This window comes from Streptomyces lucensis JCM 4490 (genome assembly GCF_014650035.1).
Lineage (GTDB): Bacteria > Actinomycetota > Actinomycetes > Streptomycetales > Streptomycetaceae > Streptomyces > Streptomyces lucensis.
The window spans coordinates 171,464-216,416 of the sequence record NZ_BMUE01000013.1; the positions used below are offsets into that span (position 1 = coordinate 171,464).

Here is a 44,953-nt window from a genome sequence, read left to right on the forward strand (position 1 = left end):
CTAACGGCCGTCACCGGCAAAGCTCCCCGCGCCCGCCGCGGACCGGAAGCGGCGCTCGTCCGCGCGAAGTGACCTCCGCCCTGTTCAGCCGCGCGCGTCGCCTGGCAGGATCGCCGCATGTCCAAGCTCTTCCCCCGTATCAGCAGGCGCCGGGCGCTGCGCAGCGCGGCCGTCGGCGTCGTGGCCCTCGGGCTGCTGCTGTGGTGGCTGCTGCCCCTGGGCGAGGACCCGCCGAGCGGGACGATCGTCTTCAGCACCGGCACGGCCCGGGGGGTCTACCAGGAGTACGGCGAGCGGCTGCGCACGGAGCTGGCCGAGGACATGCCCGGCCTGAAGGTCAAGCTGCTCTCCAGCGCCGGCTCGCAGGAGAACGTCCAGCGGGTCGCGACCGGGAAGGCCGACTTCACGTTCGCGGCGGCCGACGCGGTGGCCGCGTACCAGCTGCGGCACGGCAGCGGAGCGGGGCGGCTGCGCGGCGTGGCCCGGCTCTACGACGACTACGTCCATCTCATCGTGCGGCGCGGCTCGGACGTCAAGAGCGTCGCCGATCTACGGCACAAGCGGGTGGCGATCGGGCCGCCCGACTCCGGTGTGCGGCTGATAGCCGACCGTGTGCTCAAGGCCGCGGGAATCGACCCGCGCAAGGACATCACACCCGTCGCGGACGGCATCGACATCGGCCCGGACCGGCTGCGTCGGGGGAAGATCGACGCCTTCTTCTGGTCGGGAGGTCTGCCCACGAAGGGGCTGCTGACGCTGGCGAGGAAGTCCGCCTTCACGTTCGTGCCGATCGACGCCGGCCTGGTGGCGAAGCTGCACGCCGACGGGGAGGAGGCCCGCTACTACCGGGCGACGAACATCCCCGAGTCCGCCTACCCGAAGGTGCAGCACGGCGCGCAGGTGCCGACGATCGCCGTGTCCAACGTGCTGATGACGCGCACGGACATGGATCCCCGGCTGACCGAGTGGGTGACCCGCACGGTGATCAAGAGCCGCGACGGCATCGGCGCCCATGTCCATTCCGCGCAGCTGGTGGACCTGCGCACCGCCATCTACACCGATCCGCTGCCGCTGCAGGAGGGCGCCCGGCGCTACTACCGCTCGATGAAGCCGTAGGCGACCGGAGCGGGCCGGCCGGCGGGGTCCGCCCACCGGCGTCCCCTCTGCCGGCGTGCCCGTCCACCCGCGGGTCCGCCTACCGGTGCGCGTCCGCGTGCCGCGGCACCGAGACGGTCACCCGCAGTCCCTGCGGCTCGTGGTGGGCGTAGTCGATCGAGCCGCCGCCCGCGGCCAGCAGGACACGGGTGATGGACAGGCCCAGGCCCGATCCCTTGACGTTCTGGTGGCGTCCGCTGCGCCAGAAGCGGTCGCCCACGCGCGCGAGTTCCTCGTCGGTGAGGCCGGGGCCGGTGTCGGTGACGACGACCGTGGAGTTGTCGCCGTCGGCGGCGACGGTGACCTCGACGGTGCCGGCCTCGGGGGTGAACTTGACGGCGTTGTCGATCACCGCGTCCAGCGCGCTGGACAGCGTGATCGGGTCGGCCCACGCGGTCGTGGGCGGGCAGTCGCCGGTCAGCCGGACGCCCTTGGCGTCGGCCGCCGCCGACCAGGCGGCCAGCCTCTCCTCGGCCAGGGCACCGACGTCGGTGAGCTGCAGGTCGGCCTCGGCGTGCTCGGCCAGCGCCAGGTCGAGCAGGTCGTCCAGGACCTGCGCGAGACGCTTGCCCTCGGTGCGGACCGAGGCGATCTCCTCGTTGCCCTCGGGGAGTTCGAGGGCGAGCAGTTCGATGCGCAGCAGCAGGGCCGAGAGCGGGTTGCGCAGCTGGTGCGAGGCGTCGGCGACGAAGGCGCGCTGCTGCTCCAGCACGTCCTCGACGTTGTCGGCCATCTCGTTGAACGAGCGGGCCAGCCGTCTGAGTTCCGGCGGTCCGCCGGCGGCCGCCACACGGGACTTCAGGCGTCCGGTGGCGATGTCGTGCGTGGTGGCGTCCAGCACGCGTACCGGCCTGAGCACCCAGCCGGTCAGCCGCAGCGCGGCGCTGACGGCGAGCAGCATCGCCGCGATCTCGCCGGCCCCGATGAGCAGCCAGCCCCGCAGGATCCGCGAGCGCATCTGCCCGGTGGGCGAGTCGGTGACGACGACCGCGACGACGTCTCCGTCCCGGATGACGGGTGAGGCGACGACGAGCCGGCTGCGCTGCCACGGCCACACCTGCCGCGGGTCGTGGCTGCGCCGGCTGAGCTTGGCCTCGTCGAAGGCCGTCCGGACCTCCCCCAGGCGCGGTACGAACCAGTCGTCGGGGGCGTTGGCCATCGCCGATCCGTTGCGGTAGAAGACGCCCGCGCGGATGCCGTAGACGCCGTAGTAGCTGTCCAGTTCGCGGCGGAGCGTCTCCTGGCGCTCGTCCGGGGCGGTGCGCCGGGAGCCGCCGGGCGCCGTGGTGACGTACTGGGCGAGCGCGGCGAAGCGGGCCGTGTCGTCGATCCGGTCCACGACGACCCGCTGCTGCTGGGCGGCGGCCACACTGACGGCGAGCGGGAGGCCGAGGGCGAGCAGGACGGCCGCCATCAGGACGATGAGCAGCGGTAGGAGCCGTGTGCGCACCCGTCCCCGCTAGGCGGCCGGGGCGACGAGCCGGTAGCCGACGCCGCGTACGGTCTCGATCAGCGCGGGCATGCGCAGTTTGGCGCGCAGGGAGGCGACGTGCACCTCCAGGGTGCGTCCGGTGCCCTCCCAGCTGGTGCGCCAGACCTCGCTGATGATCTGCTCGCGCCGGAAGACCACGCCTGGCCGCTGGGCGAGCAGGGCGAGCAGGTCGAACTCCTTGCGGGTCAGCTGGATCGTCGCACCGTCCACGCTGACCTGGCGGGTGGGCAGTTCGATGCGCACGGAACCGAGGTGCAGCGCGTCCTCCCCGCCCGCGGAGGGCTCCTCGTGGACGGTTCGCCTGCTCACGGCGTGGATACGGGCCAGCAGCTCGCCGGTGTCGTACGGCTTCACCACGTAGTCGTCGGCGCCCAGATTGAGTCCGTGGATGCGGGAGCGGACGTCGGCACGCGCGGTGACCATGATCACCGGGGTGCTGGTGCGCTTGCGGATCTTGCCGCAGACCTCGTAGCCGTCCTGGTCGGGCAGACCGAGGTCGAGCAGGACCACACCGAACCCCGCGCTCTCGGGGACGAGCGCCTGCAGGGCCTCCTCGCCACTGCGCGCGTGGGTGACGTCGAAGCCGTGCCGTGCGAGGACGGCGGACAGGGCCGCGGCGACGTGGTTGTCGTCCTCGACGAGCAGCAGTCTCATCCCGGCCCCCTCCGGTTCAGCGGTCGTACGGTCTCGGTTCTCGTGCGTGTGGTCCGCGTGCACGCGCGTGTGCACCATGGCAGTGACGCCGATGGACAAGGACGGCGTCAAGGGTGTTCCGGTTGCCCGGCGCTTCCGTTATCCGCCCGATACGCGCGCGGACGGCAAGTGCTACGACACGTGTCCGATTGCTATCGGATCGTGATGCTCAAGTCTCCCTCAGATGTGATGACGCAGGTCACAGGCGCTCACTACTGTCCTCCGAAACCGAGGAGGACGGAGCCCGAGAGCGATGACCAATGTATCGGTGGCCAAGGAAGACGTGGCCACGTCCGACGAACTGGTCGTCCTGAAGAGCGTCAACAAGCACTTCGGCGCGTTGCACGTGCTCCAGGACATCGACCTGACGATCGACCGCGGCGAGGTCGTCGTGGTCATCGGGCCCTCCGGGTCCGGGAAGTCGACGCTGTGCCGCACCATCAACCGCCTGGAGACGATCGATTCGGGCGCCATCACCATCGACGGGAAGGCGCTGCCCCACGAGGGCAAGGAACTGGCCAGGCTGCGTGCCGACGTCGGGATGGTCTTCCAGTCCTTCAACCTCTTCGCGCACAAGACCGTGCTCGAGAACGTGATGCTGGGTCAGCTCAAGGTCCGCAAGGCGGACAAGAAGCAGGCCGAGCAGAAGGCGCGGGCGCTGCTCGACCGGGTCGGCGTGGGCACCCAGGCCGACAAGTACCCGGCCCAGCTGTCCGGCGGCCAGCAGCAGCGCGTCGCGATCGCACGGGCACTGGCGATGGACCCGAAGGTCATGCTCTTCGACGAGCCGACCTCCGCCCTGGACCCCGAGATGATCAACGAGGTCCTGGAGGTCATGCAGCAGCTCGCCCGTGAGGGCATGACGATGATCGTCGTCACCCACGAGATGGGCTTCGCGCGATCGGCCGCGAACCGGGTGGTCTTCATGGCGGACGGCCGGATCGTCGAACAGGCCGCGCCCGATCAGTTCTTCAGCAACCCGCGCAGCGACCGGGCCAAGGACTTCCTGTCCAAGATCCTGCACCACTGACCGTGCGGGAAGGGCATCCGCACACCCCGGGTCGCCCTTTCACGGACTCGTTCGTCACCACTTCAGAAGGAAATTCACCATGAAGCTCCGCAAGGTCACCGCCGCCTCGGCCGTCCTGCTCTCCCTGTCCGTGGCCGCCACCGCGTGCGGCGGCGACAAGAAGGACGACAAGGGCTCCTCCGGTGGCGGCAACACGATCACCATCGGCATCAAGTTCGACCAGCCGGGCATCGGCCAGAAGACCCCGCAGGGCTACTCGGGCTTCGACGTCGACGTGGCCACCTATGTCGCCAAGAAGCTCGGCTACAGCTCGGACCAGATCGAGTGGAAGGAGTCGAAGAGCGCCGACCGCGAGACCATGCTCAAGCGCGGCGACGTCGACTTCATCGCCGCCTCCTACTCGATCACGCCGGAGCGCCAGAAGCTGGTCGACTTCGCCGGCCCGTACCTGCTCGCCCACCAGGACGTGCTGGTCCGCGCGGACGACAAGAGCATCAAGTCGGCGGCCGACCTCAACAAGGCGAGGCTCTGCTCCGTCACCGGCTCGACCTCGGCGCAGAACATCAAGGACACGCTGGCGCCCAAGGCGCAGCTGCAGAAGTACCCGACGTACTCCGCGTGTCTGACCGGCCTGCAGAACAAGGCCATCGACGCCCTCACCACGGACGACTCGATCCTCGCCGGTTACGCCTCCCAGGCCCAGTTCAAGGGCAAGTTCAAGCTCGGCGGTCTGAAGATGACCAACGAGAACTACGGCATCGGTGTCAAGAAGGGCAGCGACCTCAAGGCCAAGATCAACAAGGCCCTGGAGTCGATGGTCTCCGACGGCTCCTGGGATGCGGCCGTGAAGAAGAACTTCGGCCCGGCCAACTACAAGAACGAGCCGGCGCCGAAGATCGGCGACATCAAGAGCTGAGGCAACGCCCGGTGGATGCGCCGTCCGTGAGGGCGGCGCATCCGGGCATCCCTACACGCGAAAGCGCGGGAGATCGTGTTCGACTTTCTTGACGACTACGACGTACTGGGCGCCTTCTGGACGACGGTGCAGCTGACGCTGCTGTCCGCCGTGGGCTCCCTGGTCTGGGGCACCCTGCTGGCCGCCATGCGGGTGGGCCCGGTGCCGTTGATGCGCGGTTTCGGCACCGCCTACGTGAACATCGTGCGGAACATTCCGCTCACGGTGATCATCCTGTTCGCCTCGCTCGGCCTGAAGGACACGCTGAGCATCAGCCTGGGTGCCAGTGATGTGGACACGGCCACCTTCCGCCTGGCGGTGCTCGGGCTGGTCGTCTACACGGCGGCCTTCGTGTGCGAGGCGATCCGGGCCGGCATCAACACCGTGCCCGTCGGCCAGGCGGAGGCCGCGCGCGCCATCGGCCTGAGCTTCACCCAGGTCCTGTTGCTGGTCGTACTGCCGCAGGCCTTCCGGGCCGCCGTTCTCCCGCTGACCAACGTCCTGATCGCACTGACGAAGAACACGACGGTGGCAGCCGCGATCGGCGTCGCCGAGGCGGCGCTGCTGATGAAGAACATGGTCGAGAAGGAGGCGCAGCTGCTGCTGATCTCCGCGATCATCGCGTTCGGCTTCTGTCTCCTGACCCTGCCGACCGGCCTGATCCTCGGCTGGGTGGGCAAGAAGGTGGCGGTGAAGCGATGAGCTCGGTCCTGTACGACGCCCAGGGGCCCCGCGCCAAGCGGCGCAACATCCTCTACACGGCGCTCTTCCTCGTCGCCATCGCGGCCGCCGGCTGGTGGCTGTACGCGACTCTCGACGACAAGAACCAGCTCGACTGGGTGTTGTGGAAGCCGTACCTCGGCGGCAGCACAGAGGCGTACTCGACGTACATATGGCCTGGCCTGCAGAACACCCTGAAGGCGGCGGCCCTGGCGATGGTCATCGCGCTGCCGCTGGGTGCCGTCCTGGGTATCGCCCGGCTCTCGGACCACGTTTGGGTCCGCGTCCCGGCCTCGGTCGTGGTCGAGTTCTTCCGCGCGATCCCGGTGCTGGTCCTGATGATCTTCGGCAACGAGCTGTACAGCTCCTACACCGACGTGAGTTCCGACGACCGTCCGCTGTACGCGGTCGTCACCGGCCTGGTGCTCTACAACGCGTCGGTGCTCGCGGAGATCGTCCGCGCGGGCATCCTCGCCCTGCCGAAGGGCCAGTCCGAGGCGGCCATGGCGATCGGCCTGCGCAAGAACCAGGTGATGCGGCTCGTCCTGCTGCCGCAGGCGGTCACCACCATGCTCCCGGCGATCGTGAGCCAGCTGGTGGTCATCGTGAAGGACACCGCGCTCGGCGGCGCCGTCCTCACCTTCCCCGAACTGCTCTCCTCGGTGAACACCATGAGCAGCTACTACGGCGCCAACACCATCGCCTCCTTCACGGTGGTGGCCGTGATCTTCCTGGTCATCAACTTCTCGCTCACCTCGTTCGCCGGCTGGCTCGAGGGCCGGCTGCGGCGGCGGAAGAAGTCGACCGGGGCGGTGCTCGGCGCCCAGGACGTGGCGCACATCGGGGGCACGGCGGCGACCGGGGCCGGAGGCGCCCCCGGGGGCCTGGACCTCAGCGGTCCCTTCGTCGGCGGCGCCGGCAAGGACGACTGACGGTCATTCAGGTGGCCTGAGGAGGTTGGAGGCAGTGGCGTGATCGCCACTGCCTCCATTCGCTTGACGCAAACTCTGCCAATGGGTTGCATACGTCGTGTGATCGTGCACCCCGCCCCACCTTCCTGTTCACTTGTCCTCGTCGAGGCATCGTCACGGGCAGGGGGCGCCGCGTCATGGACCCGGTGATCATCGTCGGAGCGGGGCCCGTCGGGCTCACGCTCGCCCTGGCGCTGGCCCGTCAGGAGGTGCCGGTCGTCGTCCTGGACGAGGGGCCCGGCAAGGACGAGCCCCGCCCGGCGCGCACGGTGGTGCTGAGCGAGGACACGCTCGCCCTGCTGGATCGGCTGACCGGCGTGACGCTCGATCAGCACGGGCTGCGCTGGACCGGATGGCGGTCCATGCGGCGCAAGCAGGTGACCAGCGAGGTCGCTTTCACGGAGGCCGGGCCCGACGCCCCGCTGCACATCGCCCAGCACGTCCTCACGCACGCCCTGCGCGCCGCCGTCGCCGCCCGGCCGCTGGTGCGGGTGGCCGTGGACAGCCGCCTGGACGCGATCGAGCAGGAGCGTTCCGGCGTCAGCGCGCGCACACGCGGGCCGCACGGCACCTGGTGGCGCGGCAGCCATCTGGTCGGCTGCGACGGAACCCGTTCCACGGTTCGCAAGCTCCAGGACATCCGCTTCCCGGGCCGTACGGCGGTGGAGCGGCACGCGGTCGCCACGCTGCGCACGGAACTTCCCTGGGAAGGTCAGGCGCTGCTCCACCGGACGCCGCCGTGGCGGCAGTCCGGGCCCTCGGCCGCGGAGGTGACCGCCCGCCCCCTCCCGGACGGCGTGTGGCGTCTGGACTGGCTGCTGCCGCCGGGCAGGGACCTGGTCACGCCCGAGGACCTGGTGGCCCGGGTCCGCGAGACCCTCGCGGGCTGGACCGACGGCACCACACCGGCGTACGACCTGCTCGACACCGGTGTCCACACCGTGCACCACCGGCTGGCCCGCCGGTGGCGCGCCGGTCGCGTCTTCCTCGCCGGGGACGCGGCCCATCTGCTCGGCGCCTTCGGCACCCAGGGGCTCGACGAGGGCCTGCGGGACGCCGACAACCTCGCCTGGAAGCTGGCCGCCGCCTGGCACCACGGCCCGCGCGAGGCCCTGCTCGACAGCTACCAGGCCGAGCGGCGCGCGGTGGTCGCCGCCCGGCTGCGCGCCGCCGACCAGGTGCTGCCGGTGCTGCGCGGCGGAGGCGGACTGCGTCAGATCATGCCGGGCACGGCCCGGGGCCACGACGCGCTGCTCGCGGACGGTCACCTGGGGCGCGGGGCGCTCGGCGCTCCGGGGTCGTACGCCGGATCCCCGCTCGCGCCGCGGCACCTGGAGGCGGAGATCCCGGTCGGCACCCCGCCCGGGGCGGCCGTCACGGACGTCCGGGTCACGGCGGAGGACGGTTCCTTCGTGCGGTTGCGCGACCGGCTCGGCCGGGGCGCACTGCTCGTCGTCCTGATCGCGCCGGGCACGGGCGTGTGGGACCGCAAGCACTGGATGTCCGCCGGGGTGATGCCCCGGCTCGCGGCCGCCGTGACGGCGCTGCCGTACGCCGCCGAGCTGCTGGTCGCCGAGAGTTACCCCGGTGCGCCGGCGCACAGCGTGCTGCTGGTGCGCCCCGACGGCCATCTGGTCACGGCGCTGAGCGGCGTCCGCCCGGCCGACCTGTACGCGGCGGCCGAGGCCGCGGTGGGCGGCGCGGTGCGGGAGGGGCGGGAGGAGCGGGAAGAGGCGGAGGCCGGTTCCTGGGCGCGCTGACCGCGCCCCTCAACGCCTCCGTCCACATGGTGACGGTGAGTTGACCCGGGTACGGTCGCGTGCTGTACTCCGGACCGTGACCGACACCTTTGTGCGCCTGTGGCGGAGGGTCCACATGGACCTCGTCCGCTACGCGGGCTGCGTGTGTCGCCCGTCCTGCTGATTCGCATCCTCTTCCTTCCCTTTCCGGGCGCCGTCGTGCGCCCGTTCCGCGAACCTTCCTCAGGACGGTGTACGTGTCTGTCTCCCCTGCCCCCGTGTCCCCTGCCGTCGGATCGGCGCCCACCCAGGCGGACCTCCTCGACTTCGTACGGCGCACCGCGGCCGACGCCGGGCTGATCGCCTCCCTCCCGCTCGACCCGGAGGGCCGTACCTGGGTGCGGCTGGAGGGACCGGGCGGCAGCGAGGCCTGGCTGATCGGCTGGCCGCCCGGCTCCGGCACGGGCTGGCACGACCACGCCGATTCGGTCGGCGCCTTCGTCACCGCCTCGGGCGAGCTGACGGAGTACTCCCTCGCCGTCCGTCTCCCGGCCGACGGCTGGAAGACCCTGGAGCTCACCGAGGACGTCGACCGCGAACGCCGGCTGCCCGCGGGGAAGGGCCGCTCCTTCGGCCGCCACCATGTGCACGAGGTGCTCAACGGCTCCGCCGACCGGCACGCGGTCTCCGTCCACGCCTACTACCCGCCGCTGCCCCGGATCCGCCGCTTCAGCCGGACGGGTCCGGTCCTGCGCCTGGAGCAGGTCGAACGCCCGGAGGACTGGCAGTGAGCGGCAGCATGGGCAGCCCACGGGCGGACAGCGAGGAGACGACGGTGAGCGTGACACACGAGGGGCCCTTCGGCGGCGAGCAGCCGACGGGGGACGCGGCGGGAGGACTGCCCGTCGGCATCGACGAGTTGCTGGAGCGGGTGCGTGCGGGCTACCGGCGCATCGAGGCACGTGAGGCGCACGAGGCGGCGCGGACCGGTGAGGCACTGCTCGTCGACATCCGGTACGAAGCCCTGCGCAACCGGGACGGGCTGGTCCCGGGAGCCCTCGTCGTCGAACGCAACGAACTGGAGTGGCGCCTCGACCCGCAGGGCAGCCACCGGGTCCCCCAGGCCACCGGGCACGACCTTCGTGTCGTGGTCGTCTGCAACGAGGGCTACGCCTCCAGCCTCGCCGCCGCCTCCCTGCACCAGCTGGGCCTGCGCCGGGCGACGGATCTGGTGGGCGGCTTCCAGGCCTGGCGGGCGGCGGGGCTGCCGGTGGAACCGGTGGCGTCCTGAGCGCGGGACCGGGCTGAGCGCGGGACCGGGCTGACGTCCTGGGCGCGGGGCGAGGCGGACGTCCTGGGTGCGGTTCCGGGCTGAGGTCCTGGGCGCGGTTCCGGGTGGCTATTCCTTCGCCGTGGCCACCGTCACCGCCCGCACCCGCAGGGCCGCTCGGCCGGGCACGGCGGCGGCGACGAGGGCGAGGAGGCCGGCGACCCCGACGAGGGCGGCGTAGAGCAGGGGCGTGACCGTGGGGGCGGCGTGGCCCGTCATGCCGAGGCTGAAGGCGCTGAGGACGGCGAGGGCGATACCGCTGCCGAGGGAGGTGGCGAGGAGCAGAACGGACAGCACCTCGGTGCGCAGCAGGCGCAGCACCTGGCGGCGGGTCGCTCCGGCGAGGCGGAGCAGGGCGAACTCCCGGACACGTTCCGCGACCGACATGGCGAGCGTGTTGACGACGGCGATGGCGGTGAAGGCCAGGACGAGTCCCATGGCCAGGTAGTTGACCTCGGCGTTCGTCTGCTGACGTGCGGCCTGGAGGTGGTCGGCGTCGTTCGGCGAAAGGACTTTCAGTCCCGGGAACTCACGCAGTGTGGTCGCGAGTTGTGTCTGTGTACGAGTCGTGCTCACGAGGACGGAGGAGGCGAGCGGGTTGTCGACGTGGCCGGCCACGAGGTCGTGGGCGAAGGTGAGATCGCCGAAGCCGAGACCCCGGGCGTAGACGGCGGCGACGGTGAACGTGGCGGGTGTGCCGTCGCCGAGTGTGAGTTTCAGGGTGCTTCCGGGCTTCAGGTGGTGCTGGTCGGCGGCGAGCGCGCTGACGGCGACGGTGCCGGGGGCCAGCCGGGCGAGGGAGCCGGCCGTGACGTCGGGGTTCCAGTTGCGGGTCAGGCCGGCCGGGGTGACGCCCTGCGCGGGGTACTTGTCGAGGCCGACGCGGATCGTGGTGCGGACCACTTCGGTGACGGTGTCGTGCTGGGCGCGCAGCCGCTGTGCGGCCTCGCCGGGGACGCCCGGTCCCTGGGCGGCGACGACCCAGTCGGCCGTGACCCCCTCGCGGGCCTGGGTGCGGGCGGCCGCGCCGAGCGTGGTCTGGACGAACAGGACGGTGCAGGTCATGCCGATGAGCAGGGTGAGGGGGGTGACTACGGAGGCCATGCGGGCGGCGTTGCCACGCAGGTTGGCGGTGGCGAGGCGGCCACCGTGACCGGTGAGCCGGAGCGGGCCGGCGAGCAGCAGCGCGGCCGCCCTGACCAGGAGCGGACCGAGCAGGGCGACGGAGGTGGACAGGACCACGACGGCGAGGAAGGTCACCGGTGTCGACGCGGGCTCGGTGCGCAGGGAGGTGAGGACGACGACGAGGACGGTTCCGCCGGCGAGGAGCAGCAGCCCGGCGGCGATACGGCCCCAGGCGGGGCGCCGGCCCTCGGCCGCGGTCTCGGCGAGGGCCTCGGCCGGGCGGATCATCGCGACCCTGCGGGAGGCGATGCGGGCCGCGGCCCAGGCGCCGAGCAGGGTGGCGGCGAGCGCGGCGAACGGCGGGAAGACGCCGACGGTGTGCTGGAGCGTGTCGGGTACGGCGCCCAGAGCGACGAACCGGGAGTACAGCCAGCCGCCGAGCGGGAGCCCGAGGAGCGCGCCGGTGGTGCCCGCTGCCGCGCCGACGATCAGAGCCTCACGGCCGAGGAGCCTGCGGATCTGTCCGGACGTGGCGGCGATGGCGCGGAGCACGGCGAGTTCACGCCGGCGCTGCTGGACGGTGAGCGCGAAGGTGCCGACGACCACGAGCACGGCCACCAGCAGCGAGGTGCCGCCCATCGCGCCGCCCATGCTGACCAGCCGGGTGCGGGCGACGGCCGCGTCCAGGAACTCGACGGGTCCGCGGGCGTCGCCGGTGCTGACCTGGGCGGTGGTGCCGTGCAGCGCCCGCACCGCGGCCTGCCGGACGCGCTCCGGGTCGGCGCCCTTGGCCGGCAGCACGCCGAACGCGCTGACCTGTCCGGGGTGCGCGGCCAGCCGGCGGGCCTCGGCGGCGGTGAAGAAGAGGGACGTCTGGTGGCGCACGGTGGTGGCGGGGGTGGCGACACCGGTGATCCGGTAGTCGCGCGGGGCCTGGGTGGACTGGACGGTGAGGCGGTCGCCGGGCCGCAGACGGGCCCGTGCGGCGAGGTCGCTGTCGACGACCACGTCGCCGGCGGCCTTGGGCGCGGTGCCGCCGGTGAGCCGGTAGGGCGTCAGCGCGGCCGAGTCCCAGGCGTGCCCGTAGGCCGTACGGCCGCCGGTGCCGGCCGGGGTCAGGGGCTGGGCGATGAAGGTGAGTTCGGGGACGACGCGGGCCACGCCGGGGAGGCGGGCGAGTCTGCCGCGCAGTTCTCCGGGGATCCAGGCACGCTCGGCGATGGGCTTCGCCTTGTGTTTGACCTTGGTCTTGCCCTTCTTGTGCTTGACCGTGGTCCGGTGGACGTACTGGTCGCCGGAGACGACGACGGGAGCGGCGGCGTAGCGCTCGGTGGAGATGGTGCCCCGCAGGCCGGTGTCGAGGAGGGTGCCGCAGGCGGTGATCAGTGCCGCCGCGCACATCAGCGCGACGAAGGCGCCGAGAAAACCGGCTTTGCGGGCGCGGACGGTGCGGAGGGCGTAGCGCAGCATCATCGGGGCGGGCTCTCTTCTGTTCTGTTGTACGCGTCGGTCGCGTCGTACGGGGCCGACCTCGGCGTGCGTGCCGTGGTCCGTGGCGTACGTACAGACTCACCCGTGCGGGGGTGCGGGAGCACTGCGGTGGCCCGGCGTCTCAGGCGGGGGGTAACCCCACCCTCCGCCGTCAGGGTCGACGTCCGGCGCCACCGGACGTGCCCGCCCCTGTTCCGCGGATGTGCGTGTCAGAAGTCCGCTTCCCCGAGGAACTCCGTGTCCTCGCCCTCTTGCTCCAGGGCCTGGCGGACGACGTGGAGGGCCATGCCCTCGGGGTAGCCCTTGCGGGCGAGCATGCCGGCGAGGCGGCGCAGCCGCTTGTCGCGGTCGAGACCGCGGGTGGCACGCAGCTTGCGGGCGACCAGTTCGCGGGCGGTCGCCTCCTCCTGCTCGGAGTCGAGCCGGCCGACGGCCTCGTCGATCAACGCCGAGTCGACGCCCTTGGTGCGCAGTTCCCGGGCCAGTGCGCGCCGGGCGAGTCCCCGGCCATGGTGCCGGGACTCCACCCAGGCGTCCGCGAACGCGCCGTCGTCGATCAGCCCGACCTCCTCGAACCGCGACAGCACCTCCTCGGCCGCCTCCTCGGGGATCTCCCTCTTGCGCAGGGCGTCCGCGAGCTGCTTGCGGGTGCGCGGGGTCCCGGTGAGCAGGCGCAGGCAGATCGCCCGTGCCCGCTCGACCGGGTCCCCTGAAGACTCCCCCCGCTCGGCCCTCGACGAGGAAGGGGCGTCTTCGTCCTCACCGGGCGCGTCCCCGAAGCCGCGCCGCCGCCGGGCGCGCCCCCGGCCGTCCCGCGCTCCAGCGGCGCCCCCGGAGCCACGGCGGGGCGAGCCGTCCCCGTACGGTTCGTCGCCCGCGTCGCCCGGGTACCCGCCGCTGTCCTCGGCCCCCTGGCCGCCGTGTTCGCGGTGGCCGTCGTCCCGGTGGCCGTCGTATCCGTCCGGGGCGGAGCCGCGACGTCCCCCGGTGCCCCTCCCCCGTGGGGCACCGGGGGTGGCGTACTCGTATTCGGCCCAGTCGGTTCGTCGTGTCACGGGTCAGCTCTTGGCAGCGGCGGCCTTGGGCTTGGTGGCCTTGCCGGCAGCCGGGGCGGACGCCGTCTTGGCGGTGTCCTCGGCCGACGGGGCGGTGACCGCAGCGTCCGCGCCGGGCTCGGCGGCGGGCTCCTCCGGGCGGACGCCCACGCCCAGCTTCTCCTTGATCTTCTTCTCGATCTCGTTGGCGAGGTCGGGGTTGTCCTTGAGGAAGTTGCGCGCGTTCTCCTTGCCCTGACCGAGCTGGTCGCCCTCGTACGTGTACCAGGCGCCGGCCTTGCGGACGAAGCCGTGCTCCACGCCCATGTCGATCAGGCCGCCCTCGCGGCTGATGCCCTGGCCGTAGAGGATGTCGAACTCGGCCTGCTTGAAGGGCGGGGCGACCTTGTTCTTGACGACCTTGCAGCGGGTGCGGTTGCCGACCGCCTCGGTGCCGTCCTTCAGGGTCTCGATGCGGCGGATGTCGATGCGCACCGAGGCGTAGAACTTCAGGGCCCGGCCACCGGTCGTGGTCTCCGGGGAGCCGAACATCACGCCGATCTTCTCGCGGAGCTGGTTGATGAAGATCGCGGTGGTCTTGGACTGGTTGAGCGCGCTGGTGATCTTGCGCAGCGCCTGGCTCATCAGACGCGCCTGCAGACCGACGTGGCTGTCACCCATCTCGCCCTCGATCTCCGCGCGCGGGACGAGCGCGGCGACGGAGTCGATGACGATGAGGTCGAGGGCACCGGAGCGGACCAGCATGTCCACGATCTCCAGGGCCTGCTCGCCGTTGTCCGGCTGGGAGAGGATCAGGTTGTCGATGTCGACGCCGAGCTTGCGCGCGTACTCGGGGTCGAGGGCGTGCTCGGCGTCCACGAAGGCGACCTGGCCGCCGGCCTTCTGGGCGTTCGCCACGGCGTGCAGGGTCAGGGTCGTCTTGCCGGAGGACTCCGGTCCGTAGATCTCCACGACACGGCCACGCGGCAGGCCACCGACGCCGAGGGCGACGTCGAGCGCGGTCGACCCGGTCGGGATGACCTCGATGGGCTCCTTCGACCGCTCGCCCATGCGCATGACCGCGCCCTTGCCGAATTGCCGTTCAATCTGTGCGAGCGCGGCGTCGAGCGCCTTCTCGCGGTCGGTTCCTGCCATGGGTTCCACCCGGTTTGCTTGAGTCGATCGCTTCACGTCAAAGACGCTAACGCCTGCCACTGACAATGCGCCCCGACGCAGGTCCAGCCTGTGGATAACCGAGGGACCTTCCCGGCGAACCGGGCCGAAACCCCCTCTCGAAAGCCTCGCCTGAACCCCCATAAGAATGGATGTTCGATTTTCGTGTCAAGCAGGCCCAGGGGTGAAACGCCGGGAGGCAGTGGCATGACCGCCACTGCCTCCGTTTCCCCGGTACGCCGCTACCACTCCCGGTACGCCGCTACGACTCCTCGGGCTCCGGCCTCCCGGCCCACAGCCGCCGTATGCGGGTGAACACGCCGGGGCCGCTCGGACTCCTGCGGCGGTGGCCGTGCACCCGGGGGTCGTCCGTGACGGCGTACCGCTTCACGTACGCCCCCAGGAAGGCCTGCAGGGTGGCGACCGCGGGGATGGCGATCAGCGCGCCGACGGCGCCCAGCAGCGCGGTGCCCGCTATGACCGACCCGAACGCGACCGCCGGGTGGATGTCGACCGTCCTGGCGGTCAGCTTGGGCTGGAGGACGTAGTTCTCGAACTGCTGGTAGACCACGACGAACCCCAGCACCCACACCGCGTACCAGGGCTCGACGGTGAACGCGATCAGCATCGGCAGCGCGCCCGCGAGGTACGTCCCGATGGTCGGGATGAACTGGGAGACCAGGCCCACCCAGACACCGAGCACGGGCGCGTAGGGCACGTCCAGGGCCTGCAGCAGGATGTAGTGCGCGACCCCGGAGATGAGCGCCATGAGACCGCGCGAGTAGAGGTAACCGCCCGTCTTGTCGACGGCGATCTCCCAGGCCCGCAGCACCTCGGTCTGACGTGCGGGGGGCAGGACCGAGCACAGGGCGCGCCGCAGCCGGGGGCCGTCGGCGGCGAAGTAGAACGAGAACAGCCCGATCGTCAGCAGCTGGAAGAGCCCGCCGAGCACCTGCGTGGAGACGTCGAGGACGCCGGCGGCGCTGTTCTGCGCGTACTTGCGCAGCCAGTCGGAGTGGAGCAGGCCCTCCTGGATGTCCACGCGTCTGAGTTCCGTGTGGAAGGTCTCGTTGGTCCAGTTGATCAGCGAGTCCAGGTAGTCCGGGAACCCCTCGATCATCTTGATGATCTGGCCGGCGAGCATGGAGCCGAGCAGGGTGACGAATCCGGCGACGGCGATCGTCAGCCCGAGGAAGACCAGGAAGGTGGCGAGGCCCCTGCGCATGCCGCGGGCGGCCATCCGGCTGACCGCGGGCTCGATCGCCAGGGCCAGGAAGAACGCGATCAGAATATTGATCAACAGGCCGGTCAGCTGGTGGAAGGCCCAGCTGCCCAGCTGGAACGCGGCGATCAACGCGAGCGCGAGCACCATGGCACGCGGCAGCCAGCGCGGCATACGGGCGACAGGAGCGACGGCGCCGTCGGCCGGGGGCCGGTCGGGGGGCGTCGCGTCGGTCAGTGCGGAGTGCCGGCTGGGCGGCTGGTTGTCCTCGTCAGTGGGTGCCACGTGCACCAGTCTCGCCGACGCCGGCGCCGACCGGCGCCCACCTGCGATGTTCGTGACAGATCAGTTTCATCGCCGCGTCGGCGCAGCCACGTCAGCGCCGCTCCCCCGGCACGTTCATGACCGTGCAGACCACGCGCCACACGTCCCTGGCCTCCCAGCCGGCGTCCAGCGCCTCGTGCACCGTGCGACCGCCCAGCTCCGACATCACGTGGTCGCGCGCGAAGGTTTCGGCGTACCCCGGACCGAAGTGTTCCGCCATCCTCTGCCAGAAGACCGTCAACCGCATGACACCAGTATCCCGCCCCTGAGGGTGGGCCCCGCCCGGGACCCCTCGCCGGGACCGCTTTGCGCCCTACGGTCTGGCCCATGACCGAACCAGGAGCTTCCCCACACCCCCTCGCGCCCGCGGCGGGCTCTCCCCTCTCACGCGCCGAGCGGTTCGTGTGGCTCACCGCGCGCGTGCTGGAGCAGCGCCTCTTCGCGTTCCACTTCCTGCACGGGACCCACGAAGCGGTGGAGGCTGCACTGGACGCCTACCGCAACGACGACGGCGGCTACGGGCACGCGCTGGAACCCGGCCTGCGCGGACCCGTCAGCCAGCCCCTGCACGCCGCCCACGCCCTGCGCGTACTGGACGCCGTCGGGCGCTGCGGCGGACAGCGGGTGGAGCGCGTGTGCCACTACCTGACCCGCGTCTCCACCGCGGACGGCGCGCTGCCCGCGGTCCTCCCCGGCCAGCGCGGATATCCCACGGCGCCCTTCATCCCGGTCGTCGACGACCCTCCGGGCGAGCTGCTGGCCACGGGACCGGTCGTCGGGCTGCTGCACCGCAACGGGGTGTGGCACGCCTGGCTCTTCCGGGCCACCGACTTCTGCTGGCGGGCCGTGGAGTCCCTGCGCGAGCCGCACCCCTGTGAAGTGCGGGCCGCCGTGGCCTTCCTGGACTCCGCTCCCGACCGCCCGCGCGCGCAGGCGGCCGCCGGCCGGCTGGGCCGCCTGGTGCGGGAGCAGCGGCTGGCGGCGCTGGATCCGGACGACCTGGGCGCGATCGCGGCCGCGCCCGGTCACGCCCCCGGCGGGCACCACCTCCCGCACGACTTCGCCAGGAGTCCGGGATCCCTCGCGCGCGCGTGGTTCACCGACGACGAGATGAGCCGCTCCCTCGACCGCCTGGCCGCCGGACAGCGGGAGGACGGCGGCTGGCCCTCCCGCGACCACCGGTGGGCGCCGGTCCCCGCGCTGGAGACGCGCGCCGTGGTGACGATCGAGGCGCTGCGCACGCTGAGGGCGTACGGCCGCTTCGTGGGCTGAGCGGGGTCCGTCCTCAGCCCGCGCCGACGGCCCGGACTCCCGCCGTGACCACCACCGCCGACGCGACGACCAGCAGGAAGGGCGCGCGAAGCACCAGCGCCACGGCGGCCGCGCCGAGGCCCGCGGCCCGTGCGTCCAGCACGAGCGCGTGCCCGTCGGCGAACGTCTGCTGGGCCGTGAGCGCGGCGAGGAGGGCGACCGGCAGCAGGGCGGCGAGCCGTCGCACGAACGGCCGCTCCATGGCGCCCGCGGGTACCAGCAGCCCGGCGAGCTTGACGGCGTAGCAGCCCAGGACGGTCACGCCGATCGCGATCCAGGTGTTCACCGGTCCTCCTCGGACCCGCCCGGCACGGGCGGTGCCGCGGGCACGTCCGCTGCCTCCGGTGTGCCACGGCCGCCGCGGCGCCCCTCGGCGAACAGCGCGACCGGTGCCGCCAGCGCCGCCACCAGGACGGGCACGCCGGCCGGCAGGACGGGCAGCAGGGCGAGGCCCAGCAGGACGGCGAGGCCCGCGACCGCGCGCTCGGTGGCGGTCCTGAGCATCGGCGCGAGCAGCGCCAGGAACACCGCGGGCCCCGCGGCGTCCAGTCCCCACGCGCGCGTGTCGCCGATCGCCTTGGCACCGAGCGCACCGAGCAGTGTGGTGAGGTTCCACAGCAGGTACAGGCTGAGCCCGGTGACGGTGAAACCGATCCGGGCGGCGCGCCGGGTCGGCTGGGCGAGGGTGACCGCGGTGGTCTCGTCGATCACCCACTGGGCGGCGAAGGGCCGGACCGCGCGCGGAAGGGCGAGCACCTGCGAGAGCCGCAGCCCGTAGAAGGCGTTGCGCACGCCCAGGAAGAAGGCCCCGGCGGCGGCCGTGAACGGGTTGCCCCCGGCGGCGAGCGCTCCGACCAGGGCGAACTGGGAGGCGCCGGTGAACACCAGGAGGCTGAGCGCGCACGTCTGGAGCAGGCCGAGCCCGCTGCCGGCCGAGGTCACCCCGAAGGCGAAGCCCGAAAGGCCGACGGCGACGCCGACTCCGAGTGCGTCCCGTACGACGGCGGCGTCCGGTTTGCCCGTGCCGTCCGCGGTCATTTCCGCGAGTGCTGTCTGCTGTGCCACACCGCGGACGGTACGGGCCGCGGTCAGCGCGGGTCTTGTACGTTCTTGCGCTCACGCTGGTAGGCGCCCGGAGGCACGCCGACGATCCGGGCGAAATGCCGGTTGAGGTGGGGCTGGTCGGTGAAGCCGACGGTGACGGCCGCCTCGGCCGGGGCCGTCCCGGCGTCCAGGAGAAGCCGTGCGCGGCGTACGCGCGCGTCGGTCAGCCAGGTGTGGGGCGGCATGCCGTAGGTGTCACGGAAAGCCCGGAGCAGGGCGAACGGGCTGGTCCCGAGTTCGGCGGCCAGCCGCTCCAGGGTCGGCGGCTCGGCCATCCGCTCCTCCAGGACCGCACGCGCGCGTACCGCGTTGCGGGCACCGGCCGTCGGCGTGCGCCGCTGCGGCAGCCGCCCCCCGTTCAGCCGCAGCAGCCGGGTCACGGCGGTGCGCAGCAGCGTGTCGGCGGCCAGCGCGTTGCCCTCCTCCGCGGCGCGAAGCACCTGGTGGACCAGGCGGACGGTGTAAGGGTCGTCGAGAACGGGGCTGGCGAATCCCGGCGTGCCGCGGACGGTGCTGGTCTCGGCGGCGATCTCGCCGACCACCTCGGGCGAGGGGTAGAGCGCGCCGTACCGCCAGCCCTCGGGGACGCCGGCCCGGCCGGTGTGGGGAGTGTCCGGGTTGACCAGGGCGAGGGCGCCCGCGCCGGCGGAGACGTCGGAGCCCCGGTGGTGGAAGACCTCCACCCCGTCGGCTATGGCGGCGATCACGAAGTGCTCGTGGGTGTGGCGGACGAACGTCTTGCGGACGTACCGGGCGCGCAGCAGGTCGACGCCGGGCAGCTCCTCGTACCGCCAGTGCCGCGCCCGCTCCACCGGCCGGTCCCCGTGCCGTCCGGCCGGACCCGCCGTCCCTCCGTTCTCCGTACCCGCCATACCCCCATTCTCCGCCCCCGCGCCCCCGCTTCTCCGCCCCTGCACCCCGGCCGGGCGCGGGCGTCACCGCGGCGCCGGGCGTTTGCCCAGGTCACCGCGATTGTCAGTGGCCGGGTGCAGGATGGACGCATGGTCAGCTCCGCGCACCGAGCCCTCGACGGCTTCTCGCCCGCGACCCGCGGCTGGTTCACGGGGGCGTTCTCCGCGCCCACCGCGGCCCAGGCGGGCGCGTGGCGGGCCATCGGGGAGGGCTCGGACGTCCTGGTGGTCGCCCCGACCGGCTCCGGCAAGACACTGGCCGCGTTCCTGGCCGCCCTGGACCAGCTGGCCTCGACCCCGCCCCCGGCCGACCCGAGGAAGCGCTGCCGGGTGCTGTACGTGTCCCCGCTGAAGGCCCTCGCGGTCGACGTCGAGCGCAATCTGCGCAGCCCGCTGACCGGCCTGCGCCAGGAGTCGGTGCGCCTGGGCCTGCCCGAGCCCGAGGTCCGGGTCGGGATCCGCTCCGGCGACACCCCGGCCGCCGAGCGGCGCGCCCTGTCCACGCGGCCGCCGGACATCCTCATCACCACCCCCGAGTCGCTGTTCCTGATGCTCACCTCCGCCGCCCGCGACGCGCTGACGGGTGTGGAGACGGTGATCCTGGACGAGGTGCACGCGGTCGCGGGCACCAAGCGGGGCGCCCACCTCGCGCTCTCCCTGGAGCGGCTGGACGAGCTGCTGCCGAAACCGGCGCGCCGGATCGGGCTCTCGGCGACCGTGCGCCCGGTGGAGGAGATCGCCCGGTACCTGTCCCCGCGCCGCAAGGTGGAGATCGTCCAGCCGGAGTCCGGCAAGGAGTTCGACCTCTCCGTCGTCGTCCCGGTCGAGGACATGGGCGAGCTGGGCGGCTCCCCCGCGGCCGACGCCGCCGACGGCGGGGAGCGGCCCTCGATCTGGCCCCACGTGGAGGAGCGGATCGCCGACCTGGTCCAGTCCCACCGCTCCACGATCGTGTTCGCCAACTCGCGGCGGCTGGCCGAGCGGCTGTGCAACCGGCTCAACGAGATCGCGTACGAGCGCGCGACCGGCGAGAAACTGGACGAGCACCACTCCCCGGCCGAGCTGATGGGCGGTTCGGGCGCGGCCATGGGCGCGCCCTCGGTGATCGCCCGCGCCCACCACGGATCGGTCTCCAAGGAACAGCGTGCCCTGGTCGAGGAGGACCTGAAGGCGGGCCGGCTGCCTGCCGTGGTCGCCACGTCCAGCCTGGAACTGGGCATCGACATGGGCGCCGTGGACCTGGTCGTCCAGGTGGAGTCCCCGCCCTCGGTCGCCTCCGGGCTGCAGCGCGTCGGCCGCGCGGGGCACCAGGTCGGCGCCGTCTCCACCGGTGTCGTCTTCCCCAAGTACCGGGGCGACCTCGTGCAGGCGGCCGTGGTCACCGAGCGGATGCGCACGGGCTCGATCGAGTCCCTGAAGGTGCCCGCGAACCCGCTGGACGTGCTCGCGCAGCAGCTCGTCGCCATGACGGCGCTGGACACCTGGCAGTACGACGACCTGCTCGCCACGGTCCGCCGCGCCGCTCCGTTCGCCTCGCTGCCCGAGTCGGCGTTCACGGCGGTCCTCGACATGCTCGCGGGCCGCTACCCGTCCGACGCGTTCGCCGAGTTGCGCCCGCGCGTGGTGTGGGACCGGGTGGCGGGCACCGTCACCGGCCGCCCCGGCGCCCAGCGGCTCGCCGTCACCTCCGGCGGCACGATCCCCGACCGCGGCCTGTTCGGGGTCTTCCTCGCCGGTTCGGACCCCAAGAAGGGCGGTGGCCGGGTCGGCGAGCTGGACGAGGAGATGGTCTACGAGTCCCGGGTCGGGGACGTCTTCACGCTGGGCACGAGTTCCTGGCGCATCGAGGACATCACCCGCGACCGGGTCCTGGTCTCCCCCGCGCCGGGCGTGCCGGGGCGGCTGCCGTTCTGGAAGGGCGACCAGCTGGGCCGCCCGCTCGAACTGGGCCGCGCGGTGGGCGCGTTCCTGCGCGAGGTCGGCTCGCTGTCCCAGGACGAGGCGAGAGCGCGCCTGCTCGCCGCGGGTCTGGACGCGTGGGCGGCGGACAACGTGCTGTCGTACCTGGCCGAGCAGCGCGAGGCATGCGGCCACATCCCGGACGACCGCACGATCGTCGTGGAGCGTTTCCGCGACGAGCTGGGCGACTGGCGGGTGGTGGTGCACTCCCCGTTCGGCGCCCAGGTCCACGCCCCCTGGGCCCTCTCCCTGGGCGCCCGCCTGTCCGAGCGGTACGGCATGGACGCGCAGGTCATGCACGCCGACGACGGCATCGTGCTGCGCCTGCCCGACGCCGACCTGATGGGCCTGGACCTGCTCGACCAGGAGCCGGTGAGGGCCGGCGCGGAGTACGACGGCGACCAGGCGCCCGTCGGCGCGGCGGACGTCGTCTTCGACAAGGGAGAGGTCGACCAGGTCGTCACCGACCAGGTGGGCGGCTCGGCCCTGTTCGCCTCCCGGTTCCGCGAGTGCGCGGCCCGCGCCCTGCTGCTGCCGCGCCGCAATCCCGGCAAGCGCACCCCGCTGTGGCAGCAGCGTCAGCGCGCCGCCCAGCTGCTCCAGGTGGCGAGCGAGTTCGGCTCGTTCCCGATCGTGCTGGAAGCGGTCCGCGAGTGCCTCCAGGACGTCTTCGACGTCCCCGGTCTCGCGGAGCTGATGGGCGACATCGAGTCCCGCAAGGTACGCCTGGTCGAGGTCACCACCCCGGAGCCGTCGCCGTTCGCCCGGTCCCTGCTCTTCGGGTACGTCGCCCAGTTCCTGTACGAGGGCGACTCCCCGCTGGCCGAGCGCCGCGCGGCCGCGCTGTCCCTGGACTCGCGGCTGCTGGCCGAGTTGCTGGGCCAGGCGGAGCTGCGCGAACTGCTCGACGCCGAGGTGCTGACCGAGCTGGAGCGCGAGCTGCAGTGGCTCACCGAGGACCGCCGGGTCAAGGACGTGGAGGGCGTGGCCGACGTGCTGCGCCTGCTCGGCCCGCTGACCGACGCCGAGCTGGCCGAACGGGGCGCCGACCCCGAGTGGGCGCGGGAGCTGGCCGGCGCCCGCCGGGCCATCAAGGTCCGCGTCGCGGGCGCCGACCACTGGGCGGCGATCGAGGACGCGGGCCGGCTGCGCGACGCGCTCGGCACGGCCCTGCCCGTCGGTGTCCCGGAGGCCTTCACCGAGCCGGTCAAGGATCCGCTGGGAGACCTGCTCGCCCGGTACGCCCGTACCCACGGCCCGTTCACGTCGGTCACCGCGGCGGCCCGCTTCGGGCTGGGCACCGCGGTCACCGAGGGCGCCCTGCAGCGGCTCGCGGCGAACGGGCGGGTCGTGCAGGGCGAGTTCCACCCGGCGGGCATCGGCCAGGAGTGGTGCGACGCGGCCGTGCTGCGCCGTCTGCGCCGCCGCTCCCTCGCGGCACTGAGGCACGAGCTGGAGCCCGTGCCGCCGGCCGCGCTCGCCCAGTTCCTGCCGCAGTGGCAGCACATCGGCAAGGGCCACGGGCTGCGGGGCGTCGACGGACTGGTGCGCGCGATCGAGCAGTTGCAGGGCGCGTCCGTGCCCGCGTCCGCGCTGGAGAGACTGGTCCTGCCCTCCCGCGTGGCGAACTACACGCCGTCGATGCTCGACGAACTGACCGCGGCGGGCGAGGTGGTGTGGGCGGGCGCCGGCTCCCTGCCCGGAAAGGACGGCTGGGTCTCCCTGTACCTGGCCGACGCGGCCCCGCTGCTGCTCCCCCCACCGCACCCGCTGGAGCCGACCGCGCTCCACCAGTCCGTCCTCGACGCCCTCTCGGGCGGCTACGGCCTGTTCTTCCGTCAGATCGCCGACCAGGTCCGGGCCACCACCCACCCGGACGCCACCGACCCCCAACTCGCCGACGCCCTCTGGGACCTGGCCTGGTCGGGCCGGCTCACCAACGACACCCTCGCCCCGATGCGCTCCCTGCTGGGGTCGGGCCGTACGGCGGGCTCGACCGCCCACCGTGCCAAGCGCAACGTCCCGCGCGGGCGCTACGGCTCGCTGACGGCGGCCGCCCGCACCGCGTCCCGCACCGGCCCGCCGACCGTCGCGGGCCGCTGGTCGCTGCTCCCCGCCACCGAACCGGACGCCACCGTGCGGGCGCACGCGCTGGCCCGCCTCCTGCTCGACCGGCACGGTGTCGTCACTCGCGGCGCGGTCGCGGCGGAGGGCGTCGAGGGCGGCTTCTCGGCGGTGTACCGCGTACTGTCCGCCTTCGAGGAGAGCGGCCAGGCACGGCGCGGCTACGTGGTCGAGGGGCTGGGAGCGGCGCAGTTCGCCATGGACGGCGCCGTGGACCGCCTGCGCGCGGTGTCCAACGCGCGTGAACGGGGTGAGGCGTTGCCCGCCGGAGAAGGCGACGGCTTCCCAGCCCGGGCTCGGGCGCAGGACGGCACGGGTCTCCCGGACGACATGTTCGCTCCCGGCCCCGCGGACGGTTTCGCCGGCCTCGGTGCCGGCCCGCACGGCCACGCGTCCCCCGGCGTCTTCGGCGCAGCGGACGGCGGGCTCGCCCATCCCGGCCTCGACGGTGACTTCACCTGGCCGCCGGCGGACCTGGCCACCGGCCCCGGTGACCACTCCTCCCGCCGTGACCCGGCCGACCCCTTCGCCTCCCCCGGCCACGGCGGCCCACGAGGAGGCGGCCGGGCCGCATACGGTCCCGCCGCGGCCCGTGGATACGGCCGGGCCGACGCCACCGCGCCCGACCCCCGTGCCGTTGCCCTCGCCGCGGCCGACCCCGCCAACGCCTACGGCGCGGCCCTGCCCTGGCCGGAGCCGCCGACCGGCGCCGGACACAAACCCGGCCGCAAGGCGGGCTCGCTGGTCGTCCTGGTGGAGGGCGAGCTGACGCTCTACATGGAGCGGGGCGGCAAGACGCTGCTGGCCTGGCCCGCCACCGCGGACACCGCCGCCACGGACGATGCCCGTCTGCACACGGCGGCCGAGACCCTGGCCGCGGCCGCCCGCGCGGGCTCCCTCGGCACGGTGACGGTCGAGCGGATCAACGGCGTCCAGGCCCTGACCTCCCCCGTCGGCACCCTCCTGGAGGCGGCCGGGTTCGTGGCCACACCGCGCGGGCTGCGCCTGAGAGCGTGACCGGCGCCGTGCTCCCGCTCCACCCCGCCGTGGCACCCTTGACGCATGCCCGAAGGTGACACCGTCTGGCAGGCCGCGCGACGGCTGCACGAGGCCCTCGCGGGGAGGACACTGTCCCGCAGCGACTTCCGGGTGCCGAAGTACGCGACGGTCGACCTCGCCGGCCGCAGGGTCCTCAACACGATTCCGCGCGGCAAGCACCTGCTCACGCGGTTCGAGGGCGGCCTGACCCTGCACACCCACCTGCGCATGGAGGGGGCGTGGAAGGTGTACGGCACCGGCGAGCGCTGGCGGGGCGGACCGGCCTTCCAGATCCGTGCGGTCCTCGCCACCGCGGACCGCACGGCCGTCGGCTACCGCCTGCCGGTGCTGGAGCTGCTGCGCACGACGGAGGAGGAACGGGCCGTCGGCCACCTCGGCCCCGACCTGCTCGGGCCGGACTGGGATCCCGGGACCGCCCTGGCCAATCTGTTCGCCGACCCGGCCCGGCAGCTCGGCGAGGCCCTGCTCGACCAGCGCAATCTGGCCGGGATCGGCAACGTGTACAAGTGCGAGCTGTGCTTCCTGCTCGGCGTGACGCCCTGGCTGCCGGTCGGCGCGCTCCCGGCGGAGCGCGCCGAGAAGCTGCCCGGTCTCGCGCAGCGGCTGCTGGAGACGAACCGCGAGCGCCCGGTGCGGCAGACCACGGGCCTGCACCGGCACGACCTGTTCGTCTACGGCCGCGCACACCGCCCCTGCCTGCGCTGCGGCACCCCTGTGCGGGTGGCCGACCAGGGCGACGGCTCCCAGGACCGCCCCACCTACTGGTGCCCCGCCTGTCAGGCGGGCCCCGCCCCCGCTCCGGGAACGGCCCAGCGCTGGCGGGACCGCTACCCCCGCCGCACCGCCTGACGCAGTCCGTCCTCACCACGAGCGGGCCGGTGCCGGCAGGGCGGTTGACGCATCGTCAGCGAGGTTTTCCCGGCATGCGCCGCGTCCGTGTTCACGACGACGGGCCGGACACCTCGCCCACGTCACCCGGACGAACGGGAGGCGACGCCCTGGTGACGGCGCCCACGCGCCAGGCCGCCGGCCAGCGTCCCGCCGCCAGCGCGCCCGTGGCGCGTTCCCGGGGCGCACAGTGCACGGGAAGCACGCTCAGCCCCCAGCCACCGGCCGCGACGGCCCCTTCCAGCACACCCGATCCCTCCCCGAGGGCGAGCCGCACCACGGCCCACCACCACACCGCGCCCAGCCCGAGCCCTGCCCCCCAGCGAACTATCCGCGCCATCCGCACCATCCCCGCCGCCACCTCCTGCCGGACGCTATTCGGTGCCCGGGGCCACCAGAAGGGCGCATCGAGGGCACACGGACGCAGACCGTGCCGTTGCCGCAGGAGGAGGTCGTGCGGGCGACGGCGGCGTCAGGCATGTTCCGCCTGGAACATCCAGTGGTGTTTCTCGAGGTCGGCCGTGATCCCGATGAGGATGTCCTGCGACACCGGGTCTGGGTCCCCGGTCGCGGCCACCCGCTCCCGCATTCGGGTGATCACCGCACCGAGCGCCTCCACCATCGCCCCGACCGCGTCCGTGTCCTTGATCCAGCCGGCCGAGGTGGCCTTGATGCCGCTGCCGGAGGCCACCGTGGCGGCCCGTCCGTCGGGTGGTACGCCGAGCGCCGAGGCCCGCTCGGCCACCGTGTCGGAGTGGGTGCGGGCGGAGGCGACGACCTCGTCGAGCTGGAGGTGGATGGACCGGAAACGGGGACCGACGATGTTCCAGTGGATCTGCTTGGCGACCAGCGAGAGGTCCACCAGGTCGACGAGGGCGCCCTGCAGCGCCTCGGCGACGGCCTTGAGGTCCGCGTCGGCCAACGGGCTCTTCACGACGTACATCCAGTCCTCCGGTGCTCGGGCGCCGTCACGTCACCTCCACGATGACCGCACCACCCGAACCCGGCAAACGGGCGCATCAGGGACACCCGCCCGGCGTCCGGCGCCACGAAAAGCCCCGGCCGGCTCCACCGATGTCTCTCGGTGGAGCCGGCCGGGGCCGAGTCGTATCGGGTGGCTAGGCCACGCGCGCGAACCTCACGCGGCGACCACGTCCACTGCTTCCGCGGGCGCCTTGATGGTCACCCTTTCCGGTGGCACACCGGTCACCGACACGGAACCCAGCATCGGACGGACCGACGCGGGCACGGCCTCGGTGGCGGTGGCGGACTGGGCCAGCTCGGCGAGCGCCAGTTCGTCGCTCACTTCCCGCATGAGTTCCGACATCCGTACGTCCAGCGCGTCGCAGATGGCGGAGAGCAGCTCGGAGGAAGCCTCCTTCTGCCCCCGCTCCACCTCGGAGAGATAGCCGAGTGAGACTCGGGCGGACGAGGAGACTTCGCGCAGAGTACGGCCCTGGCGTTGGCGCTGCCGACGCAGCACGTCACCCAGCAGGCGACGGAGCAGAATCATCGGTGGCTCCCTCCTCGGACCGCGTAGCCGCATCCTTCTCGCCCCACCGTACCGCCTTGCGCCGCGGCCGTGCGGGGAGCGATGTCGTGTTCACTCAGGGCTGCAAACATCAAAACCCCCCGTTCCGTTCCGTATCCTGTGCCCGCTCATTCCCGGTCTGTTCGCCCGCAAGCCGCTCCAGGAGCACTGCGAGTACGCTCCGTACACTCTCCATACGAATTTCCGCACGGCTGCCGTTCAACCGCAGGGCCGTGACTTTTCCGCCACCGGCAGAACCGGCGGGGGCGGTGAGGGGCCCGTCGACGGCCACGAAAACCGTCCCGACGGGCTTGCCGTCCTGCGGGTCGGGGCCGGCCACCCCGGTCGTCGCGATGCCCCAGTCGGCACCCAGGGCCTTGCGCACCCCGGCCGCCATCTGGGCCGCGACCTGCGGATCCACCGCTCCGTGCGCGGCGAGCAGCGCGGCGTCGACACCGAGCAGCTCGTGCTTGAGTCCCGTGGCGTAGGCGGTGACCGAGCCGCGGAACACCTTCGACGCCCCGGGCACGCCCGTGATCTCCGCCGCCACCAGGCCTCCGGTGAGCGACTCAGCGACGGCGAGGGTCTCGCCCTTCACGGTCAGTAGTCGCACCAGTTCGGTGGCCTGTTCGGTCACGCTTCCTTCTCCTCCAACGCCGCCGCGCGCTCGGCGATTCCCCGCCGGCGCAGCACGATGGCCTGTCTCACGTAGTCGAGTCCCGTGACGACGGTGAGGACGACGGCGGCGGCCATCACCCAGAACCTCAGGCTGGCCAGCCACCCCGTCAGCGCCAGGACGTACATGCCGACGGCCACGCCCTGGGTGAGCGTCTTGAGCTTGCCGCCGCGGCTGGCGGGGATCACGCCGTAGCGAATGACCAGAAAACGCAACAGGGTGATGCCGAGTTCCCGCCCGAGGATCACCGCCGTCACCCACCACGGCAGGTCACCCAGGGCGGACAGACAGATGAGCGCCGCTCCCATGATCGCCTTGTCGGCGATGGGGTCGGCGATCTTCCCGAAGTCGGTGACCAGGTTGTAGGTGCGCGCCAGATGCCCGTCGAACAGGTCGGTGATCATGGCGATGGCGAAGGCCGCCCAGGCCAGCGAGCGCCAGGCCGGGTCGTAACCGCCGTCGGCCAGCATCAGCGCCACGAAGCCGGGGACCAGGACCAGCCGGAGCATGGTCAGCAGATTGGCGACGTTCCAGACGCTGGCCTGGTTGACGGCCGCGGCCGCGATCTTGCCGCCTCGCGGGAGCCTCGCGTCGGTCGTCGTCGCGTCGGAGCCGGGAGCGGAGCCGGAGACCTCGGAGGCAACGCCGTCGGCAGCGGCGGCGGAACCCCGGGCACCCTGGGTGCCGGAGGGGCCGCCCGCGGCGGATGCCGGGACTCCGGTCATCTGCCCGCCTCCTCAGTACACGCGAACGCGCCGGTCAGCGGCTCGGCCACCAGGTCGACGCCTTCCGTGCCGACCACCTTCGCCTCGACCATACGTCCCACACCGAGGCCTTCGCCGCTCGTGAGGAGCACCTGGCCGTCCGTCTCGGGCGCCTGGTGCGCCGCGCGCCCGTGCACGCCGTCCTCGTCGTCCACGGACTCCACCAGCACGTGCACGGTCTGGCCGACACGCTCCTCGGCCCGCTGCGAGACCAGTTCCTCGGCCAGCCGCGAGATGTGGGCCAGGCGCTCGGCGACGACGTCCTCGTCGAGCTTGTCGCCGTACGTCGCCGCCTCCGTGCCCTCCTCGTCGGAGTAGCCGAAGACGCCGATGGCGTCCAGGCGGGCGCCGTTCAGGAAGCGCTCCAGCTCCGCCAGGTCGGACTCGCTCTCGCCGGGGAAGCCGACGATGAAGTTGGAGCGCACGCCGGCCTCGGGGGCCTTGCCGCGGATCGTGTCGAGCAGCTCGAGGAAGCGGTCGGTGTCGCCGAAGCGGCGCATGGCGCGCAGCACGCCGGGCGCGGAGTGCTGGAAGGACAGGTCGAAGTAGGGGGCGACCTTGGGCGTGGAGGTCAGCACGTCGATGAGGCCGGGACGCATCTCGGCCGGCTGCAGGTAGCTCACCCGCACTCGCTCGAGGCCGTCGACCTCGGCGAGCTCCGGCAGCAGGGACTCCAGCAGGCGGATGTCGCCCAGGTCCTTGCCGTAGGAGGTGTTGTTCTCGGAGACCAGCATGATCTCCTTCACTCCCTGCTCGGCCAGCCAGCGGGTCTCGTTCAGCACGTCGGCTGGGCGGCGCGAGATGAAGGAGCCGCGGAAGGAGGGGATGGCGCAGAAGGAGCAGCGCCGGTCGCAGCCGGAGGCGAGCTTGACCGAGGCGACCGGGGAGCCGTCCAGGCGGCGGCGCAGGGGCGCGCGCGGGCCGGAGGCGGGCGCGACGCCCGCCGGAAGGTCGGCCGGGCCGTGGCCGGGCAGCGCGACGGCGGTGGCCGACTCCTGCCGCTCGGCCGGGCTGATCGGGAGCAGCTTGCGGCGGTCGCGGGGGGTGTGGGCGGCGTGGATGCCGCCGGACAGGATGGTCTGCAGGCGGTCGGAGATGTCCGCGTAGTCGTCGAAGCCGAGCACGCCGTCGGCCTCGGGCAGCGCCTCGGCCAGTTCCTTGCCGTACCGCTCGGCCATGCAGCCCACCGCCACGACGGCCTGGGTTCTGCCGTGGTCCTTGAGGTCGTTGGCCTCCAGCAGGGCGTCCACGGAGTCCTTCTTGGCGGCTTCGACGAAGCCGCAGGTGTTGACCACGGCGACGTCGGCGTCCGCGGCGTCCTCGACGAGCTGCCAGCCGTCCGCCTCCAAACGGCCTGCGAGCTCCTCGGAGTCCACCTCGTTACGGGCGCAGCCAAGAGTGACGAGTGCGACGGTACGGCGTTCAGGCATGGGCTCAAGACTACTTCGTCCCGCTGACACCCCACGTCGACGGGGTTGGCCGATCTTGGCCAACCCCGTCACATCCGCTCAGCCCGGGTGTCCTATCCGACCTCGGGGTCGCCCTTGGTGTAGGTGAGGCGCTCCACCGCGCCGGGCTGGAAGTCGTCCTCGATCTTCTTGCCGTTGACGTAGAGCTGGATGGCTCCGGCGTCGCCCAGGATCAGGTTGATCTTGGAGTTGTCCTGGAAGGTCTTGGACTCGCCCTTCTTCAGCAGCCCGTCGTAGAGCATCCGGCCGTTGTGGTCCTTGGCGGAGATCCAGCTGCGCCCGTTCGGGGCGCTGACCCGGACGGTCACCTTGTCCTGGGGCGCGGCGGCGATGGCGCTGTCGGACGGCTCGCCGGTCGGCTCGGCCGGCTCGTCCTTCTTGGTCTCGGGCGCGGCGGACTTTCTGGGAGCGGGGGTGGCACCGTCGGCGACCTGCTGTTTCGCGTCGCTGCCGCCGTCGCCGCCCTTGAACGCGGTGAACCCGACGAAGCCGATCACGACGACGATCGCGGCGACCATCGCCGCGGTCCAGTTCGGGCCGCGCCGCTCGGGACGGATCCGTTCCGCCTCGAACAGGGGTGCGGCCGGGGTGGGGGCGGGGCGGCCTCCGTGATCGGCGTCGTACTGGGCGATCAGCGGCTCGGGATCGAGGTGGACGGCCCTGGCCAGCGTGCGGATGTGCCCACGGGCGTAGACGGCGCCGCCACAGGGGGCGAAGTCGTCCGCCTCGATGGCGTGCACGATGGCGATGCGGACACGAGTGGCACTGCTGACGTCGTCGACGGTGAGCCCGGCCGCGATGCGCGCCTGCCGGAGGGCTCGACCCACGGAGGAACGGGCTTCCTGGGACTCGTCGTGGAACGGACGCTCGTCTTCAGGGGAGTTGCCGATGGACACGGGGGCGCCTTTCGAGCGTGTAGCCACCTGTGCTGGAAGCTCAGTCTAGGGGGGGTACGAAAGGGTGGGGCAACCGGGCGGTCCGACTTTGTACGCCATCGGAACAGCCCGACGATCCGATGGTCGGACAGGCAGGTACCCCGAGATGAGATGCCTATCTGCCCTCTCGCTCAACTGGACGTACGACACAGGGAAACGGTTGCCCGCCCGTTCTTAACAGGTGCATCACGGCGATGCCGCCACCCGGGGTAAAGCGTTCCCGTCGCCCGGCGTAACCCGCTTGGGCCGAACGGCCCTTCGAGCTACCCCTCAGTCTCCCCGCGAAGCACGGCCAGCACGCCGTCCAGCTCGTCGGGTTTCACAAGAACGTCACGTGCCTTGGAGCCCTCGCTCGGTCCCACGATGTTGCGGGACTCCATGAGGTCCATCAGCCGCCCGGCCTTGGCGAAGCCGACGCGCAGCTTGCGCTGGAGCATGGACGTCGAACCGAACTGGGTGGAGACCACCAGCTCGGCCGCCTGGCACAGCAGGTCGAGGTCGTCGCCGATGTCCTCGTCGATCTCCTTCTTCTGCTTGGTGCCGACGGTCACGTCGTCCCGGAAGACGGGCGCCATCTGGTCCTTGCAGTGCTGGACGACGGCCGCGACCTCCTCCTCGGTCACGAACGCGCCCTGCATACGGGTCGGCTTGTTCGCGCCCATCGGCAGGAACAGGCCGTCGCCCTTGCCGATCAGCTTCTCGGCGCCCGGCTGGTCGAGGATGACCCGGGAGTCGGCGAGCGAGGAGGTGGCGAACGCCAGCCGGGAGGGCACGTTGGCCTTGATCAGGCCGGTGACCACGTCGACCGACGGACGCTGGGTGGCGAGGACCAGGTGGATGCCGGCGGCGCGCGCGAGCTGCGTGATGCGCACGATGGCGTCCTCGACGTCACGCGGGGCGACCATCATCAGGTCGGCCAGCTCGTCGACGATCACCAGCAGGTAGGGGTACGGCTGCAGCTCCCGCTCGCTGCCCTCGGGCGGCTTGACCTTGCCCTCGCGGACCGCGCGGTTGAAGTCGTCGATGTGCCGGTAGCCGTAGGCGGCGAGGTCGTCGTAGCGCAGGTCCATCTCGCGCACGACCCACTGGAGGGCCTCGGCGGCCCGCTTGGGGTTGGTGATGATCGGCGTGATCAGGTGCGGGATGCCCTCGTAGGCGGTCAGCTCCACGCGTTTGGGGTCGACCAGGATCATCCGGACGTCCTCCGGGGTCGCCCGCATCATGACCGAGGTGATCAGGCAGTTGATGCAGGACGACTTGCCGGAGCCGGTGGCGCCCGCGACCAGCATGTGCGGCATCTTGGCCAGCGAGTGCATCACGTACCCGCCTTCGACGTCCTTGCCGAAGGCGACCAGCATCGGGTCGTCGTCCTCGGCGGACTCCGCGAGGCGCAGCACGTCACCGAGGTTGACCATCTCCCGGTCGGTGTTCGGGATCTCGATGCCCACCGCGGACTTGCCGGGGATGGGGCTGATGATCCGCACGTCCGGGCTGGCGACGGCGTACGCGATGTTCTTGGTCAGCGCGGTGATCCGCTCGACCTTCACGGCGGGGCCGAGTTCCACCTCGTAGCGGGTGACCGTCGGGCCGCGCGTGAAGCCGGTGACGGCCGCGTCGACCTTGAACTCGGTGAAGACCTGGGTGAGCGAGGCGACGACGGCGTCGTTGGCCGCGCTGCGCGCCTTGCCGGGGCCGCCGCGCGTGAGCAGGTCCAGGGAGGGCAGCGCGTAGGTGATGTCCCCGGAGAGCTGGAGCTGCTCCGCGCGTGCTGGCAGCTCGCGGGGCTGGTCGGGGGCCTTCTTGGTGAGGTCGGGGACCGTGCCGGTCCTGAGCCTGTCCTGCTGGGGGCGGGCGGCCGGGACCGGCGTGCTCTCGGGGGCGGGCTCGGGCGCGGGCACCGGGGTGGTGTCCTCCCGGCCGCCGGCGCTGACGCCCTGGGTGAGGTCCGCGACGACCGGTGACGGGGGCATGCCGTGCAGGACGGCACCGTCCAGCGCCGCGGCGGCCGCCGCGGCGACGTCCACGGCGTCCATCCGCCGCCGCGGATCCGGCTGGGGCACCGCGGAGCGCCGGGGGCGTCCACGGCGCTGCGTGAGCGCCTCCTCCTCGGCTCCGTCGACGTCGTACGCCTGAGGGGCGCCGGCGCGCCTGCGGGGGCGCGCGGGAAGCGCCTCACGCCACTGCTCGTCGTAGCGCTCCTCGTCGTCGGTGAACTCCGTCTCCTCCGGTTCGCTGAGCAGGCCCAGGCTCACGCCGAGCGCCCGCAACCGCTGCGGGATGGCGTTGACCGGGGTGGCGGTCACCACCAGCAGACCGAAGACCGTCAGCAGCACCAGCAGCGGCACGGCGAGCACGTCCGTCATGGCGAAGGTCAGCGGGGTCGCCGCCGCCCAGCCGATGAGGCCACCGGCGTCCTGTATGGCCTGCATGCCCTCGCTGCGCGCGGGCGAGCCGCAGGCGATGTGGATCTGACCCAGCACGCCGATGACGAGCGCGGACAGACCGATCACGATCCGCCCGTTGGCCTCCGGCTTCTCCGGATGCCGGATGAACCGTACGGCGATCACCGCGAGCAGTATCGGGACCAGCAGGTCGAGCCGGCCGAAGGCGCCGGTGACCAGCATCTCCACCAGTTCGCCGACCGGACCCTTCAGGTCCGCCCAGGTGCCGGCGGCGACGATCAGGGCGATGCCGAAGAGCAGCAGCGCCACGCCGTCCTTGCGGTGGGCCGGGTCGAGGTTCCTGGCGCCCTGCCCTATGCCGCGGAAGACGGCGCCGACGGCGTGCGCGAGCCCGAGCCAGAGAGCGCGCGCGAGCCGGTACACACCCCCGGTGGGGCTGGGAGCCGGCCTGGGCGGCACCGCCTTCTTCGCCGGAACCTTCCTGGCGGGCGCCTTCTTGGCCGGGGCCTTCTTCGCGGCGGCCTTCCGCGCCGCAGCCTTCGCGGGCGCGGCCGCCTTCTTCGCCGGCGGCTTCTTGGCTGCGGAGGGACGTGAGGCCATGGGTGTGAGGTTACCGGGGGAGACGACGGCGGACACGTGTGCCCACTGCTTCACCCGTTCGTGTCGCCCCTGACGCGGCACGGAACTGACGCACGCTCACGGGCAACTGCCGCCCCCGCCCACGTCAGTTCTGGGTCGGTGGGGACCCACCGGCACCCGTGCCCGGCTCCAGCGCGTCGAGCGCGCGGCGCAACCCGGTCAGCTTGCGCTCCAGATGGGCCGCCGTCGCCACCGCCGCCGCGTCCGCCGAGTCGTCGTCCAGTTGCTTGGACAGCGCCTCCGCCTGCTCCTCGACCGCCGCGAGCCGCGCGGACAGCTCGGCGAGCAGCCCGGCGGACTCCTTGCCGCCGACCGCGCCCTTGCCGCCACCCTCCAGCTGCAACCGCAGCAGCGCCGCCTGCTCACGCAGCTGGCAGTTCTTCATGTACAGCTCGACGAACACCGAGACCTTGGCGCGCAGCACCCACGGGTCGAACGGCTTGGAGATGTAGTCCACCGCGCCCGCCGCATAACCCCGGAAGGTGTGGTGCGGGCCGTGGTTGATCGCCGTGAGGAAGATGATCGGGATGTCCCGGGTCCGCTCACGCCGCTTGATGTGTGCCGCCGTCTCGAACCCGTCCATGCCCGGCATCTGGACGTCCAGCAGAATGACCGCGAAATCGTCCGTGAGCAGTGCCTTGAGCGCTTCCTCCCCGGACGATGCCCGTACCAGCGTCTGATCGAGCGCAGAGAGGATGGCCTCCAGCGCCAGCAGATTCTCCGGCCGGTCATCGACCAGGAGGATCTTGGCCTTCTGCACCATGGCCCGCCCTCCTCGCCCCGGCGGTACACCGGGCGCCGCCCCAGGGGACGACTCCCTTTCGCCGCCCGTCCTTGTGCCGGTCATCGTAGCCGCACCCCGCCCGTCGCCACACCCTGTCACCGCGATGTCACTGTGCACACAAGGAAAACGCGGCGGGCACCCGGATGGTTCCCGGAATCCACGGTTCCCGCTCGTCCGGGACCCCTGCCGACCGGGGCCCCCTACGCCCCGCGAGTTCCCACGCGTCCGGCGCGCGTCGCCGCCGCCGCGTCCGTCCCCGCGGGAGCCGCCACCGTCACCGGGTGCCCATGTACTGCCGCATCACCGCCAGCAGGTGGTCGGGGTCGACCGGCTTGGTGACGTAGTCGGAGGCTCCCGACTCGATCGCCTTCTCCCGGTCGCCCTTCATCGCCTTGGCGGTCAGCGCGATGATCGGCATCCCGGCGAACTGCGGCATCCTGCGGATCGCCGTGGTCGTCGCGTAGCCGTCCATCTCCGGCATCATGATGTCCATCAGGACGACCGCCACGTCGTCGTGCTGCTCCAGCACCTCGATGCCCTCCCGGCCGTTCTCGGCGTACAGGACCGACAGCCCGTGCTGTTCCAGGACGCTGGTCAGCGCGAAGACGTTGCGGATGTCGTCGTCGACGATCAGCACCTTCTCGCCGCCGAACCGCACCTGGCGGCCCTGCTGCGGCACGCTCTCCCGCTCGGCGGGCTCCGGGAGCGCCGACCACTGCTCGGGCCGCTGCTCGGCCGGCGGCAGGCTGCGGCGGCGGCGCCGGAACAGCGCGGCGGGGCCGTTCTGCGTCTCGCGGTAGGACTTCACCTCGGCCGGGGTCTCGATCTCCGACGCCGACAGTTCCAAGGACTGCTTGGCCTCGGAGGCGAGCAGCTCGCCGGCCTCCAGCGGGGGCACGGACTGCTGGTAGCCCTGGGGCGGCAGTTCGGTCGGGTGCAGCGGCAGGTACAGCGTGAACGTCGAGCCGCGACCCGGTTCGCTCTGCGCGTGGATCTCACCGCCGAGCAGCTGCGCGATCTCCCGCGAGATCGACAGGCCGAGGCCGGTGCCACCGTACTTGCGGCTGGTCGTGCCGTCCGCCTGCTTGAAGGCCTCGAAGATCACCCGCATCTTGCTGGCCGCGATGCCGATGCCGGTGTCGGTCACCGAGAACGCGATCAGCTCGCCGTCCGGATCGGTCAGCGAACCGGCCTCCAGCAGCTGTTCCCTGATGGTGTGCGGCACGTTCGAGCCGGCGGGGCGGATCACCAGCTCCACCGAACCGGAGTCGGTGAACTTCACCGCGTTGGACAGCAGGTTGCGCAGCACCTGCAGCAGCCGCTGCTCGTCGGTGTGCAGGGTCGCCGGCAGCTCCGGGGAGACCCGCACGGACAGGTCCAGGCCCTTCTCGGCGGTGAGCGGCCGGAAGGTTGCCTCCACGTAGTCCACGAGCTGGACGAGCGCGATGCGTGTCGGCGAGACGTCCATCTTGCCCGCCTCGACCTTCGACAGGTCGAGGATGTCGTTGATCAGCTGCAGCAGGTCGGAGCCCGCGCCGTGAATGGTCTCGGCGAACTCCACCTGCTTCGGGGAGAGGTTGCCCTCGGCGTTGTCGGCGAGCAGCTTGGCCAGGATCAGCAGGGAGTTGAGCGGCGTGCGCAGCTCGTGCGACATGTTCGCGAGGAACTCGCTCTTGTAGCGCATCGACACCGCGAGCTGCTCGGCGCGCTCCTCCAGGACCTGCCGGGCCTCCTCGATCTCGGTGTTCTTCACCTCGATGTCCCGGTTCTGCCGGGCCAGCAGCTCGGCCTTCTCCTCCAGTTCGGCGTTGGAGGCCTGCAGCGCCTTCTGCCGGTTCTCCAGCTCGGCCGAACGCTCGCGCAGCTGCTCGGTCAGCTCCTGCGACTGCTTCAGCAGCTGCTCGGTCTTGGTGTTGACCGAGATGGTGTTCACGCTGGTCGCGATCATCTCGGCGATCTGGTTGAGGAAGTCCTTCTGGATCTGCGTGAACGGGGTGAACGACGCCAGCTCGATCACTCCGAGCACCGTGCCCTCGAACAGCACCGGCAGCACGATGACCTGCGCGGGCGGGGCCTCGCCGAGCCCGGAGGAGATCTTCAGGTAGCCGCTGGGCGCGTTCTCCACCAGGATCGCGCGCTTCTCCTGGGCCGCGGTGCCGATCAGCGCCTCACCCGGCCGGAACGACGTCGGCATGGAGCCCATCGAGTAGCCGTACGAACCCAGCATCCGCAGCTCGTAACCGTCCTCACCGGCGGCCGCGTCCTTGCCCTCGACCAGCGGCATCGCGAGGAAGAACGCGCCGTGCTGCGCGGAGACCACCGGCGTCAGCTCGCTCATGATCAGCGAGGCCACGTCCTCCAGGTCCCGCCGGCCCTGCATGAGCGCGGAGATGCGGGCGAGGTTGCCCTTGAGCCAGTCCTGCTCCTTGTTGGCGATCGTGGTGTCGCGCAGGTTGGCGATCATCTTGTTGATGTAGTCCTGGAGTTCCTGGATCTCCCCGGACGCGTCGACGTCGATCTTCAGATTCAGGTCGCCCCGGGTCACCGCGGTGGCCACGCGCGCGATGGCGCGCACCTGCCGGGTGAGGTTCCCGGCCATCTCGTTCACCGACTCGGTCAGGTCCCGCCAGGTGCCGTCGACGTCACGCACGCGTGCCTGGCCGCCGAGCTGCCCCTCGGTGCCCACCTCGCGGGCCACCCGCGTGACCTCCTCGGCGAAGCTGGACAGCTGGTCGACCATCGTGTTGATCGTCGTCTTCAGCTCGAGGATCTCGCCCCGGGCGTCGATGTCGATCTTCTTGGTCAGATCGCCCTTGGCGATGGCCGTGGTGACCATGGCGATGTTGCGCACCTGACCGGTCAGGTTGGACGCCATCTGGTTCACGGACTCGGTGAGGTCCTTCCAGGTGCCGGCCACACCCGGCACGTGCGCCTGACCGCCCAGGATGCCGTCCGTGCCCACCTCGCGGGCCACCTTGGTCACCTGGTCGGCGAACGAACTCAGTGTCTTCACCATCGTGTTGATGGTGTCGGCGAGCTGCGCGACCTCACCGCTCGCCTCGATCGTCACCTGCCGGGTCAGGTCGCCGTTGGCGACGGCCGCGGCCACCTGGGAGATGTTCCGCACCTGCATGGTCAGGTTGTTGGCCATCAGGTTGACGTTGTTGCTGAGGTCCTTCCAGATGCCGGTGACGCCCGGCACGTGCGCCTGGCCGCCCAGGATGCCCTCGGTGCCCACCTCGCGGGCCACCCGGGTCACCTGCTCGGCGAAGCTGGACAGCTGGTCCACCATGGTGTTGACCGTCGTGACGAGCTCGAGGATCTCGCCCTTCGCGTCCACCGTGATCTTCTTGGACAGGTCGCCCTTGGCCACCGCCGTCGTGACCTCGGCGATGTTGCGCACCTGGCTGGTCAGGTTGTTCGCCATGAAGTTCACGGACTGCGTGAGGTCCTTCCAGGTGCCCGAGACACCCTGCACCTCCGCCTGACCGCCCAGCATGCCCTCCGTGCCCACCTCGCGGGCGACCCGCGTGACCTCCTGGGCGAACGACGACAGCTGGTCGACCATGGTGTTCAGCGTGTTCTTCAGCTCCAGGATCTCCCCGCGCGCGTCCACGGTGATCTTCTGGGAGAGGTCGCCGCGGGCCACCGCCGTGGCGACCTGGGCGATGTTGCGCACCTGGGCGGTGAGGTTGCCCGCCATGCCGTTCACGGAATCCGTCAGATCCCGCCACACACCGGCCACGCCCGGCACCTGCGCCTGCCCGCCGAGCCGGCCCTCGGTGCCCACGTCCCGGGCCACCCGGGTCACCTGGTCGGCGAACGCGGAGAGCTGGTCGACCATCGTGTTGATCGTGTTCTTCAGCTCGAGGATCTCGCCACGGGCGTCGACGTCGATCTTCTGCGACAGGTCGCCGTTGGCCACCGCCGTGGTCACCTGGGCGATGTTGCGCACCTGGGACGTCAGGTTGCCCGCCATGAAGTTGACGGAGTCCGTGAGCTCCTTCCACGTCCCCGAGACGCCGTCCACCCGGGCCTGACCGCCCAGCCGGCCCTCGGTGCCCACGTCCCGCGCCATCCGCGTCACCTGGTCGGCGAAGCTCGACAGCTGGTCCACCATCCGGTTCACGGTGTTCTTCAGCTGGAGCATCTCGCCGGAGACGTCCACGGTGACCTTCTGCGAGAGGTCGCCGTTGGCCACCGCCGTGGTCACCTGGGCGATGTTGCGCACCTGACCGGTCAGGTTGCGGAACGCGGTGTTGACGGAATCCGTCAGGTCCTTCCACGTACCGGCCGCCCCCGGCACCTGCGCCTGACCGCCCAGCTCACCCTCGACACCGATCTCCCGGGCGACCCGCGTCACCTCGGCGCCGAACGCCGACAGCTGGTCCACCATGCCGTTGACGGTGTTCTTCAGCTCCAGCATCTCGCCGGCCACGTCCACCGTGACCTTCTGCGACAGGTCACCGCTGGCCACGGCGGTCGTCACCGCGGCGATGTCCCGCACCTGCGTGGTCAGGTTCCGGAACACCGTGTTGACGGAGTCGGTGAGGTCCTTCCAGGTGCCTGCCGCGCCCGGCACGTTGGCCTGACCGCCGAGCCGCCCCTCCGCGCCGACCTCGTTCGCCACCCGTGTGACCTCGTCCGCGAAGATCCGCAGCGTCTCGGTCATCTGGTTGATCGTCTCGGCGAGCTGCGCGACCTCGCCGCGCGCCGGAACCGTCACCTTCTGCGACAGGTCACCGTTGGCGACCGCCGTCGTGACCTGCGAGATCCCGCGCACCTGGGCGGTCAGGTTGCCCGCCATCGTGTTGACGGAGTCGGTCAGCTCCTTCCACACGCCCGCCACCCCGGGCACCTGCGCCTGGCCGCCCAGGATGCCCTCGGTGCCCACCTCCCGGGCGACACGCGTGACCTCGGAGGAGAACGAGGAGAGCTGGTCCACCATCGTGTTGACGGTGTTCTTCAGCTCCAGCATCTCGCCCTCGACGTGGACGGTCACCTTCCGCGACAGGTCGCCCTTGGCGACCGCCGTGGTGACCAGCGCGATGTCCCGCACCTGGGCGGTCAGCCGGTACGCCATGGTGTTGACGGACTCGGTCAGGTCCTTCCACGAGCCCGACATCCCGCGCAGCCGGGCCTGGCCGCCGAGCTTGCCCTCGGTGCCGACCTCGCTGGCCACACGCGTGACCTCGTCCGTGAACGTCGACAACTGGTCGACCAGGTTGTTGACCGTACGGCCGACCTTCAGGAACTCGCCCCGCAGCGGATGGCCGGTGGCGCCGTCCGGCGCCTGCGTCCGCAGCTCCATGCGCGGCGACAGGTCGCCGTCGGCCACCGCCGTGAGCACCCGGCCGACCTCCGACACCGGCCAGACGAGATCGTCCACCAGCGCGTTGGAGTTGGCGACGGCCGTCGCCCAGGAGCCCTCGCAGGCCCCCGTCTCCAGCCGCTCGGTGAGCTTGCCCTCGCGTCCCACCATGCGCCGCACCCGGGACAGCTCACCGGTCAGGTGCAGGTTCCGGTCGGCCACCTCGTTGAAGACGGCCGCGATCTCCGACATCACGCCGTCCCCGGACACCGTGAGCCGCTTGCGGAAGTTCCCGTCGCGCATCGCCACGAGGGCCGCCTGCAGCCGGTTCAGGGCGGCTGTGTCCACGGCGGTCGTGCCGCCGCCCCTTCCCAGGGACGGTCCGCCCTTCGCGCGCGTCTTCGTGCCTCGCGTCGCCGCGCCAGACTCCACTGTGTCCCTCCCGGAGGGGTCGACCGTTACTGCTGTGCTGGGCCCGCTTGGGCGCCGGCATACCGTTCACCGGCATACCGGGCGCTTCCGCGTTCCGGTTACTGCTGGGTATTTCTGCCAGACGAGATCCGGCCACACCAGGGGCTGCTGCCCGCCGTACACGGAACACACGCAGTCCCGCCCCGACCTCCATCACAAGCCTGCCCAGTGTTTCACCTCGTCCGAACCAGGCCATAACAGTTCGGCAGCTTCGCACATCGTCCGCCCACCCTGGGGGGTAATCACCGGCGACCGGCATCCGCTCGGACGGCGAAGGTAAGTAACCTTGCATGCGGCTGTCCAGCCGCACCGGTCCGACCGGCCTGGGCGGTGGCACGAGCACGAGCTGGCATCGGAGGGCGGCCGCAGACCATGACCACCGGACTGATCCCGGGGGGACAGACCCCGGAGCCACGGCCGACGGACGAGCCGATGCCGCAGCAGCGGCGCGGGCCTGCCGGCCACGGGGACCCGCACGTCGACGACCGGCCGAGGAGTTCTGTGATCACCGCGCGCGCGGCCGCCAGCTTCGAGCCCGTCGGGCGATCGGTCGCGACCGCCCGGTCCTTCGTCCGCGACACACTGCAGGGCTGGGGTTTCGCCGACATCGTGGACGACGCCGTCGTCCTCACCAGCGAACTGGTGACCAACGCCGTCGTCCACGCCGGCACGCACGCCGACGTGCTGTGCCTGCGCACCGAGGACGGAGTCCGCGTCGAGGTCTCCGACCGCTACCCGGAGCGCGAGGTCCCGATCCAGCACTCCACCGCGGTCACGGGCAACCCCGACCGCGAGGGCGGCCGCGGCCTGCAGCTGTGCGCGGCGCTGGCCACGCGCTGGGGGGTGGACTACACGCCCACCCACAAGGACGTCTGGTTCCAGCTCGACCTGCCCGAACGCGCGGTGGGCACCCGCAGCGCCGGACCGCCGCTGCCCGCCGATCTCCTCCCGCTGGCCGACGGCCGGGTCCGCGTCGCGGTCCTCCAGGTCGACCGGAAAGGCGCCGTCACCTCCTGGAACGAGGACGCCGAGGACCTCTTCGGCTTCGCGTCCGCCGAGGTCGTCGGCAAACCCCTCACCGAACTCGCGGCCTGGCCGCACACCCCCGGCACGGGTACCGGCGTCGCCGAGGCGCTGCAGCTCTCCCGCTGGGAGGGCAGCTACGGCATCCGCGGCGCCGACGGCCGGGTGGTCCGGGTGTACGCCTCCCACCTCCGGGTCCGGGACACGGGCGGCGAGCCCTCCACCGTCTGCCTCCTGGTACGGGACGACGAGCGCGCCGTCCTGCAGACCCCGGCCCGCGTCCCCGCCGGCGACCAGGCCCCGGCCTCCGACGGGCAGAGCGCCGACCCGTTCGAGGTGTTCATCGGCTCCCCCGCCCCGGACGACCTCGACGGCCTGCTGCAGCGCACGGTGGAACGCGCCCGGGACATGCTCGACGCCGACTCCGCGTTCCTGCTGCTCGCCACCGACGACGAGACGGAGCTGGAAGTCCGCGCCTCGACCGGCCTGCCCTCCGCCCGCCAGCGCTTCGCCCGCGTCCCCGTCGAGGCCGGCCCGGGCCGCTACGGCTCGGCGCGCATGCCCGCCGTACACGACGACCTGACGGCCGTTCCCGGCGCGGTGCCGCTGCTGAGCGGCACCGGCATGCGCTCGGTGGTCACGGTGCCACTCAAGGTCGAGGGCCGCCTCACCGGTTCTCTCGGCGTCGCCGCCGAGGCGCCCGGCCGGTACTCCAACGAGGAGGCGCTGCGCCTGCAGTTCGCCGCCGACCGGATCGCACTGGCCGTCGAGTCGGCCCGCCTGGGCGAGCTGGAGCGGTTGCGCCGCGGCTCCCTGAGCTTCCTGGTCGAGGCCTCGGACCTCCTGGCCGGCACCCTGGACCGCGACCAGACGCTGGCCCTGATGGCCCAGATGACGGTCCCCACGCTGGCCACCTGGTGCGCGGTCTACACGATCGCCGACCAGGCCTCCGAGCCTTACCTGTCCTATGTGCTGCACGAGGACGAGGAACTGATCGACGGCATCAAGTCGCTGCTGTCGAAGATCGCCCCGCCGGACCCGGTGCCCACTCCGGGGGCCCGCGTCTGGACCGCCCCGGCCGAGGTGGCCCACCAGGCGGCCCTGCGCAGCTCCATGCGCAGCCTCGGCCTCTCCGGCGGCCCGACGCGCCAGGTCGCCTCGGGCATCGGCCCGACGCTGGCGACGGCGGGGGCGGTCGGCGGCGAGACGGTGGTGCTGCCTCTGGTGGCCCGCAACCGCGTCATCGGCATGCTGACCCTCGGCAAGCCCACCGACGAGCACTTCCGCCAGGAGATCCTGGAACTCGCCGAGGACCTGAGCCGCCGGGCCGCCCTCGCGCTGGACAACGCCCGCCTGTATTCGGAGCGCACGGCCATCAGCCAGGCTCTGCAGCGCAGCCTGCTGCCGCCCGAGACTCCGCACATCGAGGGTATCGAGGTGGAGGTCATCTACCGCGCGGCCGGCGAGGGCAACGAGGTGGGCGGCGACTTCTACGACGTCTTCCCCATCGGCGACGACGCTTACGGCTTCGCCATCGGCGACGTCTGCGGCACGGGCCCCAACGCGGCGGCGGTCACCGGTCTCGCCCGGCACGCCCTGCGCCTGCTGGCCCGCGAGGGCCTGAACGGCCCGGCGGTGCTGGAGCGCCTCAACTCGGCGATCCTCGACGAGGGCGACCGCAGCCGCTTCCTGACCCTCCTCTACGGCGAGTTGCGCCCGCAGCCGGACGGCGGCGCCGAGCTGAAGGTGGTCTGCGCCGGCCATCCGCTGCCGCTGCGTCTGCGCCAGGACGGCACGGTCGTGGCGGCGGCCGAACCGCAGCCGCTGCTGGGTGTCATCGAGGACCTGGAGCTGTACGAGGAGACGGTCACCCTGGACCCCGGTGACGTGCTCCTCTGTGTGACGGACGGCGTCACCGAACGTCGTGAGGGCACGCGCATGCTGGGCGACGACGGTCTCGCCGACGTGCTCACCACGTGCACGGGTCTCACGGCGGGCGCGGTGGCGGCGCGGATCATGCGTGCGGTGGAGCGTTTCGCGTCGGACGCGCCCTCGGACGACATGGCGATTCTGGCGATGCGGGTACCGGGAATCCACCCGGAGACATGAGAAAGGCCCCACCCGGAAGGGTGGGGCCTTTTCGCTGGAGCCCCCAAACGGAATCGAACCGTTGACCTTCTCCTTACCATGGAGACGCTCTGCCGACTGAGCTATAGGGGCCTGCCGTTTTCGGGGCTTTCCCCCCGTGGCGACGAAGAAACTGTACCCCGAACAGGCTCGGGTTCCCAAATGCGTTCGGTGCGCGTTCAGAAGGCGGGCTGCAGGAGCCCGCCGAGCGCGTTGCAGGCCGACACGATGCGCTGCATCTCCCGCTTCGTGAGCGTGGCGTCCACGGGGAGCGCGAGGGTCTCGTCGGCGGCCTGTTCGGTCTGCGGCAGCGAGACGCACCGCCGGAATTCGGGCAGCCGGTGCACGGGCGTCTTCACCGGTACCCGGCAGTCAACTCCCCTGCTGCGTATGGCGCGTGCGAAGGCGTCCCGGTCAGGCCGGCCGTTTCCCGGCACTCGTACGACGTACTGCTGGTAGGTGTGCCCGTCGCCGCCGTCCGGCGTCCGTACGCCTCTGAGCTTGCTGTCGAGGTACGCGGCTCGTTCCCTGCGTTGCGCTATCTCGTCGTACGGCGCCTCGGACTCTCCCTGCTCCAGCACCAGCGTCCCGTGCCGCTGCCCCAGCGCGTGCAACCGCCGGATGTCGGCCTGCCGTCCGAAGCGGTGCACGGCAACGACCGCGGCCGTGCGGGACGTTACGGCGGCTTCGACCGCATCGGGGTCGAGGCAGTAGGTCAGCGGATCTATGTCGGCGAACACCGGCAGCGCCCCGGCCAGGGTCACGGCCTCCGCCACCTCTACGTTCCCGAAGGCCGGTACGACGACCTCGTCACCGACACCGACGCCGGCGGCCCTGAGCATGGCTGCAGTTCCCATGCCTGGGATGCTGGGCGGGCAACGTGAACGACACGTTAAGAGAAACAAAAAAAGGTCGGACCCCGAACCGAAGTTCGGGATCCGACCTTTGAAGAATTGTTCGGCGGCGTCCTACTCTCCCACAGGGTCCCCCCTGCAGTACCATCGGCGCTGT

Annotated in this window: 34 protein-coding genes and 1 tRNA gene; 13 read left to right on the forward strand and 22 right to left on the reverse strand. The window is 71.9% G+C overall.

Annotation, left to right across the window (positions count from 1 at the left end; all coding sequences use genetic code 11):
* Positions 1–117 precede the first annotated feature (117 nt).
* Positions 118–1,116: a TAXI family TRAP transporter solute-binding subunit gene (locus tag IE177_RS26565; RefSeq protein WP_190017957.1), complete on the forward strand. Its 999-nt coding sequence runs from the start codon at positions 118–120 to the stop codon at positions 1,114–1,116.
* A gap of 79 nt (positions 1,117–1,195) precedes the next feature.
* Here the strand turns inward: IE177_RS26565 and IE177_RS26570 are convergent, their stop codons facing one another.
* Together IE177_RS26570 and IE177_RS26575 are read right to left on the reverse strand one after the other, a co-directional pair.
* Positions 1,196–2,605, reverse strand: coding sequence for a sensor histidine kinase (locus tag IE177_RS26570; RefSeq protein ID WP_190017958.1), 1,410 nt, complete (start codon positions 2,603–2,605; stop codon positions 1,196–1,198).
* A 9-nt stretch (positions 2,606–2,614) separates the two neighbouring features.
* A complete protein-coding gene (locus tag IE177_RS26575; RefSeq protein ID WP_190017959.1) occupies positions 2,615–3,301 on the reverse strand; it encodes a response regulator transcription factor in 687 nt (228 codons plus the stop codon).
* A gap of 292 nt (positions 3,302–3,593) precedes the next feature.
* Between IE177_RS26575 and IE177_RS26580 the strand changes: the two genes are divergently transcribed.
* The 8 genes from IE177_RS26580 (at position 3,594) to IE177_RS26610 (ending at position 10,046) form a co-directional block, all read left to right on the forward strand.
* Positions 3,594–4,370: an amino acid ABC transporter ATP-binding protein gene (locus IE177_RS26580; RefSeq protein WP_190017960.1), complete on the forward strand. Its 777-nt coding sequence runs from the start codon at positions 3,594–3,596 to the stop codon at positions 4,368–4,370.
* Positions 4,371–4,449: 79 nt separating this feature from the next.
* Complete coding sequence (locus IE177_RS26585; protein WP_190017961.1) at positions 4,450–5,286, forward strand: glutamate ABC transporter substrate-binding protein; 837 nt, start codon at positions 4,450–4,452, stop codon at positions 5,284–5,286.
* Positions 5,287–5,361: 75 nt separating this feature from the next.
* A complete protein-coding gene (locus tag IE177_RS26590; RefSeq protein WP_190017962.1) occupies positions 5,362–6,027 on the forward strand; it encodes an amino acid ABC transporter permease in 666 nt (221 codons plus the stop codon).
* The gene (locus IE177_RS26595) at positions 6,024–6,977 is read left to right on the forward strand and encodes an amino acid ABC transporter permease (protein WP_190017963.1); all 954 of its coding nucleotides are present in this window, start codon (positions 6,024–6,026) and stop codon (positions 6,975–6,977) included. The genes IE177_RS26590 and IE177_RS26595 overlap by 4 nt, the downstream gene beginning before the upstream one ends.
* Positions 6,978–7,153: 176 nt before the next feature.
* Positions 7,154–8,776, forward strand: a complete 1,623-nt coding sequence (locus tag IE177_RS26600; protein ID WP_190017964.1) for an FAD-dependent monooxygenase — start codon at positions 7,154–7,156, stop codon at positions 8,774–8,776.
* A 91-nt stretch (positions 8,777–8,867) separates the two neighbouring features.
* A complete protein-coding gene (locus tag IE177_RS35855) occupies positions 8,868–8,939 on the forward strand; it encodes a putative leader peptide (protein ID WP_309544753.1) in 72 nt (23 codons plus the stop codon).
* Positions 8,940–9,012: 73 nt separating this feature from the next.
* Positions 9,013–9,546 (forward strand): cupin domain-containing protein, encoded by a 534-nt coding sequence (locus IE177_RS26605; protein ID WP_190017965.1) that lies wholly within the window; start codon positions 9,013–9,015, stop codon positions 9,544–9,546.
* A 44-nt stretch (positions 9,547–9,590) separates the two neighbouring features.
* Positions 9,591–10,046, forward strand: coding sequence for a rhodanese-like domain-containing protein (locus IE177_RS26610; RefSeq protein WP_373305184.1), 456 nt, complete (start codon positions 9,591–9,593; stop codon positions 10,044–10,046).
* A 108-nt stretch (positions 10,047–10,154) separates the two neighbouring features.
* Here IE177_RS26610 and IE177_RS26615 read toward each other — a convergent pair whose 3' ends face one another.
* The 5 genes from IE177_RS26615 to IE177_RS26635 all read right to left on the reverse strand — a co-directional run bounded on the left by IE177_RS26615 (position 10,155) and on the right by IE177_RS26635 (position 16,701).
* Positions 10,155–12,683: an ABC transporter permease gene (locus tag IE177_RS26615; RefSeq protein ID WP_190017966.1), complete on the reverse strand. Its 2,529-nt coding sequence runs from the start codon at positions 12,681–12,683 to the stop codon at positions 10,155–10,157.
* A 227-nt stretch (positions 12,684–12,910) separates the two neighbouring features.
* Positions 12,911–13,756: a recombination regulator RecX gene (gene recX / locus IE177_RS26620; RefSeq protein ID WP_190017967.1), complete on the reverse strand. Its 846-nt coding sequence runs from the start codon at positions 13,754–13,756 to the stop codon at positions 12,911–12,913.
* Between the two features lie 3 nt (positions 13,757–13,759).
* Entirely contained in the window at positions 13,760–14,890 is a 1,131-nt protein-coding gene (gene recA, locus IE177_RS26625; RefSeq protein ID WP_190017968.1) for a recombinase RecA, read from the reverse strand.
* Between the two features lie 280 nt (positions 14,891–15,170).
* Positions 15,171–16,415 (reverse strand): AI-2E family transporter, encoded by a 1,245-nt coding sequence (locus tag IE177_RS26630; protein WP_190017969.1) that lies wholly within the window; start codon positions 16,413–16,415, stop codon positions 15,171–15,173.
* A gap of 91 nt (positions 16,416–16,506) precedes the next feature.
* On the reverse strand, positions 16,507–16,701 hold the full coding sequence (locus tag IE177_RS26635) for a DUF3046 domain-containing protein (protein WP_190017970.1): 195 nt from the start codon (positions 16,699–16,701) through the stop codon (positions 16,507–16,509).
* An 80-nt stretch (positions 16,702–16,781) separates the two neighbouring features.
* Between IE177_RS26635 and IE177_RS26640 the strand changes: the two genes are divergently transcribed.
* Positions 16,782–17,726, forward strand: a complete 945-nt coding sequence (locus IE177_RS26640; RefSeq protein ID WP_190017971.1) for a hypothetical protein — start codon at positions 16,782–16,784, stop codon at positions 17,724–17,726.
* Between the two features lie 13 nt (positions 17,727–17,739).
* Here the strand turns inward: IE177_RS26640 and IE177_RS26645 are convergent, their stop codons facing one another.
* The 3 genes from IE177_RS26645 to IE177_RS26655 are packed head-to-tail and all read right to left on the reverse strand — an operon-like array spanning position 17,740 to position 19,741.
* On the reverse strand, positions 17,740–18,051 hold the full coding sequence (locus IE177_RS26645; RefSeq protein ID WP_190017972.1) for an AzlD domain-containing protein: 312 nt from the start codon (positions 18,049–18,051) through the stop codon (positions 17,740–17,742).
* Positions 18,048–18,830, reverse strand: coding sequence for an AzlC family ABC transporter permease (locus tag IE177_RS26650; RefSeq protein ID WP_229816275.1), 783 nt, complete (start codon positions 18,828–18,830; stop codon positions 18,048–18,050). The genes IE177_RS26645 and IE177_RS26650 overlap by 4 nt, the downstream gene beginning before the upstream one ends.
* 23 nt (positions 18,831–18,853) lie before the next feature.
* A complete protein-coding gene (locus tag IE177_RS26655; RefSeq protein WP_373305185.1) occupies positions 18,854–19,741 on the reverse strand; it encodes an AraC family transcriptional regulator in 888 nt (295 codons plus the stop codon).
* A 129-nt stretch (positions 19,742–19,870) separates the two neighbouring features.
* Here IE177_RS26655 and IE177_RS26660 point away from each other — a divergent pair, with 129 nt between their 5' ends.
* Both IE177_RS26660 and IE177_RS26665 read left to right on the forward strand, forming a co-directional pair.
* Positions 19,871–24,880 (forward strand): ATP-dependent helicase, encoded by a 5,010-nt coding sequence (locus tag IE177_RS26660; protein ID WP_190017973.1) that lies wholly within the window; start codon positions 19,871–19,873, stop codon positions 24,878–24,880.
* A gap of 45 nt (positions 24,881–24,925) precedes the next feature.
* Positions 24,926–25,771 (forward strand): Fpg/Nei family DNA glycosylase, encoded by an 846-nt coding sequence (locus IE177_RS26665; protein ID WP_190017974.1) that lies wholly within the window; start codon positions 24,926–24,928, stop codon positions 25,769–25,771.
* Positions 25,772–25,862: 91 nt separating this feature from the next.
* Here IE177_RS26665 and IE177_RS26670 read toward each other — a convergent pair whose 3' ends face one another.
* From IE177_RS26670 to IE177_RS26715, 10 genes are all read right to left on the reverse strand, one after another.
* The gene (locus IE177_RS26670; RefSeq protein ID WP_190017975.1) at positions 25,863–26,150 is read right to left on the reverse strand and encodes a hypothetical protein; all 288 of its coding nucleotides are present in this window, start codon (positions 26,148–26,150) and stop codon (positions 25,863–25,865) included.
* A 132-nt stretch (positions 26,151–26,282) separates the two neighbouring features.
* On the reverse strand, positions 26,283–26,753 hold the full coding sequence (locus tag IE177_RS26675) for a Dps family protein (RefSeq protein ID WP_190017976.1): 471 nt from the start codon (positions 26,751–26,753) through the stop codon (positions 26,283–26,285).
* A 195-nt stretch (positions 26,754–26,948) separates the two neighbouring features.
* Positions 26,949–27,323: a helix-turn-helix domain-containing protein gene (locus tag IE177_RS26680; RefSeq protein ID WP_190017977.1), complete on the reverse strand. Its 375-nt coding sequence runs from the start codon at positions 27,321–27,323 to the stop codon at positions 26,949–26,951.
* 109 nt (positions 27,324–27,432) lie between these two features.
* The gene (locus IE177_RS26685) at positions 27,433–27,978 is read right to left on the reverse strand and encodes a CinA family protein (protein WP_190017978.1); all 546 of its coding nucleotides are present in this window, start codon (positions 27,976–27,978) and stop codon (positions 27,433–27,435) included.
* Complete coding sequence (gene pgsA, locus IE177_RS26690) at positions 27,975–28,742, reverse strand: CDP-diacylglycerol--glycerol-3-phosphate 3-phosphatidyltransferase (RefSeq protein WP_190017979.1); 768 nt, start codon at positions 28,740–28,742, stop codon at positions 27,975–27,977. Before pgsA ends, IE177_RS26685 begins: the two co-directional genes overlap by 4 nt.
* Entirely contained in the window at positions 28,739–30,211 is a 1,473-nt protein-coding gene (gene rimO / locus IE177_RS26695) for a 30S ribosomal protein S12 methylthiotransferase RimO (RefSeq protein ID WP_190017980.1), read from the reverse strand. The genes pgsA and rimO overlap by 4 nt, the downstream gene beginning before the upstream one ends.
* A gap of 92 nt (positions 30,212–30,303) precedes the next feature.
* Complete coding sequence (locus IE177_RS26700; RefSeq protein ID WP_190017981.1) at positions 30,304–31,146, reverse strand: helix-turn-helix domain-containing protein; 843 nt, start codon at positions 31,144–31,146, stop codon at positions 30,304–30,306.
* 302 nt (positions 31,147–31,448) lie between these two features.
* Entirely contained in the window at positions 31,449–34,187 is a 2,739-nt protein-coding gene (locus IE177_RS26705; protein ID WP_190017982.1) for a DNA translocase FtsK, read from the reverse strand.
* 124 nt (positions 34,188–34,311) lie between these two features.
* Entirely contained in the window at positions 34,312–34,989 is a 678-nt protein-coding gene (locus tag IE177_RS26710) for a response regulator (RefSeq protein WP_190017983.1), read from the reverse strand.
* Positions 34,990–35,284: 295 nt separating this feature from the next.
* Positions 35,285–40,753, reverse strand: coding sequence for a HAMP domain-containing protein (locus IE177_RS26715; protein ID WP_190017984.1), 5,469 nt, complete (start codon positions 40,751–40,753; stop codon positions 35,285–35,287).
* A gap of 411 nt (positions 40,754–41,164) precedes the next feature.
* Here IE177_RS26715 and IE177_RS26720 point away from each other — a divergent pair, with 411 nt between their 5' ends.
* Positions 41,165–43,924, forward strand: coding sequence for a SpoIIE family protein phosphatase (locus IE177_RS26720; protein ID WP_190017985.1), 2,760 nt, complete (start codon positions 41,165–41,167; stop codon positions 43,922–43,924).
* 35 nt (positions 43,925–43,959) lie between these two features.
* Here IE177_RS26720 and IE177_RS26725 read toward each other — a convergent pair.
* Positions 43,960–44,035 (reverse strand) — tRNA-Thr (locus tag IE177_RS26725).
* Between the two features lie 86 nt (positions 44,036–44,121).
* Positions 44,122–44,784 (reverse strand): DegT/DnrJ/EryC1/StrS family aminotransferase, encoded by a 663-nt coding sequence (locus IE177_RS26730; protein WP_190017998.1) that lies wholly within the window; start codon positions 44,782–44,784, stop codon positions 44,122–44,124.
* Between the last annotated feature and the right edge of the window lie 169 nt (positions 44,785–44,953).

What these genes read in the sequence shown, in the direction of transcription:
- IE177_RS26635 (WP_190017970.1), bottom strand. Translation starts at nt 16,701, where the DNA reads ATGCGGTTGACGGTCTTCTGGCAGAGGATGGCGGAACACTTCGGTCCG.
- IE177_RS26680 (WP_190017977.1), bottom strand. Translation starts at nt 27,323, where the DNA reads ATGATTCTGCTCCGTCGCCTGCTGGGTGACGTGCTGCGTCGGCAGCGC.
- IE177_RS26640 (WP_190017971.1), top strand. Translation starts at nt 16,782, where the DNA reads ATGACCGAACCAGGAGCTTCCCCACACCCCCTCGCGCCCGCGGCGGGC.
- IE177_RS26600 (WP_190017964.1), top strand. Translation starts at nt 7,154, where the DNA reads ATGGACCCGGTGATCATCGTCGGAGCGGGGCCCGTCGGGCTCACGCTC.
- IE177_RS26705 (WP_190017982.1), bottom strand. Translation starts at nt 34,187, where the DNA reads ATGGCCTCACGTCCCTCCGCAGCCAAGAAGCCGCCGGCGAAGAAGGCG.
- IE177_RS26665 (WP_190017974.1), top strand. Translation starts at nt 24,926, where the DNA reads ATGCCCGAAGGTGACACCGTCTGGCAGGCCGCGCGACGGCTGCACGAG.
- IE177_RS26670 (WP_190017975.1), bottom strand. Translation starts at nt 26,150, where the DNA reads ATGGCGCGGATAGTTCGCTGGGGGGCAGGGCTCGGGCTGGGCGCGGTG.
- IE177_RS26710 (WP_190017983.1), bottom strand. Translation starts at nt 34,989, where the DNA reads ATGGTGCAGAAGGCCAAGATCCTCCTGGTCGATGACCGGCCGGAGAAT.
- IE177_RS26580 (WP_190017960.1), top strand. Translation starts at nt 3,594, where the DNA reads ATGACCAATGTATCGGTGGCCAAGGAAGACGTGGCCACGTCCGACGAA.
- IE177_RS26585 (WP_190017961.1), top strand. Translation starts at nt 4,450, where the DNA reads ATGAAGCTCCGCAAGGTCACCGCCGCCTCGGCCGTCCTGCTCTCCCTG.
- IE177_RS26565 (WP_190017957.1), top strand. Translation starts at nt 118, where the DNA reads ATGTCCAAGCTCTTCCCCCGTATCAGCAGGCGCCGGGCGCTGCGCAGC.
- IE177_RS26660 (WP_190017973.1), top strand. Translation starts at nt 19,871, where the DNA reads ATGGTCAGCTCCGCGCACCGAGCCCTCGACGGCTTCTCGCCCGCGACC.
- IE177_RS26575 (WP_190017959.1), bottom strand. Translation starts at nt 3,301, where the DNA reads ATGAGACTGCTGCTCGTCGAGGACGACAACCACGTCGCCGCGGCCCTG.
- IE177_RS26595 (WP_190017963.1), top strand. Translation starts at nt 6,024, where the DNA reads ATGAGCTCGGTCCTGTACGACGCCCAGGGGCCCCGCGCCAAGCGGCGC.
- IE177_RS26675 (WP_190017976.1), bottom strand. Translation starts at nt 26,753, where the DNA reads ATGTACGTCGTGAAGAGCCCGTTGGCCGACGCGGACCTCAAGGCCGTC.
- rimO (WP_190017980.1), bottom strand. Translation starts at nt 30,211, where the DNA reads ATGCCTGAACGCCGTACCGTCGCACTCGTCACTCTTGGCTGCGCCCGT.
- IE177_RS26730 (WP_190017998.1), bottom strand. Translation starts at nt 44,784, where the DNA reads ATGCTCAGGGCCGCCGGCGTCGGTGTCGGTGACGAGGTCGTCGTACCG.
- IE177_RS26615 (WP_190017966.1), bottom strand. Translation starts at nt 12,683, where the DNA reads ATGATGCTGCGCTACGCCCTCCGCACCGTCCGCGCCCGCAAAGCCGGT.
- pgsA (WP_190017979.1), bottom strand. Translation starts at nt 28,742, where the DNA reads ATGACCGGAGTCCCGGCATCCGCCGCGGGCGGCCCCTCCGGCACCCAG.
- recA (WP_190017968.1), bottom strand. Translation starts at nt 14,890, where the DNA reads ATGGCAGGAACCGACCGCGAGAAGGCGCTCGACGCCGCGCTCGCACAG.
- IE177_RS26720 (WP_190017985.1), top strand. Translation starts at nt 41,165, where the DNA reads ATGACCACCGGACTGATCCCGGGGGGACAGACCCCGGAGCCACGGCCG.
- IE177_RS26655 (WP_373305185.1), bottom strand. Translation starts at nt 19,741, where the DNA reads ATGGCGGGTACGGAGAACGGAGGGACGGCGGGTCCGGCCGGACGGCAC.